This is a genomic window from Stieleria tagensis, assembly GCF_024129865.1.
In the GTDB taxonomy this organism is placed as follows: domain Bacteria; phylum Planctomycetota; class Planctomycetia; order Pirellulales; family Pirellulaceae; genus Stieleria; species Stieleria tagensis.
The window spans coordinates 57672-115342 of sequence record NZ_JAMYFE010000037.1; the positions used below are offsets into that span (position 1 = coordinate 57672).

The following is a 57671-nucleotide window of genomic DNA, read 5'->3' on the forward strand; positions in this document are numbered from 1 at the left end:
GTGCCGCGGACAACCGCATGATTGGTAGCGTCCACCGGTTTCTTGAGGTCCAGTCGGTCCGCCAATGCACTCTGCTCCAGATAGGGCAACAGCGACGTCGCCCACCCGTAAGCCGACTGGCCCGAGGGATCAAACGCCCAACCGGCCGGTAAACTTCGTTTGGCGTCGTGATGGTTGTGCAGCGCGATGCCAATTTGGCGCAGATGGTTGACACACTGAATCCGCCGCGCCGACTCGCGCGCCGAACCGATCGCTGGCAGCAATAATGCTAGCAATATCCCAATGACCGATACGCTCACCAGCAATTCGAGGATGGTGAATCCGTCGCGGCGGCGGCCGCCGGAGCAGCGGCTCGCGATTTCAAATGATTTCAATCGTTCCATGACTTCATCCCTGGTTTGAATCCGCCAAGGATTTTACGAACTCTTTAGTATTTCACAATCCCAATTCAATACCGCGGCTGTGTGGCGGAACGTTCTGCCGGCCGCAACTGTTAAAATGAAGACCCCAAGTATTGTTTCTGCAACACTCGCAATCACCATTTTCCCGCACTGGAAGAAACGCAATGTCTGTTTCACCGATCTCTCGACGCTCGATTCTGGCGGGCGGCTCGCTCGCGTTCTTCACCACACCGGGACTGTTCGCCGAAGAACTGTTGTCGACGCCCCCGCTGACCGAAGGGCCGTTCTATCCCGACCATTTACCGCTCGATCAGGACAACGACCTGATCCTGATCAAAGACAGCACCACGCCCGCTGTGGGAACCATCACTCAACTTAGCGGCCGTCTTTTGACAACCGCGGGATCTCCGCTCCGCAATGCGACGATCGAGATCTGGCAGTGTGATGCCAACGCGGTTTACCTGCACAGCGCTGACAGCAGCAAGAAAAAAGAGCAACAGGACAAACACTTTCAAGGCTACGGAAAGTTCGAAACCGCATCTGACGGTGGTTACCGCTTTCGCACGATCAAGCCTGTGCCCTATCCCGGTCGACCGGCGCCGCACATCCATATCAAAGTGTCGCAAAACGGCCACGAATTGCTGACCACGCAGTTGTTGATTCGCGGCCACGAGGGAAACGAGCGTGACGGTGTGTTTCGTCGTGTGACCGACAAGACCAAACGAGAACGATTGACGGCCGAATTCAAACCGATCCCGGATTCCAAGCACGGTGAACTGGCTTGCAACTTTGACGTGGTCCTTGGCCAAACCCCAGATGACAACCGCGGCTAAGGCCAAATCAAATGGCAGCAGGGATCGGCCCCTGTAGCTGACCTCTGTAGCTGGCCTCTGTGAGGCCGGCGATTACCCACAAATGGCAACCCGACGCGTCGCGTTTGGGATCGAGGCATCTTCAACAATTGCCCACCGAGTCACGCACTAGGGCGGGACGTCACGAAAGCGGACGTGACAGGATTTGCAATTGTCGGCGATCCGCTTTGCCGATTGCTCGACCGACGGCGGGACAGCTTCTCCGCTGGACGCATCCCAGTGCAACAACGCTGTTTCCAATTCCCCGGCTGCTTGCTGGGACGACACCAGCATTTGGCGAAACGCATCGCTTTGTTCGCCCGCAGCATCGGTTCGCAGAAGCTCGGTGAAATGCTCGCGCATCAACAGTGCTGTGTGGGCCGGATCGAGGTCGGCGTGATCGGCAGGAGTCTTCCAGCCCGCAGCGGCGATCTGTTTCAAATGATCCTGGGTGTGCTCGATCGCCACCATCGCCTCGGCCATCGGCGGCACCTGAACCGTCTCGCGAAATTCCACTTGCAACTCATCCAACAAAGCTTGCTCCAGCGGAACCGCTCGGTCTGCCGCCTGGAACAGGCCGCGGTAGTTGGGGCTGGTACCGGCCACTTGCAACACGGCGATCGCTTGGGACGGTGGCGTCAAACCGGCCGACACACAAGCCACACTGGCCGCGGCCGGGCTGCGATGTTTGCCGTGGTGACAGTGGATGTAAATCGGCCCCTCCAGATCGCGGACCGCTTTGGCCAATTCCTTGACACGTTGATCCGGAATCCCATCGTAACCATGTGGCAGATGCACATACCGCAGTGAGAACTTTCGGGCGGCGGCAACGTCGGGCTTGGCACCGTCCACGCTGATGATGGTTTTGACACCCAGATCAACCAACTCTTGAAACGCCTCGTCACTCTCGGGCAGTCCACCGGAGATGACTTTGGGATGAATCAGAACGGGGTTGGGCAGATGCGCGCTGGCCAACGTTTGCGGCAGCGCGGTACCGGACAGGTCCATGACTTCTGCGGACACACCGTCAGGTACTGGATCGGCGGATTGCGGAGTGCACCCGAGGACCAATCCGGCGATCAAGATCACGATGTATCGATTCATCAACAGGCCGTTATCCAGGATCAAACTTTGGCGCCGCGGGTACGTTGGCACGGCGAACAAGCTTATCACGGATTGGGGTCGTACGCCAAATTCGGCGCCAACCAACGTTCAATCTCTTCAATCGGCTGACCTTTGCGCTCGGCATAGGCTTTAATCTGGTCGTGCGTCATCCGTTCGACGGTGAAGTAGCGCGACTCGGGGTGACCAAAGTACAATCCGCTGACACTGGCGCCGGGCGTCATCGCATAGCTGGACGTCAGCTCCATGCCGGCATTGGATTCGGCGTCGAGCAAATCGAACAGGGTGCGTTTTTCGGTGTGATCGGGGCATGCCGGATAGCCGGCAGCCGGTCGAATACCGCGATACTTTTCGGCGATCAATTCTTCCTTGTCCAAGCCCTCGGTCTGGCCGAATCCCCAGTCACCGCGAGCTGTTTCGTGCATCTTTTCGGCCAGTGCTTCGGCCAGTCGATCGGCAATCGCTTGCACCATGATCGCTTTGTAATCGTCTAACTGGTCCTTGTAGTGCATCGCCAGCTTCTCGGCACCGACTCCCGCGGTGACCGCAAACCCACCGATGTAGTCTTGGCGTCCGGAGTCGGCCGGCGCGATGTAGTCGGCCAGTGAGCGATAGTCTTTCTGGCCTTTACGCTCCCATTGCTGACGCAGGAAATGGAATCGCGTCAATTCTTTGCTGCGCGATTCATCGGTGTACAGAACCACGTCATCACCGACACTGGCGGCGGGCCAAAACCCGTACACGGCGTTGGCGGTTAAGGAACCGTTGGCAATGATTTCGTCCAGCAATTGATTGGCATCATCAAACAACTCCTTGGCTTGCGGCCCAACGACTTTGTCATTGAAGATTTTGGGATACTTGCCCTTGAGTTCCCAGGTCATGAAGAACGGCGACCAATCGATATAGGGACGAATCTCCTGCAGCGGGATGTTTTTCAGAACCCGAGTGCCGGTGAACGACGGCGTGTCGATTTGCACGGTCGCCCAATCGGTTTCAAAGCGTTTGGCGTAGGCGTCGGCATAGGGAATCAGAGTTTGCTTGCGGTCACGGAAACTTGCGACCAACTCTTTTTGTTTTTTCTGGTTGTCGGCAATAAACGCATCGCGATGCTCTTTGCTGAGCAACCGTTCGACCACGTTCACGCTGCGACTGGCATCCAGCACGTGCAGCACCGGCCCCTCGTAGTTGGGTGAGATCTTGACGGCGGTGTGTTTGGCACTGGTCGTGGCGCCACCGATCAATAGTGGCATCGTCATCTTGTTGCGGCGCATCTCGCTGGCAACATGGGTCATCTCGTCCAACGACGGAGTGATCAATCCGCTCAAACCGATCATGTCAACGTTCTGCTTGACCGCCTCTTCCAAGATTTTCTCGGACGACACCATCACACCCAAATCGATGACTTCGTAGTTGTTGCACTGCAACACGACGCCGACAATGTTTTTGCCGATATCGTGCACATCGCCCTTGACCGTTGCGATCAAAAACTTGCCGCGTGCCGCCGCATTCTCGGTGCCTGCGGCTCGTTTTTCCTCCTCCATAAAAGGTTCCAAATACGCCACGGCTTTCTTCATCACCCGTGCCGATTTGACCACCTGGGGCAGAAACATTTTGCCGGCACCGAATAGGTCGCCGACCACTTTCATGCCGTCCATCAACGGGCCTTCGATGACCTGGATACAGCGGTCAAAGTGTTGACGCGCGGCCTCGGTGTCTTCGACGATGTACTTATCGATCCCTTTGATCAAGGCGTGCTTCATCCGCTCGGCGACCGGTTCACTGCGCCAGGCCAGATCTTCGCCGGACTTTTTCTTGCCGTCGCCCTTGACCGTTTCGGCAAAGTCCAACATTCGCTCGGTCGCATCCGGCCGACGATTGAGCAGCACGTCTTCGACGCGTTCGAGCAGGTCTTTGGGGATTTCTTCATAGACCTCCAATTGACCGGCGTTGACGATCCCCATGTCCAAGCCGGCTTTCACGGCGTGATACAGGAACGCACTGTGAATGGCTTCGCGCACCGGATCGTTGCCACGAAAACTGAAGCTGATGTTGCTGACGCCACCGCTGGTTTTTGCGCCTGGACATTCCTGCTTGATCCGTCGCACCGCGTTGATGAAATCAACGGCGTAGTTGTTGTGCTCTTCCATGCCGGTGGCGACCGTCAGGATGTTCGGATCAAAGATGATGTCCTCGGTCGGGAAATCGAGTTCCTTGACCAACAGATCATACGCTCGCTTGCAAATCCGAACCTTGTTGTCTTCGTCGGCCGCTTGCCCTTCTTCATCAAACGCCATCACCACGGCTGCGGCGCCGTATTGACGAATCAAACGGGCCCGTCGTAGAAATTCTTGTTCGCCATCTTTCAGCGAGATCGAGTTGACGATCGCCTTGCCCTGGACATTGCGCAGCCCCGCCTCCAAAACCTCCCATTTACTGCTGTCGATCATCACCGGAACGGAGGCGGCCACATGGTCGCCGGCGATCAGACGCAAGAAACGCGTCATCGCTTCGACACCATCCAACATGCCTTCGTCAAAGTTCACGTCGATGATCGTGGCGCCGTTTTCGACCTGTTCCCGAGCGATCTCGACCGCCTCTTCGAATTTCTCATCACGAATCAGCCGAGCGAATTTCTTGCTGCCCATCACATTGGTCCGCTCGCCGACCATGGTGAACGGGATCTCGGGACGCATCACCATCGGCATCTGGCCCGATAGTCGGGTGTAGACCGGTCCCGGGGTATCCTGTTTCGGTTTCAGGCCTTTGATCCGCTGGGACATCGCGCGAATGTGATCGGGGGTGGTGCCACAGCAACCGCCCAGAATGTTGACCCAACCGTTGTCGGCATACTCGCCCACTTTGTCAGCCATCTGTTTCGGCCCCAGATCAAACTCGCCCATTTCATTGGGCAGCCCGGCATTGGGGTGACAGGAGATCGGGATCTCGGCGACATGTGAGAGTTCTTCGATGTGAGCGCGCATCACGTCCGGACCCAAGGCGCAGTTCATCCCCACCGAAAGCAACGGGAAATGGTTGATCGCGGTCCAAAACGCTTCGACACTCTGGGCGCTGACAAAGGTCCGGCCGCCGTCACCGAAGGTTCCGCTGGCCATCACCGGAACCCGCCGCCCGCCGGCATGGAAGAAATCGGCGATGGCAAACAAACAGGCCTTTAAGTTCAGCGTGTCGATCGCGGTTTCCGGCAACAGAATATCGACTCCGGCGGCCACCAACGAATCGACCTGGGCGCGATAGCTATCGACCATCTCCTCGAAGGTCGCACCGCGGTGCGCCGGGTCGTCCTCGGTACTGATCGCCAACTGTTTGGTCGTCGGCCCGATCGAACCGGCGACGAAACGCGGGCGATCCGGCGTCCGCTCGGTCCACTCGTCAGCCGCCTTGCGGGCACAGGCAACCGCAGCGTGATTGATCTCGTCGACCAACTCCAACGGCAATCCGAACTCCACCATCCCGACCGGCGAAGCACCAAAGGAATTGGTCTCGACGATGTCACTCCCGGCCTCGTAGTAGGCCGCATGAATCGCGGTGATTTTTTCCGGATGCGTCAGACAGAGGATGTCCGAAAAATTCTTCAGATCCTTGTCGTGGTCGGCAAAACGCTCGCCACGCACGGCGGCTTCGTCTAACCCCAGACGCTGGATCATTGTCCCCATCGCACCGTCGAGTAACAAAATTCGCTCGCGGATCAGGTGGTCTAGATCAGACACAATAGGCTCGGTATGCAGCACGCTGAGACTTCGATTGGGGGAAACGGTTGGAGCGCCGCCACACTCGCCGCGGCGACGCGATTTGAATTGCAGCCCGCCATCGCTGGCGGGACCAGATTGACGCTGAGAGTGAAGACCGATACAAACATGTACGCCAGATACATCTTTTCGGCATTCTTCTCGTTCGTCAACCATCGACTCACGATCATCCCAGCGCTTCAATGCCGGAAAAAAGCGATGAAATTAAACTTGGGCCTCCAGTACCTGATCCTGTCGATCGTGCTCGGAATAACGCTCGAATTGACGCTCTGCGCGACCAAACTAGCGGCCGACGAATCGGCCTCACAGCCATCCGATCACACCGAAACCATTTCGGTCCCGCTGCCGAGTACGACTGCCGAAGCCCGGGCCCGGTCCAAATTGCTGTATGAAACCATTCGTGGATCCCTGCAGGTCATGCACCGCGACTTCTTCGACGACGAGGAAGCTCATGCCATTCCATCGGCATCTCTACAAGACGTCTTTGATGAACTCGCTGGGGTCTATAGTGTAGAAGTCAAGTGGCTGATCGTCGACACAGATGTTCTGAACGTCGATCATCTGGCTGAAAATGAATTCGAACGCCTCGCCGTGACTGCGCTGAAGTCGGGAAAACCGCATTTTGAATCGACCGCTGCAAACCGTTATCGGTTCGCCGGCCCGATCCGATTGGCGTCACAATGTTTGAAATGCCACGTTAAACGTCGCAATAGTACCGAAACGCGCACCGCTGGGCTGCTGATTTCGATGCCGCTGGCAGCTCAAACCAAGTGATTTGACGGCCGCTGCATTCATTTGACCTGGCCCAGCTGACGCCGGGTGGGGACGACGTCGGCCAGCGTCACAGAGTCCAAATACTCCCGCTGCACTCGCTCGGCTTGGGCCAGCACCCCTTTGAGCTTGCAAAATGAGTGAATCACACAGCCATCATCGGCTTGCACGCAGGCCAGCAGGTGTAGATCGCCCTCCATCTGCTCGATCACATCGCCCAGACGAATTTCGTCCGGGGATTGGGCCAGTTCGATGCCGCCGCCGATCCCGCGGGTGCTGCGGATGTAACCACCCCGAACGAGCAAGTTGACGACTTTGGCGACGTGGTTGACGGAAATCCCAAACAGCGACGCCACGTCAGCCACTTTGGCACGCCTGGTTTGCGTCGCCAAAAACATCAATGTCCGCAGTGCATAGTCGGTTTGCGTTGTGAGTTTCATGGCAGTTTCAATGGCAACGGCTTTGGCAAAGATGCATCACAGACGCATCTTTATTTCAAGCCTAGGCACCGCCGTGATCAACGTCAATCGAGCCTAAATCAGTGCAACCGCCTCGGCAATGTTTTCGGCGTGGTCGCGGACCCGCGAGTAGGCATTCAACACAGCCAGGTAGGCCACGCTGACCAAGGGGGGGATTTCGCCACTGGACAGGTCTTCCAGATGTTTCTTGCGGAGCTGTTTGATTTCGCTTTTCAACCGACGCAACATGGTTTCGGTCGATGTCAGCACATTCTTGTTGCTCTGTGCCAGACCTTCATTGACCGCATCGAGGTAGTCACAGGCGTGCTGATGTAGTTCTACTAAATCCCTGCGTTGTCCCGGGGTGAATCGATGCCCGTTGCGGCGCAAGCGGCGATCGAATTTATCCATGTTCAAGATATAGTCGCTGATCGATTCGTATTCATCCGCGATGCGAATCTGCTGGCGGGCTTCACTGGCCACGGCATGCGTGACTTCGTTCGCCAACAGATCGGTGACAAAGACTGCGATTTCGTCTTGCATCGAATCCAGCAGTTGTTCGCGACGCACCAATTTGTCGGCCAGAGCTTTGTCCGGGTCGTCTTGCTCACGCAGCGTTTGCAGCCAAGTCATCATCTTGGCACAGCTGACGCCCATCTTCTGGATCTCCGTGCGCGACTGTTCGATCGCCAACAGCGGTGTCTCCAACATCCGAATGTCCAGATCCGTCAGGTGCGGTTTCTCTTTGAAATTCTTGGCCGGTACGATGTGATTTAGCAATCGCACAAACAGCGGCACAAAGGGCAAAAAGATCAGCATGTTCACCACGTTGAACACGGTGTGTGTCGCGGCGATCGCGGCGGTGGTCTGCGGAAAGGTGGATTCGCCATCAATCACCACCGCCTGTTTCACATCGCCCGGGACAATGACTTGAATCAGGTCGATATACCAATGAAAAATCAACGTGATCCAAAACACGCCGAACAAGTTAAAGATGATATGAAAATAGGCGGTTCGACGCGCGTTGGTGGTCGTGCCCAGCGAGGCCAGAAACGCGGTGATCGTCGTGCCAACGTTTTCTCCCAAGACCAAGGCCGCGGCTGTTTCGTAAGAAATCACGCCTTGGGTGGCCAATGAAATCGTGATCCCCAACGTCGCTGATGACGACTGGACCAGCGTCGTGAGCAAGCAACCGGCGATCGCACACTTGAGAACCCCCAAGTAGTTGTCAGCGCTGACGCGTTGAAACGCCTGTTCAAAGGCCGGGGTGTCTTTGATGATCGCACAGGCGTCTTTCATCAACTCCAAACCAAAAAACACCATCCCCATGCCCATCACGGCCATCGCCCAATAGCGCCAGCGATCGCGTTTGGCAAAGAGAAACACGAATGCCGCCGCGCCCAACAACGGCAGACCGTATTTGCCAATCTTTAACACCAAAATCCAACCGGTGATCGTCGTGCCCACATTGGCGCCCATGATCACGCCAATCGCTTGTGACAACTGCATCACGCCGCTGTTGACGAACCCGACCACCATCACCGTCGTGATCGAACTCGACTGCACCACGCAGGTCACAATGATCCCGACCACTGTCGCCATCAACCGATTGTTGGTGACGATGCTGATCAAACGTCGCAAACTGGCGCCGGCAACCGCTTGCATCCCGTCGGACATGTTCTTCATGCCCAGTAGGAAGATTCCCAATCCACCCACCAGTCCGAACACAAGATTGATTAGGGCTGAGAATTCCAAGGGAGCACCGCGGTGATAAGAGTGTTAGACATCGATGAGATCATTGTTCGTGAAAATGTGTCGTGATTGTTACCAGCCCAGCGCCAAGATTCAAACACCCCCCGGCAAAGATCACTCTCCGCTGGTTGTGACACCCCAATAATCAGTCCGTTAACGTGATTGTGACCGACGTAGCGTCATAGTCGATGCGCAGCCGTTGGCCGTCGGCTGTGACAACCTGATCACCCGGATTGTCAAATCGGCCCGTCAACCGAGCGGCGGTCAATACTCTAATCCGCTGGCCCGCGGTCGGCGCCGCGCCAGCAGCAAATTGCACGATCAACTTCCCACCCAACACCGCAGCACCACTGACCGCAAGTGACGCCTTCCCGCCAGTTCCCACCACACAATGCAGAGAGCCATCGGCCGACTGATGATAGTCACCGCGAATCTGCAGGTCCGCGGGGCCGGAACCGACCGCCGCGCTGGCTTCCTGTCCGCTGGCTTCTTGTCCGCTGGCTGCCTGACCAATCACCGTGCCATCATTGAACACGCTGCCATCGATCACACCGGCACCGCGAAATGTCCCCAGTGGCGCGATCTGAATCCAACGCTGTGTCGACACCGTGCCCTGCCGAAGACTCAATTGCCCGTGCGGCGCAATTCGGATTTCGTTGCGACCGACCAGACCGACGCCGCTGTCCAGAGCCATCGTCTGCGTCGCAGCCGGACCGGAACCGCGAATCTCCAGTGCCAGAAATTGGACGTCGGCATCGACCCGCGCGGTGTTGGGTTTGTCGGAGTCATTGGTGACATGCGCCACCCACGACAACTGTGGTGCACCCTGGTCAATCATGTAGGTCACGCCCGCATTGGCATAGCGGTAGTCGGACCAGTTGTCCGCAGCGGAGGTCGCGGCGTTGTCCGCACCGGTCCAGTGGTGATAGCTGTTGGCAAATCCGCGCGGCTCGGCAACACGTTCGTCCAACAGCAGTTGTTTCAGTTCAGCCACCCGCTCGGGAAACTCGGCCGCCAGATCATGGGATTCGGTGGGGTCCGCTTCCAAATCGTACAGCGCGTAAGACGTGTTCCTGGACCGCACTAATTTTTGGTTGCCGCGAATGATCGATTGACCGTTTCCCGCTTCATGAATGATGAATTCACGCCGCCGTTGTTGATCGGTTCCCAGCAATGTCGGCGCCAGCGAAACGCCGTCGACTCCCAACGGGATGGGCGCACCGGCAAGCTGGCAAAACGTTGGCATCAGATCGGTCACATCGACCACCCGGTGCGAATCCGTTCCGGCCTTGAGTTTGGAATCGGCGTGGATCATGGCCGGCCAACGCATCACCAGCGGGACCCGAATGCCGCCCTCGTAAATACTGCCTTTGGTACCGCGCAGGCCACCGTTGGCATCAAGTTCGACCAGGTTTTTTCCACCCGGCCCGCCATTGTCGGACTGGAAGATGACCAGCGTGTTATCAGCAATTGAATCGGAATCATCACCATCGTTGTTGGGATCTTCCAGGGCCGCCAACAAGTTGCCAAAGTGGGCATCGATCCGGGTCACCATCGCCGCCCATTGCCGGGTCTGGTCGGCCAGCCCTGCGAATTTTGGATCATCCCGATAGGCCTGGTCCCACTGCGGCAAGGTGGCCACTTCGGCAAACGGGGCATGTGGAATTTGCACCGCCAGCAGACCAAAAAACGGTTGCCGTGTTTGGTTGTACTGGTTGCCCTGGCGACGGACAAAATCCAATGCGGACATCGCATAGACATCGTCGCAGTAGGCCGTGTCGGGATAGTCCGGATGATTTTGGTTGGCCGGCCCGTCGGGATAGCCGTCGTTGCTCTGAAACGCAGCCATCGAATTGGGGATCAATTGCAATCCGCCGACGGACGCCGAGTCGGCCGGTGCGCTCCACAAGGTCGGCTGGAAAAATGTATGCGCGCGGATGTGATGCAATTCGGCGAGTACATGCTGGTAGCCGTGTGCGGTGGGCAGCGTTTGCACATTCTCGATCACCGGGTTTGCCAAATCCTTGGATCCACCATAGCCCCATTTGCCCCAGTACCCGGTGGCGTAACCGACCGCTGACAAGGCATCGCCGATCAGCACATCATCCGCCCGCATCGCCTTTTTGGCATTGTTCGGATCATTCCGATCGGCAAACGTGTGGCCTTGATGAAACCCCGTTTGCTGTGACGAGCGGGCCGGCGAACAGACGTGGCAGCCGTAGCCCCGTGTGAAATTGACACCCTCGCGGGCCAAGCGATCCAGGTTCGGCGTCCGCACGAACGGCTGGCCGTCGGATCGACGTTTCGCCTGGCCATTGGGGCCGATGGATCCCCATCCCATGTCATCGACATACAGGTACAAGATGTTGGGGCGCGCGTTGTCGGCGCTGACCGCGCGACCGCCGGTCAACCCTGCCAACAGAAAACACACCACTGGCACGGCCTGTCGGCCCCAGGGCAGGAACTGGCACATCTCGTTTCCTTCCATCTAGAAGTCAGAATCAGTCATCGTTGGATGCTTGTGTCCAACAGTCTAACTGGACTGCGCCGGATTGTGCGAAAGTGCCATTGATTCCTCACCCTCACCGCGGCCAACGCCCTGTGACAGGGCAGCGAGACTAGGCAGCGGCTTTTTGGGCCGGCGATTCCGTGGCACTCAGCCATTGACCGATCTGCTGCAGATCCTGCTTCCACTCCTGTCCGGTGCGGCGATCACAATAGGTCTGGAACATCAGATCCGTCGTTTCACTCAGCAAGCGAATGGCGTCGATGCGATCGTCGTCTTCGAATTCTTCGTCGTCTTCCAAATGAATCTTCGCACCGCTGATCCCCATCGATTCGGCTTGCAACACCAAATCGAACTGACGGCCTTCGCGAACGATGGTCATCCCGCTCTTGCGCGGCAATTTGCCAGAACGAATGGCCTGCATCGCCTCGGGCAACTGGACGGGGCATTCGGCGGAGATCGTTTCCTTTCCCGACTCGCCTTGGGGACACTCCAAACTAAGCGTCTTGGCCAACATGACGGTGACTTCGGAACCGTCGACCAACTGGATCGTGTCCGACTGATGCGCCAGAGTCCACCACAACCAGAGCATGAATTCATTGCCCAAGAAATCCGGGGCTTGGGAATGTTCGTTGGCCCAGGTGTTGTCGCCGCGAGTTTGGCCGGTCAAAAAGTCCAGCGGTTGCAGATCATCGACTTCGCCATACAGATCGTTGTCGATCGCCCATTGTTGGGCGATCGATCCGGCACCGAGATGACGCAATTCCAAACCAAAGGCACGTTCCAACAGGTCGATGCAGTGCCGACCGGCGGTGCCGACCGAACCGCCAAAGTACAACAGTTCGTTTTGGTAATCCCACAACAGCGGAAATTGTTGCATCTTGCGATACTTGCCGGTGGCCGCTTCGGATTCACAACGTTGTTCGACCGCTTCCTTGGCTTCCTTGCGCTGGGCCTTGGTGATCACGCCGGTTTCGCTGTCTTTGGCGATCCCCGCCAATTCGATTTGCAACCAGGCGGCGCGGTGCGCTGCGGGAATCTGGTTGGTGTCGATGCGGACCGAACAGTGCACCGCGTCGTTGATCACATTCTTTGACAGCTCAAACTCTTGATCAAACAGGTGCTCGCCACCCAAAAATCCGATTTGAACATTTTCGGTCGATCCGGTCTCGAAATTCCCCGCCGCATGCTGGGCCAAGATCTCGATGTGTTCGTCAGCAAACTGATCCGCTTCAAAACCAGCCACGCTGAATCTTTGAAACCCAAGGTTACCGCGAAGAAATGGCATAGATGATTCCGATTTAATGAAAGAGCAAACGGAGACAGGCGTCGTGCAGTTATCGTCGAGGCGGGCAATAGAATTTGCCAGGTCGCAGACCAGGGGTCACAAAACAACCATCCCCGCAGACCTGCCACCGCGCCCCGAACCCCTGAACCGTCAAACTCTACCCAGCCCAGTCACCCGCAATAGCCCCTGCTATGGCACGATAGCCCCTGCTTATGGCACGATAGCCCCTGCATGGCACGATAGCCCCTGCCATGGCACTGGGGGCTGGCAACACCCTCGTCTCGCGGGCAACCATCGCGGGGTCTAAACTACGATGTTGCTCGTGTTTTCCTCTGACCCCCCACAGGTTCCGTGACCAAATCTGACCAGGACGACGAAACCAAATGCGCCGCCTATTTGAAAGCGGTGGGCGATCCGCTGCGAATGCGAATCGTCAGATCCTTGCAAGTCGGTCCGCTTAGCGTTTCGGACCTGTCCGAATTGCTGGAACAGGAAATCGGTACGGTCTCGCACCATTTGCGGGTGTTGTTCCATGCCGACGTCGTCCAGACCCGCCGCGAAGGAAAATTCATCTACTACTCGCTCAGCGAACATTTGCTCGCCTCGGGGCGTCGCCGCAAACCGAACGTGCTGGATTTTGGTTGCTGCCGGTTGGATGTGGGCCAGTCCGGCGCGACGGACGATCGCTGATTGACGAACAATCTGATAATCGGGAGAATGTCCTGCTGTTCTCCATCGACCTCTTTCCACCCACCCAAGCTGTGATGTCCACTCCTACCCGCTTTGTAATGATCGGTGGCTTTCTGGGCGCCGGAAAAACGACCTTGATCGGCCAACTCGCTCGACGGCTTCAGGCGGCCGGCAAACATGTCTGCGTGGTCACCAATGACCAAGCCGCCGGACTGGTCGATACCGAACTGCTGCGCAGCCAAGGACTGGATGTCAACGAAGTCGCGGGATCCTGTTTCTGTTGTAACTTCCACGGTCTGACCGATGCCATGGATGCCTTTGATGCCAACCATCGCCCCGACGTGATTCTGGCCGAACCGGTGGGCAGTTGCACCGATCTGGTGGCCACCATCGCGATTCCGATGATGGAACAGCTGGGCGAAAAATTTGTGCACAGCCCGTATGCGGTCGTGCTGAAACCCAGCCATGGTCTGAAGATTCTGACCGGCAGCGGCAAAGGCGGCTTTTCGGAAAAGGCCGAGTACATCTTCCGCAAGCAACTGGAAGAATCGGAATTGATTGTGATCAATCGCATCGACGAATTGACCAAAGAGCAATTGGACCTGCTACGGTCCAGCATCGAGGATCAGTATCCGGGACGGCCGGTGATCTGTCTGTCGGCCAAGACCGGTGAGAACTTGGATGAACTTGAAATCGCATTGGCGGGCACTGCGGCGCAGCGACAGACGATGATGGACGTCGACTACGACGTTTATGCCGACGGCGAAGCCGAACTGGGCTGGCTAAACGCCACCGCCACGCTGCGATCGGATCAACCCTTGGCGATCGACGACACCGTGCTGCGACTGGTCGATTCGTTGCGAGAGCGGTTGCTGGAATTGGATGCTGAACCGGCGCATCTAAAAGTCCTGTGCTCCTCCGGCAGCGCCGTGGCGGTGGCCAATTTGGTCAGCAGTGACACGCCGACGATGTTGTCGGTCGCTTCGGAGTCCCACGGACAAGCGTTGACATTGATCATCAATGCCCGCGTTTGCCTGGATCCCCAATCGCTTCAATCCGCGGTCACCGCCGCCACCGAACAACTCGCCACCGACCTAGCGGCGACGGTGTCGGTCGAGTCGATTGAAAGCTTTCGCCCCGGCCGTCCCGTCCCCACCTATCGCGCCGGCACCTAGCGGCAGACCCAACCGGTGCCGACATGAATGCCTTAGAATTGGTTGGCAATTTCAACCACTCAGCTTCCGCCACCGCGTCGAGTCCCATTGAATGCCGAAACAAAAATCGGTCGCACTGTTGATCGAAACCTCCAATGCCTATGCGCGGAATTTGCTGGGGGGGATTGTTTCCTACATCCGCACCAATGAGTCCTGGTCGGTCTTTTTGCCGGAGCAGCATCGGGGAGCTACGCCACCGGCATGGCTGCGGACTTGGAAAGGCGATGGGTTGATCGCAAGGATCGAGACCGAGGCGATCGCCGAAGCGGTCGGCCAGCTGAGGATGCCGATTGTCGATGTCAGCGCCGCGCGACTGGTTCCCAAGGTTCCTTGGGTGGAAACCGATGATGCCGCGATCGCGCGACTGGCCTACGATCACTTTCGCCAGCGCGGATTCGAACACTTTGCGTTCTGCGGCGAACCCGATTTCAATTGGTCCAACTGGCGGGAACAAGCCTTTGTCGAAGCAGCCGACCGGGACGGTCGTCGTTGTCATGTGTTCCATGCCCGCTCTCGTGACGCGCAAGGACTGTCCATCAGTCAGGAGCGTCAGCGTCTGACCAAATGGATTTTGTCGTTGCCAGATCGGACCGCGGTATTTGCCTGCTACGACATCAAAGCCCAACAGATTTTGGATGTCTGTCGCGAGAACAACATCAACGTCCCTGAACAGCTGGCCCTGCTGGGAGTCGACAATGATGAATTGTTATGCGATTTGTGTTCGCCGCCGCTATCGAGCGTGATCCCCGCGGCGCACAAGACCGGACGTGAAGCCGCGCGATTGCTGAACATGATGATGGGTGGAACCAAAGTCGATCAATCGGCGCATCTGATGGAACCGATCGGAATCGCCACGCGACAATCGACCGACGTGTTGGCAATCGAGGATGTTGATGTCGCCGCGGCGATGCGTTTCATCCGCGATCATTCCTGTGAAGGCATCAATGTGCACGACGTGCTCAAGGAAGTTCCCTTGTCACGACGGGTTTTGGAAAAACGGTTTCAAGAGATCGTCGGCCGCACGCCACACCAGGAAATCACGCGTCGCCGGATCGAACGGATTCGACAGTTGTTGATCGATACCGATCTAACCCTGCACCAAATCGCACAGCGAACTGGGTTTCAAAATGAGGAGTACATGAGCGTGGCCTTTCGCCGCGCCATGAATATTCCACCCGGACAATTCCGCCGCGAAAACTAGAATCGAAAACAGGTCGCTCTCGAACAGCAAACACACTCTAGTGCTTTGTCACCGTTCAAAGTGGTGGGAACTCGTTTGATCGGAAACGGGGTCAAAAGCACTAGTGACGGGCTAACTAGTTTGCTGAAGCATTCACAGACTCGGCGTCCGAGCTGCCGAGACTACGAGTACCAGTCCGATTTTGCCAATCGGAAAACCTCTGCGACCAATCTTCGTCGAAACGCTGACGAATCTTCTCTCGCCAGTCGATTTCCTCACCTTCTGTTAATTCTGGCATTACGGATTCGTCTGATGTATCAAGCCACTTTAGATGTCCCTCAATTTCATAGTCCATTCCATATTCCGGCGTAGAGTGGCGAAACCGGTACTCCGTTGGAATCCAAACCGATCGTTTTGAATTAACTTTCCATTCTTCCCAATTGACAAGATGCACGCAAATAATCGGACCGGGATCTTCGATATCCAAATTGCCGAAATGGATGATCCGGGTGGGACAATTGCCTTGTCTTGGATCAAATAAGAGTTGCACTCGCCACAATTGCCTGGCCCATTCGGATTGGATCGTTCCGTCTTCTAGTTTTGTTGCTCGCATGAAGTCCAGATCGTCAAGCAAGCTTCGGCCATAGCTAATTGTATGAGACTTCCCAGTGCTTCGATCAACACGCGGTGCGATCGGGCGATAAAAGGGAAAGTCATGACCGATAGGATATCGAGGGATCTGACTATCATCAGGGTCCATCGCCAAATCCTCAACAAGTTGCCCAGAATACCGTCCAAAAGCTTCACCACCCTGCCGCCGCGCTCGGTGGGTGGGGGTCTTGAGGTATTGCACCCACCTTCGCTGATTTTCATTTGCCCCAACGAATCTCCCAATTTCACCGGTCGCGGAAAACCGCCCGCTGCTACCGCTTCTGCGATCCTCACAGAAGAGGTAGATCGTATCCACGTCGCGTCCATCAAAATATGAACTGCATTTTTCTCGTATGACAACCGAGTATTCATCCGGAAGCCCAAATGGGGCGACGGCAAAATCTGTGAGACAGTCAACCGCCAAACGCTCAACGCTGTTGGTGGCAAGACCTTGTGCATTCACAAACCCAAGAGATAGAGCCCAGATGATCAAGAGAGCAAATAGGCGCTTCATAACGTCAACCTCCACGAATAGTTTTCTGCTTGACAATCCGTTAATCAATTAAAATTCTCTGGGCATGGAGTATTGATATCAATATTTGGAATATCTACTGGATTCACTCCTTGATATGAGGTGGGAGTGTCACATATCGGACCACCCATTGTTGGTTGACAGGTACAGGCTCCGCCCGTCGCGCAATAGACAGTCCAGCCGCCGTCAATCCCATACCCCTCTTCAACTTGCCTAGAGTTGTCCCAAGATCCGGTATAGCCAGCAGCCAGGTATGGGTTCGGACACCAAGGCTGTCCCGTGACAGGGTGGTTGGGAAGACAATTTCCTGTACAGGCCGAAGGTGTGACCGGTAAGCATTGACTGGTTCCGCCGGTAAATTCATAGCAGGTCTCCGCGCGTGCACTGGTAACGGTCAGTACCAACAAGCAAATTGACAGCAGGGTACGCATGGGTTCAATCCTCAAAATTCATCGACGTGGAAGAAATAAGAAACACAATCTACTCGAGCGGATCTAGCGCGTTGGCTTTTCCCTGCTCTATTAATTGCCGGTTCCGCTCACGATTCAATTCACGAAACGTTTCCTGTGCAAGATCGCTCCGACCGTTGGTGAAAACGCGACACGTACCAACAATTTCCCCATCCCGAATCCAGTTTATAGTGACCTCTTCAGTGGATTGAGTGTCTCCCTCAATCACAAATGTCACGGCTTGAAGCAGTGCGTCTCCAGAGAGAGATTTTCGTCGTATCTCTTTTAGCGAAAGACCATTTGCAGGGCTCGCAATTTCACAAGTCAGATCGTTCACTTCACGCCAGGACCTAACCACAACGAAAAATTCAGTCTGATTGTCATCCTGTGCGTTACGTCGTGCAAATACGATACTCGGCTTGACTGCCACAGATGCCGAATTAATTACTTGGAGCGAGTACTCATGAATTTTGCCAAGATATTTCACTTGAATCGGGACCATTAACTCCGCTGGCGCCTTTACATCTTTTACCCCCTCAACAAGCTCGCACCTATAGATATTTCCCTTCTCTTTTTCTTGGCGGTCATAAACTAGTTTCATAAACGGGTTCAATGACTTCACTTCAAAACCGGAGTAATCGAATACAGACTTGACCACCAGTTCGCCACCTTGGACATCTCCCGGTTCGAGCAACATTGCATTTGGAGATACGTTAAACGCAGCAGCGACAATCGACTCGATGACGCATGTAACGGCCGGAGATCCTTCAAACGAAATCGTCACACGCTTTGCGAATCTCCCCACCTCAGTGGGGGTAATCCTTAAATACACCAACAGCGTCTCTTTTGTATTGATCTCAAGGCTATTGGCTATTGCTGCCATACACCCACAAGACACTTCAATGTTTTTGACCGTGATCTTTTTGTCACTGATGTTTTTGAGTGGAACTCCAATGACTTTTTCTTTTCCCGATTGCATGCGCGGAATGGTTAGACGATGAAACTCTTCGGTGTCGGTCAACTCCACCGAGTTTGTCTTTATTAAATCGCTGGGAGGCTTGAACTGCACACCAGTGGGCTTGAGTGCTCGATCGCGTCCAGGTGGTTCTGCTTCCTGAGCCAACGCATGATAGGAACTGACAATTACGATCAAAAAGAATGCGTTCAAACGAATCATGGCCGATCCAGGTTAGATTACGCGATCAGCGGAGGAGTCTGGCTAATTCGGTCAATTAGCCTCACCGCCCTTTCGATGGTAGCGAACCACCCCCCCCGTGCAACATTCGGACTGCAAAGATTCAAAAATATCTTTTTCAGTTTATCAGCGCCGCACACGATACGGCTGATCGTTACCTGAGCATCGACCTCTCGCTGACCTGAAAATGTCATTTTTTGAAACGGCTCGACATTAGAGCTGACGCCTCTGCAGTTCCTGGCGAACCTTTTCGACGGCTGTCTTCAGTCGCGAGACAAGAACGTCATCCGTTTCGTATCTGCCCGCCTCGGTACCGCGTTCGATGTTAGCTGTAATTTGCTGAACTTCTTTTGCGCCCAGGTTCGCCGCGATGCCTCGTAACCGGTGCGCCGCCTGAGCAAGTTCGTTTAAGTCCTTCATTCTGAGCGCGGATTCCATGGCCTCGATACAGGGTTCGGCACCGTCGCGAAACTGATCGACCACGAATTTTAAGATGACTTGATCATCCATCAATCGGCCCATCGTGTCCGCAAGATCTAAAACGGGTGCGGTCGCCGGTGCGGTCGCGACGGAGTCGGTGGTGGGGCTGCTAGCGAGTGGATTGCCCGTTCGAATCGCCTCAATCGTTTTGAACAGTTCCTCCACATCGACGGGTTTGGGCAAACAGGTCGTCATACCGGACTGCAAACATTCATGACGGTCTGATTCGGACCCCCGAGCACTCATTGCTATGATCGGAATGGACCTCCCGGCGTCGATTTCGCGGATCGAGCGAGCGGCTTGATGGCCATCCATCACCGGCATCTGCACGTCCAGTAGCACCACGTCGAACGGTTGAGCACGAAACAAATCGACCGCTTCTTGACCATTGCAAGCACTGACCACCTCACATCCGCGTCGTTTCAACAATCGGCCGATGGCCCGCTGATTGGCGGGCACGTCGTCGGCCAGCAAGATGCGAATCGGTGGCATCGTCATAGGAGAGGTTCCGTGTTGATAGCTGTGAGGGTCGCCAAGGTGACTTCGTTGGCCGTGTCATTGAACGAAAGGTTGTCGACCAAAGTATGCATCAACATTAATCCGCGGTCTTTCCCGGCGTCAAAACGATCCCGCAAATCGAATCGATTACGGCTCGCCCAATCGAATCCATTGCCTTGATCGCTGACCGTCATTTTAGCGTAATCGCGATGAATCTCGGCGTCGACCAAGACGCGGCGGTCACGGAATTCTGGTTGTCGACCTCGACGTTCTATCACTCGATTCAATTCTGTTTGCGAATGCGAACGCCGTAGCTGTGCCAATTCGTCTTCACAGATCTCCAGGTTACCGTGCAGAATGGCGTTGGAAATCGCCTCCTCCAGCGCCGTACAAGCACGGATCCGTTGCGACGGGATTCCCAATTCCATGCTGGACATCGTCCGGTGCAACAGGTTGACGATGGAAACGATCATGAACAGGTCATGATTCAATTCAAATCGAAATGCACCCCCCAACATTCGCTTCCCCGCAAAATTGCGACAGCGATCGGTCATCGCGCGGTTGACCAAGCGCTGGACGGTTAATACCAATCGTTCGGCTAATTGTGATTTAGGGACATAGCTGGATGCACCAACCGCGAGCGCCTCGGCGGCAACTTCCTCGTTCCCAAAGGCGGTCATCAACAGCACCGGGATGCGTGAATGATGGTCACGTAGCGTTTGAACCAAACCTAATCCGTCCAGTCCTGGCATCACCAGATCGGTGACCACCACGTCGACACCCTGTTGCTCAATTCGTTTCAAAGCGGCATCGCCGTTCCATGCATATTCCACGTCGCAGCAAAACTGTTTTTGCAGCAAGCTTCCGGCCAAGTGTTGGTCCGCGCTGGAGTCGTCAACAATCAATATGACAGGTTTCATGGTCCTGCTTCCCAAAGTGTGTAGGTCATCGGTGATTGCAGACCCAACAACGCAGCAGCCGTGCCCGATCCCTATCGCAGTTTGGGGTTTCCGTCGTAAGTCTTTACCGAGCCACACTCTAGGAACGGCAGTTTTGTTCGATACAACCTTGCATCCCCTGGGGGGCACGAGTCGCCATTGCGGTCACCGGATGACCAAGCTGACATCAACGCAACCAGGCCCTCGAAAACTGGCGAGTTGAATGGAGTGGATGAAAAGAAAAAACGCATCGGTTGAGAACAACCGATGCGTGGGGTTGGGAGCCGAACGTGTTTCGGTACGGGCGGGCGCTGTTCCAGATAGTCCGCCCCAATGCGATCAAGCCACGACGGCTTTGGTCGCCAGGAAGTTGATGCTGCGTTCGGCGAGTCGCGACAGGTCACGGTTGGTTCGCCCTTCTTCATCAAGCGTCTGCTGCAACAGGTCGGCTGCTGAATGGTTGCCTAACTTGTCGGCAAACGCCCGTGCAGTGCCGTAAGCTGCAATCTCGTAGTGTTCCACCCGCTGCGCCGAAGAGATCAAGGCGGCGTCGAGTACGTGCGGCTCGATATCGCTTTTCATCAATTCTTCGCCCTCATTGATGATCCCTTCCATCGCCATACAGCGGTGCCCGCCCGGTTGAAACTCCAGTTCTTTGAAGATGGATTCCAGTCGTTCAAGGTGCTGTGTGGTTTCCTCACGATGCTTGGCGAAAGAGGCCTTGAGATTTTTGTCAGTGGCCGCTTCTTGCATTTTCCCCAGTGCTTCAAAGGCCTGCTTTTCAGCGCTATAGATGTCTTTCAGTTCATGGACAAACAATTTGTGTAGTGAATCAAGATTCATAGTTCTTCTCCGGTTATTGGAAACTGGCCGATGCCGGGCACAGCATCGGCAGGCACAGCAAATCAGGCGCGCAGCAGACGGTGGAACGGTTCACCGACTGAGCAGCTAACAGGTCTTCACAGGCCGCACATTCCATTCCAATCATCCCCGCAATTCGGTTTTGACAGGCCAACACCTGACCGGAAATTTTGCTGACACCGAATGTGTTTCACACTTGGCACGCGAATTGCTTTTCCTGCACGTCGACCAAATCCCTGTTCAATACCGGCATGTTTGCAAGCGGTCTGACAGGACACATCGCAAGTGGAGCATTGACAATGTTGGCGGATCACACACAAACAATTGAGTTTATGGCCGGCCCGATGGACGGCCACCGTGTCCTCTGCAGTCGCAGTGCTGCGCCGCCAATGATCGCGTTTCGATCCGCGATTCACGCCGGTGAAAGCTCAACGGTCAGCCAATTGGTGCGTCTGTTGCTGTTTCGCGGGCATCCTCAGCCCGATGTCATCGCGGTGTACGAACTGGAATCGCTCGCTGGCGAAAACGTGTACCGTTACCTTCGCAGTGTGTTGGAGACTGACGCTACGTTGGGACCCTCGGTGGAACTGGTCGAAAGCCAACCAGCCTGATCGTTCCCAAGACACTTTACCGCGACTGCGGTTTGGCAATGGTGAACAGGAACCGACTGCCATGCGGTTGATTCGGTTCAACCCAGATTTTCCCGCCGTGATTGATCACAATTCGTTGACAAAACGAAAGACCGATCCCTGTACCCGCGACACCGGTCGATTCATGGACTCGGACGAACGGGTTGAACACCTGTTGCCGGCTTTCGCTGGGGATTCCTAAACCGTTGTCTTCGACGACGACTCTCCAGCATTGCTCTTCGTGCTCGCAAGCAATCTGAATCTGAGGCGTCCGGCTGGGATCATGATATTTGATCGCGTTGCCGATCAGGTTTCTCAGCACCTGTCGGATTTGAACCTCATTGCCAATGATCGTTGGCAACGCATCATGTGTCACGACAGCCGACGTTTGCTCAATCTCCGACTTCAGTAAATGCAACACCCCGGCCATCAGCGTTTGCAGGTCGATCGGTTCAAACTGGCCCCCGCTGTGTTCGACCCGCGAGTAATCCAGCAGATCGGTGACCAGTTCGGTCATGTTGGCGATCGCCGTGTTGGCATCCGCGATTGCCTCTAGAGAATCGCTATCCAGTGTTTCTGCGTAATCTTCGTGAATCAGACTCAGACAGCAGGAAACGATATTCAGCGGCGACCGAACTTCATGGGCGATCGTATGAGCAAAACTTTTCAGTTCATCATTGCTGCGTTTCAATTGATCCGCATAGGCCGATAACTTTTGCTTGTTTTTCTTTCGCTCGATGGCATAGCGGATTGAACGCAACAGGATCTGGCTTCCGATATCGGTTTTGACCAAAAAATCGTCCGCGCCCTGTTGCACCAATTCACTGGCGAAATCCAAATCGTCTAACGAGGTCAGGACAACGGTTGGCAGATGCGGTACCGCTGCGATGAACCGAGACAACGTTTCGCTGATGGCGCTGTCGGGCAGACTAAGGTCCAACAGCACCGCATCAAACGGTTCAGACGATGCCAGTTCGATCGCAGCAGCCAACGTTTGCGCCTGAGTGATCTCGATCTTCGATAGTTTGGCCCTCTTGAGATGCCGCTGTACCAAGTGGGAATGGGTTTCATTGTCTTCGACCAACAACACGCTCAAGGACTGTTTTTGGGGCACGCAATCAATTTCCTTCTGGGGGTTCGTTCCAAACGCCCCAATACAAACAGAGGTCGTTGACGAGCTGTCGGAACCGTTCGAAATCAACCGGTTTGACGACATAGCTGTTGGCGTGATACTCATAGGCCTTGGCCCGATCGGACTCGGCATCCGAGGTCGTCATCACGACCACTGGAATCACTCGCAATTGTTCGTCTTGTTTAATACTGGCCAACACCTCGTGCCCGCTGATCTTGGGCAATTTAAGATCCAATAGAATCACATCGGGATGCGGCTTGTCGGCGTGTTCCCCTTCGCGACGAAGGAACGCCAATGCCTCGGCACCATCGGCGGCTCGAAACACCTGGTTTTGCACACGAGCTTTTTTCAGACTGCGCATGACAAGATGGGCGTGATTGTCGTCGTCTTCGACCAACAAGAACGTCAGCAAATGAGGGGTCATGAATTTTCCTTCGTAAAACAGCACTAACGTTTCGGCAGCTCGACCCAGAATGTGGCGCCCTGGTTGGGCTCGGATTGCACCCAAGTTTTACCGGCGTGCATGCGGACCGTTTTGCGCACCGACGCCAATCCCAATCCGGTGCCCTCTTTGGTATTTTCCAAACGTTGGAACAAACCAAAGATCTTCTCCTGATAGTCCGCTTCGATCCCCGGCCCATTGTCCCGCACAAAATAACGGACCGTCTGCGGTGACTCGGTCGCCCCGACCTGGATCAACGGATGTTCGACGTCGCCGGCGTACTTGATGGCGTTGGTGATCAGATTATCAAACACGCGTCTCAGATCGCTCTCGTCGGCTTGGATTTTGGGCAGGTCGTTGGCGATCTGCAACTTGATGTTCGAGCTTTCCAAACGATCCGACAGATTTTCGGCAAGTTCCGTCAACAGGGCATTCACATCGACGAGCGTGTAATCGAGCGGTTTGCGGCCGATTCGACTGAGTTCCAAAAGATCGTCAATGATCTGGCTCATCTGATCGGTTGCGACTTCCATCCGGTTGGCCGAATCGATCACATCCTCGTACGCCTGGTCGTCGAGGTCTTCTTTTAACAGACCCAACAATCCTTTGCAGGATACCAATGGCGATTTCAAATCATGTGAAACCGTGTAAACGAATTGTTCCATCTCGTGCGTCTTGTCGGTCAGCGCATCATTGAGTCTGGCTAATTTTTTGGTTTGTTGATACAGCGAGCGACGCATCTCGTCGAGCGCCTCGGCGACCTGTCCGACTTCGTCATGACCGACATTGGGAATCGGTCGCGACAGATCGCGGGCATCATGAATCTCGCGGGCATAGGCCGCAAGCTTGCGTAGGTTGCGAGTAAACCGATCACCGATGACAAACGAAAACAGCAGACTGGCGGCGATTCCCAACACACTAAATGCCAACAATCCGTAGCGTGCCGTGCGATAGGCGTTGCCACCGTCGCGTTGCAGTTCGTTGATTTCAGCCTCACTCGCAGCCACGATCGCATCGAGCAAGGTCTCGCTCGCATCCCCAAGCGGCCCACCGACGGAATAGGCCAAGTGAAATACCAAGTAATTGCCGCTCTCGCCCATCAGATCGCGAATTTCGTCGGCCTGTTCAACGTAGCGTGCGAACGCGGCGGCAGCGGATTCGACCTGGGCCTTGTTGTCTGGACCGGCGATCGCGGCCAATTCATCGAGTTGTTCACGGACTTGATCGCGCAGCGGTTGAACGCGTGTTTCGAATTCTCGCACCGAATCGGAGTCGGACGCCAAAATCAGATTCTTTTCGATCCGTTGCAGCTGTAAGGCCAGCAGTCGGATTTTAGCGATCACCGCCGCCGGATCGCCCGTGTCACCGCTGGCCGCAGCACTGGCCGCCGCAACCGCCGACAGTTGCTCGTCCAATTCATCGACCGCTTTCCGCGCCAGCCCGACCGACAACTCTCTCGCCTTGACGTCCGAATTCAACCGCGTCATCTGCCGCAATTCGTTGTGATTTCGTTGCCACTGTTCCCATTCGTCTAAGAACTGGTCCAACAAATCACGGGTTTCATCGGTGACCAGCGGTCTCAATTTCGCCTCATTCTCGGCCATCTCATCGAGTGTGGCGTCGATCATGTTCACATGCCGTTCCATCTCCTCCTCGCTTTTCGCCAGGATCATGTTCTTCTCGGCACGTGTGATCGCGACCAGCTCCTGCTTCATCAGCGATGCCAGTTTGGATTTGGCCGTGGTGATATACACGATTTGGTTCAGCCGGTCATTCAACAGCTGCATCCGTGTCAAACCGCTGATCGCGATCAAGGCGGCAACCAATCCCACCACCGCCGTCGTCGCGAATAGTTTCCAGCGAATTGGCATCGCGCGACGCAAGGGTTTAGAAGACTGGTTGTTCATCGGCGTCGCCGTCGGGGGAAACATGGTGTTCAACCGACAATCCGTAGGTGCGAATCTTGTTCCGCAAACTGCCCCGGCTGATCCCCAGGTCGGCAGCGGCCTTGGATTGATTGCCTCCGGATTCCTGCAACACCCGCGCGATCAGATAGCGTTCCATCATTTCTAACGTTTCCGCATACAGATCCGTGGATTGGGATCGACGGCGTTGATCAACGAACGTGGCCAGATCGCTATGGGCGGCTGTCGGTGGCGAGGATTCCGTTGGCAACGCCCCGTCCTGGCCGGTGCCGCTGTGGTCGCTGGGTCCATCACCGACGATTGCATCGGGCAACGTGTCGGGCAACAGCACCGGCCCGCTGGCTTTCAAAACCGCTTTGCGGATCACCGACTGCATCTCACGAATATTGCCGGGCCAATGATATGCTTGTAGCAATTCCGACGCCTCGGGCGCGATCCCTTGGATGACCTTGCCTGTTTCGCGGCTGTACCGCACCAGCAGGTATTCGATCAAGCGCTCCCGGTCCTCGGCTCGATCACGCAGCGGCGGCAGATCGATGCGGTAGCCGTTCAAACGATGGTACAGGTCCAGCCGAAATTCGCCATCTGCGATCATCTGGTCGAAATCCCGATTGGTGGCGGAAATGATTCGCACATCGGTTTGAATGGTTTCACGGCCGCCGACCCGTTCAAAGGTCTGTTCCTGTAGCAACCGCAGCACCTTGCCTTGCACCGCGGGGGCCATGTCACCGACTTCGTCCAGAAACAACGTGCCACCGTCGCACTGTTCGAATTTTCCGACGCGACGTTGATCGGCACCGGTGAAGGCACCTTTTTCGTGCCCAAACAATTCGCTTTCCAACAGCGTTTCCGAAAGCGCCGCGCAGTTGACCGCCAAGAACGGCTTGTCGGCGCGCAGACTGTGTTGATACACCGCGCGGGCGACCAATTCTTTGCCGGTGCCGCTTTCACCGCAGATCAACACTGTGACCTCTTGTTTGGCCACGCGACCCACATCTTTGTAGACCTCCAGCATCGACGCGCTACGGCCGATCATCGCATCTTGGTCGCCATCGGTTTCCGCGACGTCGTCGTAGCCGCTGACCATCCGCACCGGAACCTGCATCATCCGTCGGGCTTTGACCGCGCGTCCGGTGACCTCTTGAACTTTGGCCATATCCAGCGGTTTAAGCAGGAAGTCATAGGCACCCACGGTCATCGCTTCGATCGCAATGTTGCTGTCGTCGGAAACGGTGATGAAGACGATCGGTAATTTTGGGTCCAACGAATGAATGGTTTCGGTCAATTCCAAACCGGACACATCCGGCAGTTTGACATCCAGAAACAACACATCCGGTTCCAAGGTCTCGATCGCCTTTAGACCGGTGTCAGCCGACGACGCACTATGAACCTGTAACCCCAATGTCTCAAGCGCCGCGGTGATCAAACGCTGTACCATCGGGTCATCGTCGACCACTAAAACCTTCGTCATGGACGTTCCTTGTTACTCGTTCGCATCGCACATGCGTCCCGGCGACAGGTCCGGTGGGGGGCGGTCGGCTGCGTCCGCGGCGGTCGATGTACGAAACGACAGGCGGAAATGCTTGAGAAAATATTCTATCTAGAGCCTACAGCAAGGCGAAGCCGAGGAAGGCTGGTCACCGACGTGCCAAGGTGGTCATCCGACGATCAGTCCAACGGGCGGTCTGGCTTTGCTCGTTCCATCACGGTTCACACCCGAGAGGCTCGATAAACCACCGCGTTTTGACTGAATTTCCAATCGGTGATCCAGTTTGGCACGCGGTGAGCACACGTTGTTCTTCTGCTTAGCGTCCTCTGGCGTGCCTGCCTTTCACAGGCCCCAGACCGTTCGCCGAGTGCCTTTTCTCTACTTCTCTTCTGCAGTCGAAACACCATGAACTCGCTCTTTTCAAACACCGTCGCCCGGAATCGTTTGCTTTGCCTCGCGGCAATTGCCTGTCTTTGCATGATGCCCACGGCCAGCCCCGCCGACGAGACGGAGGCCTACCAACCGCCCGATCAAGCCATCGAGCTGGACATTCAAGACGAACTGAAATCGAGTTTCGGATGGATGTCACCCGATATTCGGGCCCGAGTGATCGCCGGCCGAGTCACGTTGCGCGGCGAAGTCCCCAGTTTTCAAAAACGGATGCGTGCCGAACAAGCCACCAAGAACGTCGCCGGGGTCCGGCATGTCACCAATCGCTTGCAAGTCGAACGACCGCCGTTGCAAGCCGCCCGCAGGTCAACGGCCAAGCGATACAATCAAGACAGCCCACGCAGCACGCGGCTGATCGCACTGACCCCGGCCAAACAAATTTCCGGAACCGTCGATCTATTGGCGGGTGAAAAATTAGTTGTGAAAGATTTTCGCAACCGATCGATCGAGACCACCGTCAGCCGTGTCACGGAAGTTACATTGGACGGCCTAGACAGTGAACCCGATCGGTTGGGGCACGGGATGTTGGTGTTCGTTGATGCCCAACGCGTCGGTGGCAAATGGGTTGCCGAAACCGTGGCCGCCCACTCAACCAAGTAACAACCTCTTTCCACCCCGCGAGCCCAGCATGGACCCAATGACCGTCGGCATCACTTTAGGGTTGGTGCCAACGATTGTTCTGCTGGCGTTGTTGTGGTGGATCGATCCGACTCACTTGCGTTCCCCGCGGATTTGGATCGCATTGGTGACCGGGATGCTGATCACCGCCCCGGTATGGGTTCTCGAAACGGTGGTCGATAACTGGGCGACGAACATCACCGGTGCCTACGCCAAACTGTTCGTCGTCGAAGTGCTCGGTGCAGCGGTCGTCGAAGAACTGGTGATCGCAATCGCCTTGCTGGGACTGGTTTTCCTGTCCAACAAATGGGCGGACACACCACGGCGGATCGTTGCAATTGCAGTCGCGATCGCAATCGGATTCACCACGATCGAAAACATGCTAGGCGTCTGGTCGACCGATCGCCCCACCAAGATGGGCATCAGCCGGTTAATGACCATTCCTTGCGGGCATGTCTCTCTGCAGCTGGTGATGGGCTATTTCGCTGCACGGGCGCTACTGGAGACACGTCATCGCGGACGCTGGGCGGCGCTGATGATTTTGGTGCCGATCCTGATCCATGGCTGGGGCGACTACTCTGAAAACCTGTTTCAATACGAAGCCAACTTGGATCCGGACTCCGATGCGACCAAGCACCTGTTTTCCTGTTGGATCCTGGCACTCGCCGCTTACGTCGCTGGCGCAGCCGCCGTGTTGTGGCGACTGCGCTGGCGAAAACATCCGTCGTGATTCTTCAGCGAATCATTTTCGAACGATGACCAACCAGTCCTCGTCGGCGTCACTGGGCGGGTTGCCCAGTGAAACGCTGCCACCGCCATCGACGGATTGGACGGAACCGCTGGCAAGTTCGCCGCCGCTGCGAGGATTGAACCAGCTGACGTTGTATTTGCCACCGGCGGCCGTCAAATCCAACTCTTTGTTTCCGCCGTCAGACAGATAGACCAGGTAGACCTCGTCCGCTTTGGCAAAACAATAGTCGGTCGGATCGTGATTCGGATTGCCGACCAGTTCATCGGCGTTTTTCATTTCCCAAAATGGGATTTCATTGTCAGCAAAGAAATTGATCGCGATTCGACAGTAGTCCCAGCTTTGATCGCGGCTGCGCCAATCCTCGCAAACGATGTCATTCTCGGCGAACTTGTAACCAAAGTAGTATTCATTACCAGCACCGCCGGCCATGAGCGTGCCCCACAACGTTTGTTTGCGAACCTTGTGTTGGGTGTAAGCCATTTTGCCGGTGGAATCATGGCCGTCAAAACCTTTGTATCCCAAGTCCGGACACTGCGCGTGAGCAGCACTGCCGGATTCATCAAAAGCCACGATCCATGGCTTGCCGGCTTTGTCTGACTCGGTCACCCACTTCACCGTTTGCGCGTGAGTGGTTTCCAAGCTGCTGTTCTGCAGCGACACGCCTGTCAGTTTGGACCGGTCGCCCAACAGTGGCCGGTACACTTGATCCTGTTGACCGGGAAACGTGTGCACGACAATGTTGTGGTCGTAGGCATCGGTTTGGGCGATGTAGTCGATCATTGCTTGAATCTGCTCGGTCGACTGAGTGTTTTCTTCACCCAAGTTCCAGTTCAACGCCAGGTTGTGTCCGAAGCGGGCAATCAATTCGCGGCAATACAGTTTTCGCTGCGTGCCCAAATTCCCGCCGTCCAGACTCTCGGCGACAAATCCTTTGCCTTTGCCACGAATGTGATCGTCGTTTTCCGTCTCTTGCATTTTGAAGTGCAGGTACATTCCCAGCGCGGTCCCGTGATCAAACACGATCGACCATTGATCCAGCTTGCTACAGTCGTAATGCAGTTTGTCGTCACGATCGATGAACGGCCAAACATTGTCGCCGTCGCCACCGGCGTTGTAGGTCAGGAAAGAAAACGCATTGCAGCCTTTGCCGGATAGATAGTTGATCGCACCGATCAGCCCCTTGCCTTTGCCGTCACCCCAAGTCGGATCACCATCGCGCCAGTCTTGCAGGTGCGGTGACCAGGTCTTGATCGGCGCCTTTTTCAGATTACCACCGAGGGTGTTGTCAAAGTCTGCGTAGGCCAGCAAGGTTTCCGGTGCATCGGCACCGGCCTTGAGAAAGTATTCGCCCGAACCGGCGAACTGCAGGTAATGTTTGCCGACATAATTCAGTCGTCCATGGGCTCGCAAATCGCGGCCCTGCTTGTCACTTTCGGCAACTTCGATGACGCCTCGCTTGTCATCAAACGCGGCCAACGGTTTGGAGGCCGCCTCGGCATCGAGCGCCGCACCAGGGCCTTTGTGGAACGAAACCTGATAGCTCCACTTTCCGGCTTTGTCGGGGGCAAAATGGGTTCGCCAGACGGTACCTGAATCGGCCGACGTGTTGGCTGCGTTCCCGTCGGCGGCAAAGTAACCTGGAATCACGTACTTGCCACCGTCGGGGTGCGTGAACGTCGTCGTCATCCGGTAGTCGGTAAAGGGATTCGGCGCGTTGTCTTTTTCGTCGGCATAGGGTCCGCTCAGGTCTAGCGTCAGTTTGTGCCACGTTTTGGGTTCGCCACTGATTTGAACCGATCCGTCACCGTCGTCACCACGCGGTGTTTGTTGTGGTAGATCGCTGACGTTCTTCGTCGGACTGATGTCACTGGCCTTGGAGTCGGCTGCTGCTGTGGCCTGCTGAGCCAACTCTTTCATCACCGGTGCGACCAATTGGCCGGTGGCCTCATCGGCCGGGGCAAAGGCCACCGCGGACCATCGGGCACGGCTGAATTCCTGTCCGTCTTTGCTGCCGATCGTCGAGGTGACTTTGATAATCGCCCCTTCGGTGATCACGATGTCCTGCCAAGTCTTGTGAAAGTCGGACCCTTCTTCATAGGTTTGCTTACTGAGCGGGTTGGTGTATTCACCCACGGTCTCGCCATCGATCGCCAACACGTACATCGATTGACCATCGTTTTCGCCGATCGTCCGCAGTGTGACGTGATAGCGCCCCGATGGAAACGGAAACGTCCGTTCGGCGGTCCCTTGTTTGTGCTGATCGGGATTGACCGCCATCCATTTGTTGTCGTGCAGGTAGTAGCCACTGCTTTGACTCTCAGCAAACATCGGCGCGGGCATCGCCAGGTCGGCTGCTTTGGCGGACTGGTTCTTTGCCGGTTGAGGTTTCGCGGCTGGAGGTTTCGCATTGGTGTCACTGGCAACACTTGCCTGTGGCGCTGCTGCAACGACTGGAAACGCCGCGGGCAATGTGCCAGATTTCAGCACCGATCCTGGACCGCCATCTTCCGGCCGTTGAAACTCACGATTGGTTGTCATGAACCACTTGTCGAATTCGAATCCGTCTTCGCGCATCGAAAACGCGATCGTGTGCTCGCCGGGTTCGTCGATCTGTAAAAAGATCTTGTGTGGCTCTCCGCAGTGTTGCTTTTCAGTGCGTTGATTGCTGTCCCATCGCCAACTGTTTTTGCCTTGGCACCACTGCAAACGTTGTCCACTCTCTGGCCATTGGCCGTCGATGCCGACGTGCAATCCGTTGTCTTCCGGTCCGGTCGAATAGGCGCGAACCCAGACGTAGTACTTGCCCGGCGTGCTGAAGTTCACCTTGTAGTGCAACACGGCCATCTGGCCGGCGGTCGGTGAAAAATTGGTGCCTCGAATCAGCTTGTCCGCGTGAGTCCGTCGGGTGTCGGGCAGGATCTCCAAATAGGCTCCACCGCTGGCACCGGCGACGTGGTTGGGGTCTCCATCGGGCGTGACCGTCGGCGTGCTGTCGGCATTTGTCAAATAGAACGCGCGTTTATCAGTCGCCGTTTGCTTGAAAAAATGCTCCGCTTCGACCGCCACCAGTCCGTCTTTTTCAGCGAAGACGACGTTATCATCGACGATCGGATCTTGCGCCCCGAGCGACCCTGTGCTGGGCGCAACGAACAAGGTGATGACCGCTATGGCGGTCGACAAGGAAGACCAATATCTCATGAGAGTGCCCTAGGGAGAGGAAAGGGGAGGGTGGGAAAGCAATTCAAAAATCAAAGCGATGTCGCTGAGGATGTCGCGGTCGATGATGCTGCGGCCGAGAGCGCCGCAGCCACCGCTTCGGCAACTTCGGTGGTCGACGCATTGCCGCCCATGTCCGGCGTGCGGACTTGGCGCTCACGCAGCACTTGCGCGACGGCGTTCTCCAGGGTGACGGCAGCATTCAAGCAGACGGTGTTGTCATGTTTGTCGCCCAACCAGTCCAGCATCATGGCGGCCGACAAGATCGTCGCCAGCGGATTGGCGACATTCTTTCCGGCCAACTGGGGCGCGGTACCGTGGGAGGGTTGGAACAGCGCGTGGTGTTCGCCAATTTCCGCCGACGGCCCTAAACCCAGTCCACCGACTAGGCCGGCGCCCAGGTCCGACAGGATGTCGCCGAACTGGTTCTCCATCACCAAGACGTCAAAGTCCCACGGGTTTTGCACCATGTACAGACTCATCGCATCGACGTACACCGCGTCGCTATGAATGTCCGGATAGTTCTCGGCAACATCAAAAAAGACTTTGCGGAAAAAGGCCAGCGAGCGGAATACGTTCGCCTTGTCGACACAGGTCACCATCTTTTTGCCATCTCTGGGGCGACCGTTGCGGCGCTGGGCGAGACGAAACGCAAAGTCAGACACTTGTGAGGTGCCCTTGCGGGTGACCACCATTGTGTCGGTGACCACTTCATCACCAACACGGCTGCCACCGCCAAAGGAAGCGAACAGGCCTTCCAGATTTTCGCGAATCACGATGAAGTCAATTCCGGGGCCCGCGTCTCGGAGCACACCAGGAACGCCGGGATACAATTTGACCGGGCGGACCGCCGAATGAACGCCCAAGGCGCGGCGCAATCCGACCATCATCGTCGGTTGGACTTCGGTGCCGTCGGGGTGCCGAACGTCGGGCAACCCAATCGCTGACAACAACACCGCATCGGCGTCCAGACAATCCTGCAACACGCTCTGGGGCAATGTTTCTCCCGTTTCGCGATACAGTTCCGCACCGGCGTGATGCGAGGTAAACGTCAGGTCCAAGCCCGTCGTTTCCGTGATCAGCCGGTCCAGAACGATCCGCGTGGCGTCCATGCATTCAGGACCAATGCCGTCTCCAGGCAGGAGTGCAATACGATAGGAAGTCATAAGATTTAAAGGTGCGTTGAAAAAGGAACGGAATCAAGCAAGCCTGGGAAAAGGATTCACGCTGGAAATCCTCGGACCGGAAGTTTTTGTTCGGCTGACTGATAGATCGCCTCGACGACGGACAGCGATTTTAGGTATTCGCTGCCACTGGTTTCAAAGGGATCGCCGCGGCCGAGGCAATCGATAAAGTGTCGTTGGGTGGCAAACACACAGTCCCCGGCAAACCCGCGGCGGTGGACGGTGTAGTCGATGTTCTGTTCCGACCCACCGAGCGGTTGCAGGGTCAATCGACCACTCCCGTCTAAACGCAGCGAACCGCCGTTGCCTTCGACCAGTGCTTCGCCAAACGTAAACCGCGCATCGGGCGAGGTGGGTTCGTTAAATCGGTTGCCGTCCCAAAATCCGGCGGCTCCGGACGCAAATTCGAACAACACTTTGCCTGAATCTTCACCGACGATGTCCAAATTCAACTGCTGCAAGATCGCATAAACGCCATCGATCTCGCCGGCCAAGTAGCGGAAGGTGTCGACAAAGTGCACGCCGGTTTCAAACACCAGCAAACGCGGCATCTCGCGAAAGTAAGGTTGACGGTCTAGATAGGCGTCGTCCTGCCAACCATCGCCGGTGCGGCAGCGAAAGTTGATCGAATGCAATCGGTCGCCGATCGCGCCCTGATCGATCTGGCGCCGGATCTCGCGATACCAAGGTTGAAAACGAAAATTCTCGTGCACCATCAATGGCACATCGGCTGCGGAGGCCACCGCGACGATTCGCTTGGCCGTATCAAAGTCAGGCGCCAGTGCTTTTTGACAGATGATCGGGATCGAACGACTCGCCGCCTGTTCGACCAGTTGCAGGTGTGAATCCGGACGCGTGATGATGTCGACAAAGTCCGGTTTTTCTTTGTCCAGCATCGTCGCGAATTCGGTGTAGGTCGCCGCGATCCCATACTCGGACGCCGCCGCCTGGGCAGCGTCGCTGTTCTGATCGCAAACCGCAGTGATCTGGACATCGTCCATCCGCGACCAAGCATCAAAGTGAAACTGGCTGAAGTAGCCTGCGCCGACCACGACGCCTTTCAGAGTGCCCATCAGATTGCCTGTGTGATTTCGGGGATGCTAGCGGCCGATTTCTTTTCGTCCGCCGCTGGCATCAAAAACTTGGTGTAGATCAATGCGCCGATCACGATGACAATCAGCAACAGGAACATCACCAACCGGGCCTTCAGGGCCGATGCAGAAATCTTCTTCAGCGGTCGCAGCGGATTCATGAAAATCCATGCAATCATGGCCAGCACATTGATCGCGGCGGCAAAGGCAAAAAACGAATTGGCCGTTCCTGGTGACTCGGCAATCCAGGGCAGCGTGACGTGGGCGACGAAGTACGGAAATGCGACCGCACTGACCGCGGCGCCCATGTTTCCGACCATGTTCATCGCCGCCGACACCGCACCGGACCGAGAACCACCAATGTCCATGCAAAACGCCCAACTGGGGCTAAGCGTCATTTCAACCCCGAAGGTTGCCAGCGAGAAACACGCGATGAACGTCCAGACCGAATCCGATTCGGCCACCTGGGTGCACAGCAACAATCCGATCGCCCCCAGGGCATAACCGATCATCGCTGGCAATCGTCGTGACACCACCGGCATTCCCATCCGATGCAAATGCGTCACGGCGTAGCCCGACATCCACAACGCGACCGCGCCGCACAACAGTGGCAACGATGCCAAATAGGCGTATTCGTCGCCCCAGGTGTCACGCAGATAGGGCTGCAACCAAGTGATGCTGATAAAGAACGTGATGTTGCTGGCCGCATACTGAAACATCGCCAACAGCACATTGGCCGATGTCACGACCTGGATGTACGGCACCTTGGCATTCTCGCTGGCCGCCTCTTCGGCAAGCCCTTCGCGAATCAATGCCAGCTCCCCGGCATTCACCTTCGGATGATCCGATGGTTCGTCGCGATACCAAAACCACCAGACCACGCCCCAGATCAAACCCACCGCCGCATTGGCGACGAACGTCATTCGCCATCCGATCGCATCGATCAAGGACGGCATCAATACCAGCGACAACGCCGCGCCGATCCGCGCCCCGGAGTGAAAGATGCCTTGCCCGAGTCCGCGTTCCTTTGCCGGCAACCAACTGTACAGCGCTCGGGTTGCCCCGGGGTACGCTCCGGCCTCACCAACGCCGAACAAGAATCGCACCACAAGCAAACTGATGGCGGTGAAGACCGCACCGGTCATCGCTGTAAAAATGCTCCAGATGATCACGACGATCGTCAGCGCCCGACGCGGCCCGGCGCGATCACTGAACCAGCCCGCTGGGATCTGGAACAGCGCATAACCGATCGCAAAAATCCCAAACACATAACCCATCATCTGGTCATTCAGACCGGTGATGTCATTCTGCATCGACCCCTTCGCCGCCGAGATGCAGACGCGATCCATGTAGGTGTTCACCGTGTGCAAAAACAGCAGAAACACCAACCAAAATCGTTGACGCGAAGGGGCCATGTGATTCATTCAGGACGAAGTTGGGAAGTTGTTTTGCGGAAGGCGAACACTCCTAGCAAGCCCGCTACGCCGAAATCTTATCCCAAACGAAAGTTCGCAACAATAAAACAATTGCTTATGTTTGTTAGTTAAATCCTAACGTTTTGGTTGCATTTCGGCGGCGGCATCACGTAATCGCTGCAATCCCGCCGCGGTCCGCGCGGACTCCTCGCTTAGCAGCGTTTCCTGCGGCAGGTGTCGCGCGTCGATCACCCGCTGCGAACGCACGTCGAAACGCCACTGACCGTCAAACAGACTGATGTCACCGTGGATGCCACCGCTGACCCATCGGCGATTCGGCGGCGGACCGTTCTCCAGGCGACTGGCAAAGGACACGCCATCGAGTGCCAGATCAGCCGGTAGTGGGACATTCACATAATCACATAGGGTCGGAAACCAGTCGGACATTTCCACCAGATCGTCAACCACTGCGCCGGCCGCGATCCGACCGGGATGCCGGACGATCAACGGAATGTGCGTGCCCGCGTCATTCAAATCACGCTTGCCGCCAACCACTGTGCCGGCGTCGGTTTGCCGCTTGCGCCGAGTGTCGGTGCCGTTGTCACCCATGAAAATCACACAGGTCTGGTCGGCAATGCCCAGCCGATCGACGGCTTGAATGATTCGTCCGCACAGGGAATCCATGTAGCCGATCATGTGTTCCAGCGATCCAGGCTGACCCGATCGGCGCTGGTCCGGGGTTGCGACGATCGGCAAATGGGGCAGCAACATGTTGTGATGAATGTAAAACGGACGTCCCGCCGCGACCGCAGATTCCATCTGGTCGATCACATAATCCGCCAACACATCGGGTCCAAACCGCTCCGCGATGTCCGGGCGAATCATTCCATCGTGATTGAAACAGGGATTCCAATAGCGCGTTGTTTTGCCGCCGTCGCGCCAGATTTGCCACACGCACCATGAATCAAAGCCCGCATCACGACAGTGCTGGGGATGAAACTCGAGCGCCGCGAGTTGCCATTTGCCGGTGACCGAGGTTCGATAGCCGCCCTGCCGCAACACTTGCGCAAGCGTCGTAAAACCGCTGCGAAAATCAACCGCTTGCCGCGTCCCCAGGTGGACCGGCAGTACGTCGTCGTAACCATGCCGCGACACGTAGGTGCCGGTGTACAGACTCATGCGGGACGGCGTGCAGACGGGACTGGTGTAGGCTCGCGAAAACCGCATGCCCTGCGAAGCGAGTCGATCTAAATGAGGTGTCTGGAAATCACGGCTTCCATAACACCCCAGCGTCTCGTAGCCCAAATCATCGGCCAGCAGCAACAGAATGTTGGTTGCAGCGGCATCCGTTGCGGCACCTTGGGGCGGCCTACCCGACTCCGGCGGACCGGGCGACTGACCAACGATTGGTGTCGCGACCAGAAACATCACGGCCAGAACGGCGAGTGTCTTGGGGCAAGGTATCATCATGGCGGGCACTCAATCACTGGGTGTGGCTTGTTCTCGGATTCGACGTGACGCTGTAAGGTAATGGCCCCTCTCACTCGTTTCCATTGGACCAACATGAACCCATTGACCCTCCGTGTGATTTGCTGTGACGACACTCCCGAGCGGCACACACAAATCGTCACCCTTGAAATCCCCGCTGAAACGATCGAGCGACAAGTTTTGGAGACCGTCGAGCAAACGATCGAAGCCGGTGTCGAGCGGGGGCTTCACAACGCTGCCCATCATCCCGATCACGGTCCGGTGACCTATTTTCAAACCGTTCACAGCGGCGGTTTTTATGTCACCGTCGGTGCACCTGACGATCTACAAGAGTCCTATTTCGGACCCGGATCGCTGGTTGCCTTTTGTGACGACCAAGGCCCCGGCCACGGATCCCGAGTCGGACCCGAAGGCGTCCAGCGAACCCTGCGAGTGCTGAAGGGTCTGCTGCGCTAACGGCCGGTGAATTGGTGTGGAGGCTTGATCCTTGAGCGCATCGCACGCTTGCACCATTGATCCAAGAACTTGCCTGCCCAACTGGCTCTCTCGTACTCCCAGAATCGCTGGAAGTCTTCACGCATCAAATACGCCTTCACACTTCGCAAGTTGTGCTGCATCAACTCGCTCAGCTTCACCGTCTGTTTCGTTGTCAAATTCTCCGGCCGCTTGAGCAAGCACCAGCGGACAACCCAATCGACCGCCCTGAAAACGGTATCCCAGCTTGTTGCAAACACCGCCGCGGTTTCTTTCCAACTGAGTCGACGGGCCCAGTTGGCCAGAAAGATTCGGTAGCTGTAGGTCGACCGGTGCTTGCCATCGGCCCAGGGAATCCGTTCAACCTTGACACCACAATCAGGGCAGTCGACACGCCGCATTACGTACAGCAGGTAGACGGGAATTCCCCACAGCGGAACGAACTGTTGCTGACGTGTTGTGACAACTATCAATAATCCATCTTTTGGCTCGGTGCATTCTTTTTGTTTCAAAATAGCATGCGCTGAGATCCCGGCTGACACCCGAAACCAACCCACCGAACTACCAATATTCACCCATCGATTCTGCGGAAGAGCCAAAAATTGCGGACAGAAAATTTGCGAAGTCTGTCTTCCCAGCACTGAAGTTTTTCTGTCGGCTATTTTTCTGTCACTCCTCCCGCTAGTCCTGCCGCTCTGTCGAATCCGGTCGGTGTCTCCAGCCAGACCATCTCGGGCGAAATCAGGTGAAAACGTCGCGGGAATCAAGTCTGTCGGACCATCATTCTCCGAGTGGGGAACGACAACAGCTCGCCAATGAGCTCTGTCCCCAGTCATCGCTGTCCCCAGTCATCGTCGTCGGTTAACAACGGCCGAGCGTTTCACCCAGTTCGATCTCGGAGGCGGCGTTGAAGTTCGGTCTCGATTGCCGCCAATTCGTCGAGAGAAAGGTCAGTCAACTGCTCGTCCGATGGTGCCAATTCGCCAACGATGTCTCGAAGCATTTTCACCGTGCGAATCCGTTCTTCCAGTTTCCCCTCCAGTTTTCCCTCCAGCTTTCCCTCCAACTTCGCCTGCTCAGCACGCGCCCACTCGTCGCGCTCGGCTTTGAGCCGGTCGTCGTACAGTTGTCGTTCTTCGGGGTTTCTGGCGATCATTTGGAGGACTCCTGTGGCTTCGGCGAACACCGGATCGGGAAGGCGGTCGGCCAGTTCCTCTGCCGTGCAGGCGGCCGCACGGCGAAAGAAGTACAGCCATTGGTCGACTGGATCGGTGATGACCCTATTATCGCTGGGGATGACGTACTTGGGAAGCTCGAAAACGTGGACTTGCAGGCAGTCGGTCAGCGAAAGTCCGTCGGCGGTACGAAGCCCGAATGCGTGTTGCAGCCTCGGTTCGCTGCGGAACATGACCGAATCGAGCAGGCAGATGCTGATCGACGGATTCAGATCAGCGTACTGGTCACCTTCGCTAAGTTGCTCGATCAATTGCTTCGCAGCGTAGTACGCTAACCGTTTCGGCAACCCCAGCGGACGGGTTGTTTGGACTTCAATGTTGTACCGTACTTAGAAAAGGGGAAAGGGGTTTTAAATGTGTTCGTCGGTTTTCCGCGTACGCACATCAGCAATCGTCTTGATCTCAGTGGCGCTCTCGCTTGGATCAACGGACGCCCGAGATGATCTCACGGAGCCACCCAGGCAAATTAGAAAAGGGGAAAGGGGTTTTAAATGTGTTCGTCGGTTTTCCGCGTACGCACATCAGCAATCGTCTTGATCTCAGTGGCGCTCTCGCTTGGATCAACGGACACCCGAGATGATCTCACGGAGCCACCCAGGCACGGAGAATCAACCAAGGTCCCTGCGATTTAGGCGAAGGATGGTCGCCGTCATCGACCAGCTGCCGTTTCGACCCGCTCAAGGATTGTTTGGATCTTGTCGGCGGCGGCCTTGTTGTGAGTCCGTATTAAATCACCCTCGTTGATCTGCTCTATCTGTGCCTGTTCCCCGAAATCCTGGAAGGCATCTTGAATGGTTTGCTCAAGGTGCTGGCGGCTCCAAGATCGGTGGGACATCCAACCGGCACAGAACGAGCTAGCGATCATTGCGACCACCAGTAGAAAGCGAAGGCTGAATTGAAACCACCGTCGAGCACCTCGGAGTTCGTATTGCTGCGCCATTGATTTGTCTCTGGGTTCAACAGCGTGGGTTGGTCGCAGCGCAGCCTTCCGGCCGGTGCGCCCATTTGAATCATCGTCGCTGACTGACAATGTACTCGACTGGAATTGCCGTGGGAAATTCGGCTTGCGAACTTGGATTCAGCCTCTTGAAGTCGCGTTCTTATCGCAAGCGCGACGCGTCAGCGAGGGATTTAGCCGGTTGATGGGATCCCTCGCTGACGCATCGGGTGACCAACAACCCATGCCCCACGCGAAAGCGCTGGCTTCAATACTCACCTGTCGCGGTTGTGATAAAAAGGCGACTTCAAACCTTCATCCAGGGGACGGTTTTAGGAAAGTCATGGACCGGCCTACGGCAGCATCGATCACCTCACCTGCGGGTCAAAACCGGCTGCGGAGCGGGGGACCAATGGCAGCTTGGCTGCACCGTTTTCCGTTTGTCGTTGCCAGTTCGCTGGCGATTCTTGGTGTGGTGTGCGATGCACTTTGGTTCGAATCCTTTTCATCGAGTGCCTGGCGTTGGTCGATCCTCTCGGCCCTGGCGATCGCGCTTCCGTTGTCGCTGTCGGTGGCCGGTTTGACGATCGGCCGCAGTTGGTGTTGGGCCAGCAGTGCGCTGCTGTGGATCTGCTTCTTCGGCACGCTACACGCCTGGCAGGAACAAAGCTATCGCGACGCATCGGTGCTGGCATTGGTCGACCAACCATCACGTCCGGTGGTGGTCCGCGGCACGCTGTCACGAACGGTCAGTTTGCGTCCGAACCCGCTGGCGCGATCACGAGCTCGCGACCAGGTTTCGCCTTGGCAAAGCCAATTGACGGTGCAGTTGGATCAGATCCGTGGCCAGAACGGTTTCTCCGCCATCGACGGAGCGGTCCTTGTCTATGTCGATGGCGACTTGAGTGATCGTCGACCGGGAGATCGTTTGGAAATCTATGGATGGCTGCATCGGTTTGACGGTCCCACCAATCCCGGCCAACCGGATCTGCGACCGAGCTATCGAAGACGAAATTTGCATGGTCGAATCGAAACCAAAAATGCCGCCGCGGTCACACTGATCCAGGCCAGCGACCGACCCCTGGCATCGGCGGTCGCATCGATCGCGACCGCGGGGCGAGAATCGTTGCTGCGGCACTGCGATGATCGCACCGGGCCATTGGCCGTCGCGCTGGTGGTGGGCCAGCGAGAGTTTGTCGATGCAAACACTCGCGACGCTTTGTTGGCGACCGGCACGGCGCATCTGTTGTCTGTCAGTGGAATGCATTTGGCGATTCTGGTGTTGGTGGCGACGTGGTGCGTTTCCGGGTTGGGACTGCGACCGACGACGCGATTGGTGGTGATCGTCACGGTCAGCGGTTTGTATGTGGCGGTGACCGGTGGTCGGCCGCCGGTGATGCGGGCAGCGATTTTGATCGCGATGTTGCTGTTATCGACCTGCTTTCGGCGGACATCACAACCGATCAACACATTAGCCGTGGCGGCGCTGTTGTTGACATTCATCAATCCCATGAACGTGTTTGCCGTCGGCGTGCATCTGTCGTTTTTGGCGGTGATCACGTTGATGTTGGCCGGCCGACCGATCGTGCCGGGATCGATGCGAACGGAACTCGAATTGCAACAACAAACGGGATTTCAAACGTTGGTGGATGCGTCGTCCGGGCGGTTTTGGATGCACACCAAATCGGTGCTGCGATTCTTTGGCCAGATGGCTTGGTTGAGCGGCTGTGTGACAGCGATCAGTTTGCCGCTGGTGTGGTCACAGTTTCATCTGGTGTCACTGGTCAGTGTGATCACCAACGTGATGGTGTGGGGCGGTTTGATGCTGGCGTTGCCGGCCGGTGTCATGACGGTGATTCTGGACCCGATTCACAGTTGGCTCGGCGCGATCCCGGGCACGATCTGCCATCTTTCACTCGCGTTCATGTGGTGGGTGATTGAGTGGACCGAACGTTGGCCGGGGGGACATCTTTGGCTACCCGCGCCGCGGCCGCCGCTGGTGGTCGGATTTTACCTGGTGATGGCGTTCTCGTTGATTTGGCGATCCCCGCGGGCGCGATGGTTCCGCGGCGCCTGGTTCCTGGTGTGGTCACTGGGCGCCTTGTTTGTCGTCACTCGTCCGGCGGAATTGCCGGCGGAGACGCTGGAAGCAACCTTTGTCGACGTCGGCCATGGCACCAGTGTGATCCTCCGCTCGCCGACGCAGCAGGTTTGGTTGTACGACTGTGGTCGGCTGGGGAATTCGCTTGGCAGCAGTCGCGACATCGACACCGCGCTGTGGTCGCTGGGAGTGACACGAATTGACGGCGTCTTTCTGTCGCATGCGGATTCCGATCACTACAACGCGTTGCCCGGATTGCTAGAACGATTTGATGTCGCCGCTGTGATCACACCGCCGGGCCTGTTGGAAAAACAGGAGCGTGGTTTGACGGCGGTGCGATCGGCGCTCGATCGTCATCGCGTGCAGGTCGTGGAATTGGCCGCCGGCCAGAGCAGTCCGTTCATGGCTGACCCGGCAATGTCCATCATGCACCCACCGCCGGGCGGGATTCGCGGCAGCGACAATGCCAATAGTCTGGTGTTGCGATTTGACCAAGGCGACAAGACCCTGTTGTTGCCTGGTGATTTAGAACCGCCAGGGACGGAATTGTTGACGGCCAGACCGCGCCCGCCGGCCGACGGCGTATTGATGGCACCTCATCACGGCAGTTTGTCGATGGATGCCGACCAGGTGCTGGCGTGGAGCCGACCGGCCGAAACGATTGTCAGCGGCAGCGATCGTGCCGCGCGGGTCGAAATCCGCGAGATGTTGTCGGTCACCGGCAGCGGGGTCCACGTGACGGCAAAATCCGGTGCGGTGCGGGTGCGAGTGCACGCCGATGGGCACATCCAGGTGCGATCTTGGTTGACGGCACCCTGGTGAGACTCTGGTCATTTTGCGGCTGATGTGTAGGATGAAGGATTCCCAGAACCTCCCACCGCCTTGCTATCGGCCCCTCTGATTGTGTTGGAATTCCTGCACAAAATTTCAATCACCTGCTTTTTCACCAGCTATTTGGTGGCGTTGCTGCTGGAACTGACCCGGTTCGTGGGCCAGTTTCGATTTCGCACACCCGCTGTGCTGGTGATGATGGGCATCGGGCTGTTCACACACGTTAGCTATTTGTTTCTGCGCGCGGTCAACCTGCCCGTTGATGACAATCGTGGACTGCTTTCGAGTTGGGCCGAATGGTCATTGTTGCTGGCGCTGGGATTGGCCATTTGTTTTTTCATCGCCTATCTGCGGCGGCCGGACACGATCATCAGTTTTTTCTTTCTGCCGCTGATCTTGCTGACCATCGGATTGGGAATTTCGATCGGCGGCTGGGAACCGTTTTCCCGGACCGAGGCGGCTGACACTTGGCGGTCGATTCACGGATTTGCGATGATGATCGGTACGGGCGCGGTGTTGGTCGGATTCTTAGCCGGCGTGATGTACTTGGTTCAATCCAGGCGGTTGAAATTGAAACGGGCCGGATCGCCTCGATTCCGACTGCCGACGCTAGAGACACTCGACCGCGCCAATCGGCGTGCCCTGGTGATCAGCACGACCTTCGTGGCCATCGGTGTGGTCGCCGGGATGATCATGAATTTAAACCAGCACGAACGTTTCGATTGGGCCGACAGCGGCATCCTACTGAGTCTCATGCTGTTCTTGTGGCTGCTCGCTGCGACGGCCATTGAATTCATGTATTCGCCAGCCAGTCGTGGCCGCAAAGCGTTTTACATGATGCTTGCCAGTTTGGGATTTTTGCTGCTGGCCCTGATCGGTGTCGTTGTCAGTTCGCACGGGGTGAGCTGATGAAGCTGCAGATGATCGGCTGCAGCCACCATGATGCGGCCGTTGAATTTCGCGAACAGGTTTCGTTTTCGTCCGACCAGATCGGCGCGGCACTGCTGGAGTTCCGCCAGCGGTTTCCCAATGGTGAACTGGTGCTGTTGAGCACCTGTAATCGCACCGAACTGTACACCACCAGTGACGACGACGTGGCGTTGGATCGCGACGCCGTGATCGCGTTCTTGGCCCAGCAACATCATCTGTCCGCGGACGATGTGGTCGAGCAGATGATTTATCGCAGCGGCCCCGATGCCGTCGAGCACCTGTTCACGGTGGCATCGAGTTTGGACAGCATGGTGATCGGCGAATCCCAGATCTTGTCCCAAGTCAAACAGGCCTATGACCAGGCCTGCCAAACCGGTTCGGCGGGACCGCTGACGCATGCGGTGTTCCAAGCCGCCAACCATGCCGCCAAGCGCGTCCAGAATGAAACCCAGATCCATCGCCGCCGGGTCAGTGTGCCCAGCGTGGCGGTGGGCGAAGTTGTTCCGGAGGTGTTTGATTCGTTGGTCGGCAAACGCGTCGTGCTCTGTGGCGCCGGCGAAATGGGCGAAGAAACGCTGCGTTACTTGATCCAGGCCGGTGCCGATGACATTGTGGTGCTCAATCGCAGTCTGCAGCGGGCCGAAAAACTATCCGAGCAATTCTCGGTACAGTACGCGCCGTGGGCCACACTGCTGGAACAAGTCGTGGAAGCCGACCTGCTGATCGGCACCACATCGGCCGATCAACCGATTCTGACGCATGAACAATTCAAAGCGATTCGCGGCCAGCGCCGTGACCGTGTGCTGCTGGTACTCGATTTGGCGGTGCCCCGTGACTTTGAAGCCTCGCTGGATGAATTTCCCAATCTGTATCTGTACCAGATCGATGATCTGCAAGCCGCTTGTCAGCGCAATCGGCACGAGCGGGAAAAGGAATGGCCCAAAGCGCAGCGGATCATCAACGAAGAAACGCAGCGTTTCCTGAGCGAGTTGAATCATCGTGCCACCGGTCCGGTGATCAAGCGATTGCATGAGCACGCGCAACAGATCAAGCAAGAAGAACTCGATCGGCTGCTGCCGAAATTGCAGGCACTGGGCGGTGAGCCGGCGATGAAAAAAGAGATCGAGAAATCACTCGATCGGCTGGTCAACAAATTGTTGCACCCGCCGCTCTCGTCATTGAAAGAGGATGCGGCCGACGGGCATCAAAAGGGCTTGGTCAAGGCGCTACGAGAGCTGTTCCGGCTGGGCGACTAGGGCGGCGACCGCGCTGATTCTCAGTCGTCGTCGTCGTCGTCCCAATCATCATCGTCGTCGTCGTCTGAGTCGTCATCATCGTCGTCCCATTCGTCGTCGTCTTCACCAAAGTCGTCGACTTCCTCTTCTTCGTCGTCGTCGCCTAGGTCGTCGTCGTCATCGTCGACTTCTTCCCAGTCGTCGTCGTCATCATCGTCGTCGTCGTCGCTGTCATCATCATCGTCGTCGTCATCCAGATCGTCGTCGACGTCATCCCAATCATCGTCTTCGTCGTCGAAGTCGTTTTCGCCCTCGTACAGGTCATCTTCTTCGTCTTCGATGACTGCATTGGGACCATAGGTGGGCAGCAAGAACGGCTCCGCGGTGAACGGGTCCGAAGTCGACTGATTGATTGAATTTGAACCGGCGTTAGGGGCGACCGATGCGAAAGCAACAAGGCTCACGACTGACTCCTTCGTAGATGTCAAAACTTTTTAGGTCGAGTGTTCGGGATCCACTTCTTCATCTTCTTGCAACGGTTCCCAATTGATCGCCGGCAGGGCGTCGATCGAGGCCAATCCAAAAAGTTGTAAAAAGTGCTTGGTGGTATCGTAAAGGTAAGGTCGACCGAGCTCTTCACTGCGCCCGGCGATGCGAATTAAATCGCGTTCCATTAACTGTCGCAATAACTCTCCACACGCAACGCCGCGAATCGCTTCGACGTCGGCACGTGAAACCGGACCGCGATAGGCGACCACGGCCAGCGTCTCCATCATCGGCGATGATAACCGAACCGCTGCAGGTAAATGTCCCAGTCGAGCCAACCAAGGGGCATATGCCGCCCGGGTCAACATTCGGAATCCGCCGGCAACCTTTTCGATTCGCACCGAGCGGCCCAAATCGTCATAGATCTGGTTCAGTTGGCGGACAAGTGTACGAGCCTCGGTTCCATCCGCCAAGTGAGCCAATTGTGCCAGTTTTCGAGTCGTCAGTGGTGTCTTGGCGACCAATAAAACCGCCTCGGTTCGCATCCGCCGCAAGCTCGGGTTTTCCTGGTCCGCCGTCCGCCTATCCGCCCGCCCATCGGTCGGATCCTCCGCTGCAGTGCCCGTTTGATCGTTGATCCGGTTTGCAATCAATACCCCATACGGCCGCCAGACCGGCGGTCGCTGTCGCGACGCCCCTGGCGATAAACCGGCCGGGCGGCCGGCGAGTCGATGCGAGGTCAATGGAAACATAACGTCTATGGCTCGAAGCGCAACAACTGGCGGACACTACAATCGACCGTCACAATAACACCGAGACAATCGTTTCCGCTTGCTTTCCAACATCCTTCTTGGCTGACAATAGTGTCCACGTCGGTTTCTTCGTCAAGTCTGACCCCAAAATCCAACCGTCGTGGTCGAAAGTCGAAACAGGCTGTGTTCTGGGTTTGTTGTGTCCTGTGCACCCTGCTAATGGCCGGTGTGATCCTCGTCAAAGGGCATGTGACCGGTAGCGAATTTGCGCCCAGCCACTTTCAAACCCGTGACTTTTCCTTTTACGAAATCCCCTTTCTACACCTGCAAATCACACCGATTCGCCGCAACGTCGCTACCGATCCGACCGCCAGACAAATTCGCGGGGCGTCATTGATCACCGTCCCCCGCGGCAAACCACCGACAACATGGCACTTGGTTGAATTGTGGCGCGGCCCGACTGGAACCCCGGCGATCGCCGGATTGTTGACCGCCGAATTGGGATTGGAAGGTTCCCAAGGGCTGTTCTGGAAACAATGGAATCAACAGTTCCCCGCCCGCGCCTCGGTGCTGTGGCCGGTCGTCCAACGTTTGGCACAGCGTGAATTGTACCTGCTGGTCCCCGAACTACTGCAACTCGCCCGCTCCCAGAGAGGTGGTGACGATGCCACAGAGCTGGCCGCCGCGATCGATGCTTGGTTGATCGAGCAATACAGCGAACTGATCGTCGATCTACGCGCGGCCAAACGGACCGAGCTGGCCGACGAACTGCTCCAGGAAGCTGTGACCGATTACCCGGAAGCATCGCAGTTGGATTCACTGCGGAACGCCCCACAGGTGAATGAATGATCTATCTGGACAACAATGCGACCACCCAGATAGACCCCGAGGTGGTCGATGTGATCGCTGCCGAAATGCGCCGCGGTCCAGCCAACCCCTCCAGCCAACACGCGCTCGGTCGAGCGGCGAGTGACCGCGTGGACGACGCCATCATGCGGATCGGCCGCTGCCTGGGCAGCGATCTGTCGGTGCCCGGTGGCCCGCGGTTGATCCTGACCAGTGGCGGCACGGAATCCAATAACCTGGCCCTGTCGGGGCTGGGTGACAATGCACTGGCTGGCAATGCACCGACCGAAAAGACCCTGATCGTCAGCAGCATCGAACACGCAAGCGTGTTGGGGTTCGCACAGCACGCCCAAAAACAGGGTCACGACGTCCGCTATCTGCCTGTCACCGCCGGCGGCACCGTCGTCGTCGAAGCGCTCGAGTCGGTTCTGGCGCAAATCGACAGCCGTGCGGCGGTCGTGTCGGTGATGTCCGCCAATAACGAAACCGGTGTGGTCCAGCCGATCCCCCAGATTTCTGACCTCTGTCGGCGGAGTGGTGCATTGTTGCACGTCGATGCGACCCAATCGATCGGTAAACTTCCGGCAACCATCAGCGACCTGCCGGTTGATGCGATCAGTTTCACCCCGCACAAATTTCATGGTCCGGTCGGCGTCGCCGGGTTGTGGATCGCCCCGGGGATCAAGCTGCGGCCACTGCTTTGCGGCGGTGAACAACAATTGCTGACCCGCCCGGGCACGGAACCGGTGTCGCTGGTGTTGGGAATGGCACGAGCCATGGAGCTCGCGGTGGAAAACCAGTCAGCGAACTGTCGGATGATGGAAGGTTTACGCGATCGTTTCGAAGCCGCACTGGGCGGGGCGATTGCGGATCTGATGATTCATGGTCAAGACGAAACCCGTTTGCCAGGAACCAGTTGCGTCTCGTTTCCGGGCACCGATCGACAGTCGATGTTGATGGCGCTGGACATGTCCGGGGTCGCCTGTAGCAGCGGATCGGCCTGTAGCAGCGGTAGCAGCCCTCCGAGCCACGTTTTACTGGCAATGGGATGTCCCCAATGGGCGGTCAGCAGCGCCATCCGGTTCAGTCTGAGCCGCTTTTCCACAATCGCTGATGTCGATACTGCCGCCGAACGTATCCTAACTGTTTACAACAGGTTAAGTTCGTAAGAGATTGTTGAAAACTATGTGGAAAACCGACTTGAAAAATTGACAAAGTGTTTAAGAATAGAGCACCGAGGTAGCTGTGCACTGCTAACCCGAATCTGTTCTTGTGAATTTATCGCCCACCACACCGACGATCGAAACGTTTCCGCTGGAGCGTCCGTTGCTACGTCAACGAACGCGAGATGCAAAACTTGCGCGACAACGGGCTGCTGCATCGTTGCAGTTTTTCATCGGTGGCGAAGAGAACCGGCTGGCGATGTTTGTCTGCCAGTCGGACGCAATGATCGGAATGGCCCAGCCAATTTTATTGATCGGACCATCGGGTTGTGGCAAATCGACCTTGGCGTTGCACTTGGCGGCTCGCTTGGCCGCATCGATGTCATTGGGCGGTGATTCGACAGCGGTCAAACAGACTGTCGCCACCGACTTTGCCCGTGAGTATGCCGAAGCGGTGGCGGCCGACGATCTATTGCCGCTGCGTGAATCGATTGACGAAGCACCGATTGTGGTGATTGACGATCTGCATTCGCTAACCGGCAAGTCGCCAGCGCAAAATGAATTGTCGGTACGCATTGACCGTCGCATCGCGGCTGGGAAACCGACGATCGTCACCAGCAAACGGCTGCCCTCGGAAACCCGTGGTATACGCCCCCAGTTGGCCAGCCGCTGTGTCAGTGGTCTGACCATTCCGATCCACTTGCCCGCCAGTGAAAGCCGGATCACGATTCTGCGCGAATTGGCGCTGCTGCGTGGCGTGCCCTTGTCCGATGATTTGATCGGATTGCTGAACGCCGGCTTGCGACCCGAGCTATCGGTGTTGGCTCTGGATGCGGCGATCAAACAAGTTGATTTGTATTGCCGGATGAATTCCTGTCCCCCGGAAATCGCAGCGGTGCAGTCCGCCATCAATTCGGCCGGCCAGGGCGATGACATCGATTTGGGAAAAATCACTCGCGTTGTCGCAAAAATTTGGGGCCATCGCACCAAAGACCTTCGCAGCGGATCGCGTAAACAATCGGTCGTCCGCGCCCGTTCGCTCGCGATGCTGTTAGCCCGCCAAATGACGCCCAACAGTTTGGACGCAATCGGTGACTACTTTGGCGGCCGCGACCATTCCACGGTGCTTCACGCGATTCGCAAGACCGAATCGCTGCTCGAACAAGACGGTGATCTCAGCCGGATGATGCACGAAGCCACCGAGAAACTCGCTGCCTAGCTTGTCACTCACTCTGGCGTAGCGGGGCCGCCAGGTGTTTCTGACACTCTGACCGACTGGACCCTGGCGGGACCAGCGACGCTGAATTCAGCGACGTGAATGGCTTTTTTTCGCTGCTTGAAAACTATTTTGCCCGTGGAAAACCTGTCAGATGGCCGTCTGATTTCGGCCTGTGCATTTGTCTGTCGCTTCGGTCGCTGCCAGTGGCTGTGTCATTGACTGTCAGCCGATCGGGCGTTGCCTCACATTCCAGCGACAGGCCATCAACGCCTTTTCCACACCGCTGGTGTTCTTGTAAGTGTTTGAAAACAAAGACGTTAGCGTTTCAGAATGGCCGCCACGAACAGCATCTGCCGATGCATTATGATAACGACGATAAATATATAAATCACTTAGTAAGAACTGACACCCAGACAGATCAACAGCCCAGCTCGCACCGGTGCTACCGAAACCGCGGGTTTGCGTTACAACATGGGCCAAGACCCCTGCTTCTCCCAAGCTGATTGCTTTGCATCCATGAAGATCACTTGCTCACGCGAACCACTGACCAACGCCTTCTCCCTGGCCGCTAGCATCGCGCCCACTCGATCTCCCAAAGAGATCCTGCAGAACGTCAAGATCACGGCCAGCGGGGGCAAGCTCACGTTGACCGCCACCGATATGGAAGTGGGCATTCGGTTGGAGGTTGAAGAGGGTGTGGAGATCGAAACCGAAGGCACCGCGTTGCTGCCGGTGCAACGAACCATGGCGATCTTGCGAGAGAGCAATGACGAGACGTTGACCTTGGAATCCAACGAATCTGGCATCGAGGTCCGGGGGGCCCGCAGCAAGTTCACTCTGCCGGGCAGCAATCCCGACGAATTCCCACCGGTCGTGTCGTTCGACGAAGATAAATACCATGTGATTTCGTCGCGATTCTTTCGTAGCATGGTGCGGCGAACGGTGTTTGCAACCGATCCCGACAACAGCCGATTCGCGCTGGGCGGCGTGCTGTTGGAAATGACCGGTAACAGTGTCACAGCGGTTGGCACCGATGGGCGGCGACTGGCCTGTGTCGAGGGCGAGGGCGAATCGATCGGCGGGCACGAGACCACTGGCAACGGGACGATCGTGCCGACCCGTGCCATTCAGTTGATGGAGCGGGCGGTGGATGAAAACGAAGACACCGTCGATGTCGCGGCCAGGGCAAGTGATTTGCTGCTGCGAACCAAGACCGCGGTGATTTATTCGCGATTGGTCGAGGGTCGTTACCCCAATTGGCGGCAGGTGTTGCCCAAGCGAGACGATGCGGTGCAGCTGGATATGACGGTCGGCCCGGTGTTCGCGGCGTTGCGTCAGGCGGCCATCGTCACCGATCAAGAAAGCCGTGGCATTGATTTCACGTTCGGCGACGGCACCTTGAAATTGGAAGCCAGCACCAAAGACATCGGCCAGTCGCAAATCGAACTGCCGGTCGCCTACGACGGCGAACCGATCACGTTGACCATGGATCACCGCTATTTGGCGGATTTCTGCAAAGTGCTTGATCGTGAGCAGAGTTTCCAGATCGAGATCGAATCGGGCGCGTCACCGGCGCTGATGAGCACCGACGATGGCTATTCCTACGTCATCATGCCGATGTCCCGCGACCGCTAGCGGAAAAGCGTGGCGTCGGGGTTAAACGCGGCGGAGAAAAAAATTCGGGTTCGTGGTAGGATGACAGGCCGCCGGTGAGCCGACTGTATCGAGCCGGCCAAGCATTTCGCCTCCTCTTAGAAAAACCTTGGAATTGGACTCGTGAACGACGCATCATCTTCGGCTACGAACCAGCTAGATCAACTGAAACGATTCACCAAAGTGGTCGCTGACACGGGCGATTTCGAATCGATGCGGGAATTCGAACCGCAGGACGCTACCACCAACCCGTCACTGATCTTGGCCGCCTCGGGTCAACCGCAGTACAGCTACCTGATCGAACAGGCGATCGGAGAGCACGCCAAGGGTGGATTGAGCGGACAGCAGCGTCTGGACAGCATCATCAACCGAGTGTTGATCTTGTTCGGCAAAGAAATCTTGAAGATTGTCCCCGGACGGGTGTCCACCGAAGTCGATGCGCGGTTGTCGTTCGACACCGCCGGCACGATCGATCTGGCCAAACGACTGATCGGTTTGTACGCCGACGAAGGCATCGAGCGGGACCGAGTGCTGATCAAAATCGCTTCGACCTGGGAAGGCATCCGGGCAGCCGAGGTGCTGGAAAAGGAAGGCATCCATTGCAATCTGACTCTGTTGTTTTCTCTACCGCAAGCGATCGCCTGTGCAGAGGCCAAGGTGCAATTGATCTCGCCATTCGTCGGCCGAATTTATGACTGGTACAAGAACTCGACGGGCAAAGAGTACAGCGGTGCGGATGACCCGGGTGTTCAATCGGTCGGCCAGATCTACGACTACTACAAAAAGTTCGGCTACAAAACGGAAGTGATGGGCGCTAGTTTCCGTAACATCGGTCAGATCACCGAGCTGGCCGGATGCGACCTGCTAACGATCAGCCCCAACCTGTTGGCCGAACTACAGGCCGGCACGGATCCGCTGGAACAGAAACTGGATGAAGCGACCGCCAAGCAGAGCGATGTCGAAAAGATCACGCTGGATGAAAAAACGTTCCGGTTCCAATTGAACGAAGACGCGATGGCGACGGAAAAAACCGCCGAAGGCATTCGCAAGTTCGCCGCCGACATGGTCAAACTGGAACAGCTGATCAGCGAAAAAGCCGAAGTGCCAGTCGCCTAGGTCAGGATTTCAGGACCAAGGAAACAGATTCATTTGCCCAAACGCAAGCCAGCTGCAGCCAAGGCGGCAGCGGAGAAACCGAAAGTCCAATCGATCGGGTCACTGGTGAACCAGTTGATTTCGCGGCGGGGGTACGCCCAAGTCGCGGCGACGGATCAGTTTCATCACGTGATCTCGGCGGCGGTCGGTCGAGACTTGGCGGGCGATGTCACGGTGGGCAAATTGAATCGAGGCGTGCTGAGAGTCTTTGCGAGTGACTCGGTGACGATCCAAGAACTGATGTTTCAAAAACGGGCGATCATTAAACGCATCGAAAAGGAATTGCCCGATGCCAAAGTCAACGACATCCGCTTTAAAGTCTTGACCCAGTGATTGGCGGGATAGTGAGTCAGTACCCCAGAGATCCCAACACGGCATAGCCAAAGAAGATCAAATACAGTCCGACCAGGAAACACGATTTCAACATCGTCAGGCGGAAATCTTTGGCCAACACGCCCAGGGTGATCACGGTCATCGTCAGCAACAGGATCTGCAGCCCGAACAGACCGGGCATCGGTTTTCCGTCGACCACTAAATCGATCGGTTGCCCTTCGTTCAGAATGATGCCGGCGATCAAGGGCACCGACAGACAGATACAGATGTCAAAAATGTTGGATCCAAACGCATTGCTGACCGCTCCATCATCATCGCCACGTTTGGCTGCGGCGATCGACAACAAGGTATCCGGCACACTGCTAGCGGCGGCGGCCACGATCACAGCGACGAAAAACAGTGGCACGTTCAATGTTTCGGCGATCGACAGTGTGATCTCGACCAACCAAAAACAAGCCATGGCGGTAACGGCGGTCGAAGCGGCCAGGATCGCATAACCGACAGCCGGGCGAAGGTGGATGTCGAACCAGCCGAAAAACACGCCGGCGGTTTCCACATGCTCGGTCGAATCGGTTTCGGGATCGTCGTGATTGAGCTCGTGACGAACGTAGTCGATCAAACTAGGCGATGGACTGACGCCGGCTTGCGCGAGGGTCTGGCGAATTTGGTCGTCATCGGGACTCGGCAGTTGGCGAAGCGTCTCAATCGCTTCCAAACGGGCCGCTCGGTACTTCAGGGCATCCAACCACAACCATGCCAGATAGATCCCGTACAGCAGGAACAAGACCGCAGCCAAATGCCATGACAATTGTTTTTGAAACAGAAAAGCGACCAGCACGATCTCGCAGACCAGAAACCAAAACCCGTCACGCGTGATGACTTTGCGGTCGATTTCGATCACCGGTTTCCAGTGCCGCGTCAGCGCGATCGTGATCCCACAAAACGCCGGAATCAGGATCATGTTGTAGACGGCCGACCCGGCACAGGTAGCAATCGTCGCGCCGAACCCTTCGCCGCTATTGTGAGCGGCTTGGCCGGCGGCCGGATCGGCGGCGGTAGTGATCACCACCATCACGAAAAACAGTCCCGTGAACAACTCGGGCAACGAACTGGCCACCGCATCGAGCGTCGCACCACGCACGCTGCCGGGGATCCGCCAACGCTCGCCAAAATATTGTGCCGCATCGGCAAAGGGATCACAGGCTTGCCAGATCACGATCGAAACCATCACGATCTGGAATCCTTCGAAGGCCAATTTGGAGACCATCGACGGTGCCACATTGATCCACAGGAAGCTGGCGACCAAACCGATCAGGCAGACCAGTGTGATCTTCACGGCCAGGTTGAATCGAGTTGTCGAAGAAGCGTTGTCAGTCAAACCGCTGCCGGAGGATGGAGAAACGAAGCTTGGTGAGTGTAGGACGGCTGGAATCGGTGGGCGATGGGGCGCGACGATTCGTCTAGCTGGGTATCGGTTGCTATGATTGCGCTGATGAGTACCACCGAACATGGCGCTGCGCCACAAGAACTGTTGAAGATAGCCAATGAGCTGCTCGATTGGCGATGGGATGACACCCCGATCGCGGGACAAACCTGGCCGCTGGCCGTGGCGGCGGACCCAGATGCGATGCTGATCGAAGCCTGTGAGCGACAGGATGCCGGCGAGAGCGGTGTGATCGACCCATTTTGGGCGGCCACTTGGCGAGCCGCAGCGGGGTTGGACCAGTACTTGGATCGCATCGAAGTGTCTGGAAAAAAGGTTCTCGAGCTGGGGTGTGGAACCGGTCATGCCGGAATCTCCGCAGCGCTTCGGGGCGGCCAAGTGACACTCACAGACGGCGTCGAAGATCCATTGCATCTGGTGCGGCTCAGCAGCCATGGAATCGCCGATCGTTGTGATATTCGCCGATTGCGGTTCGGAATCGATCGACTGGAACAGCGGTACCCGATCATCTTGGGCAGCGATGTCACCTACCTGCGGCAGCTGTGGCCAGAGCTAGAACAGTGTTTGAACGATCACCTGGAACCAGGCGGTGTGGCACTGTTAAGCGATCCCTATCGAATCATCGCCAATGAGTTTCGACAGTGGATCGGTAAGCGGCCCTGGCAATACGTCGAACACAAGATCGAGATGAAAGACGACCCCCAGCACCCCATCCGAGTGATGGAGTTGCGAGCCAGTCCAGCGACCGTGTCTTGAAGTAGCGTTTTTGCGTGGGGCATTGGTTTTTGGTAACCCGACGCGTGAGCGAGGGATCCCGCTAACACCCTAAATCCCTCGCTGACGCGTCGGGTTACCGTAAAAGCGCAGGCTTCAAAACTCACACGCTACGCCCATCGATAAAACGGCCAATCGCCGGCGGTCGCGGTCATTGGCGGCAGACAGACATAACCATCGCTGTTTGCCAGCGCGACCAAGTCACCCGAACCCTGGTGGCTGACCCACTGGGCATTGCCAGGATCGGTCATTCGCACCAGCGGCATCGAATGTAACGGGATTGGTTTGGACGGTGGTTGGTCGACGCGGACCATGGATGGCAACGGCAACCAATCCCGTTTGCCGGCGATCTTGTTTAGCAGTGGCAGCAAAAAGCGATGCGCGTTGATGGTCGCGCTGACCGGGTTACCCGGCAATCCCAACAATAATTTTCCCGCATCGGTCGCCGCACCCAAGATCGGTTTACCAGGCCGGATCGGCAAACCATGGAACACGATTTGGCCACCGGCTTGGGCGATGGTATCGGGGACATAGTCATAGTCGCCTTTGGAAACACCACCGGTCATCACCACAGCATCCGCGTCGTTCAAGCATTCCGAGAGTGTTTCCAGAAGTGCCAGGCGGTCATCAGCGGCGTGGCGCACCACAGCCAGTTCGACAGCGGGGTTCTGTTCCAACATCGCTTGAATCGCGGCGCGATTGCTGTTTCGCAGTTGCCAAGGATGCAATTCACGCACCGCTGGATCGACGACTTCGTTGCCGCTGGTCAGCAAGGCAACTTTAACGCGGCGAAAAACGGTCGGACTAACACAGCCAAAGTTAGCCAGTCCAGCGGCGACCGCGGGTGTGATCGAAAGCGCGGACTGCAGGACTTGGTCATCGGTCACAGCGTTTTCACCACGGCGTCGAATGTGGCTGCCAGCGACGGTGGATTCAATCGCGCTGTCCAAAAACCGGATCGACGTGTCCATTTCCTCGGTGTCTTCGCGTTTGACGATCGCTTCACAGCCAGCCGGAAGGATCGCACCGGTAAAAATGCGAACGACGTTTCCGGGCACCATTTCCGGTGGCGGGCTTCCGGCGCAGCTTTCACCGCTGATCGGGACATCGGCAGCGGTCTGCAAATCAGACAACCGAATCGCATAGCCATCCATCGCCGAAACGTCGGCAGCTGGGCTGTCGCGGTCGGCCACGATTGGCTGAGCCAGAATGCGTCCGATCGAGTTGGCAACCGACTCGGTCTCGGTCACCCCAGCCAATCGTTCGCCCAACGTTCGCAGGGCGGAATCAGGATCAGAGAAAGCGAAGGCAGAATTCATTCGTTGATCGAAGGGGGTGTGAGATCCGTCGGTGAGTTGACATTGCGACAGGCCGCAGCGCCTAGCGGCACAGGCACGATGTCGCGGTCCCGCAGATAGCGCTGCAGTCCAAATTGCCCCCGCTCAATCGCAGCCCGCAGCGAGGGCGCAGATTGAATGGGATAGATCGCGATCAGCGGTTCCAGGTACGACGCATCGGGTTCCGCGATCGCGCAGACGATGTTGTCCGGATGGCATCGATGGGTGTCAATCAATGTTTGCAAATCGTGCACGGCCAAATCCGGTGTATCGACCGGGTTGATCAAACAGCCCGCAAATCGGTGCAGCCTGGCGTGTTCCAGCGCCATCAGAATGCCGGAGATGGGGCCATGGGAATCGGGCGGATCCACCAGCGTCGGGTGCGGTGACTCGCGGGGTGTGGCAGCCGACAGGCAAACCGCCGGACACAGTTCGGCCAGTCGCTGGCAGGCCAAATCCAGGTACGATCGACCATCGGGGGCGATCAAATCCGCTTTGTCACGGCCCATCCGCAAGGAACGTCCGCCACACAAGACGACGCCTAACAATGTGAGATCGGAAATCGTCACACCCATCGCCTATCGGTCGGGGTTCTTTTTCTCGACCACGTCTTCCACCCACGACTTGGCACGCATCATGGTTGGAAATCCGATCGTCGGCGCCGCGAGCAGGGCGACGTGGCGTAGATCGTCTTTCACACAGCCGGCTTCCAATGCTTTGCGGCAGTGTGAATGCGCAGCGCCTTCGAGTCCGGCGCCCAATGAGATCGCCAATTTGACCAACGCCACTTCACGCTCCGAAAGCGGACCGGCCTGTTTGGCCGCCAGCCCGAATGACTCGTAGGCCTGCATCAGATCCGGATAGTCAACGTGCATCTGTTTGTAGGGTTTGGGAATCATGATTGCTTGACGATTTCGTGGACCAGGGATTCAGAGGTGTAAGGATCCGCGACCGCTGCCACGGTCAAACCTAATTCAGCAAGGGTTTGCGCGGTGACCGGCGAAATGGCGGCGAGTCGACAGTGGGTCAGTGCGTCACCATACAACCGATGCAAATTCCTAGCCGTTGCACTGCTGGTGACAGTGACCCAGCTTATCTGGCCGCTGGAGAGCGCATCCAGGATTGTCGGATCGGCCTGGGCCACGTCGACGTTTTGATAGGCGACCACTTCCTGTACATCACTGTATTGCGTTTTCAAACGGTTGGGCAATTCATCACTGCCGCGACTGGCACGTACGATCAACACGCGACCGTTCGAGTCCCAATCGCGTAAACAGTCCGGCAACGATCGGGCGCGAAAATCAGTGGGCACAAAATCCGCCCGCAAACCGT

The 57671-nt window shown here is 56.6% G+C and carries 49 protein-coding genes (2 of these 49 cut by a window edge); 19 read left to right on the forward strand and 30 right to left on the reverse strand.

The window, feature by feature from the left end; all coding sequences use genetic code 11:
* A protein-coding gene (locus NHH03_RS08055; RefSeq protein ID WP_253155251.1) for a DUF1559 domain-containing protein crosses the window boundary here: on the reverse strand, positions 1–383 show its beginning. 574 nt of this gene lie to the left of the window's left edge; the window shows 383 of its 957 coding nt (coding positions 1–383); it begins with the start codon at positions 381–383; its stop codon lies off the left edge, out of view.
* A 182-nt stretch (positions 384–565) separates the two neighbouring features.
* On the opposite strand from NHH03_RS08055, the gene NHH03_RS08060 reads away from it, so the two are divergent.
* Complete coding sequence (locus NHH03_RS08060) at positions 566–1234, forward strand: protocatechuate 3,4-dioxygenase (protein ID WP_253155252.1); 669 nt, start codon at positions 566–568, stop codon at positions 1232–1234.
* Between the two features lie 147 nt (positions 1235–1381).
* On the opposite strand, the gene NHH03_RS08065 is transcribed toward NHH03_RS08060, so the two are convergent.
* Together NHH03_RS08065 and metH are read right to left on the reverse strand one after the other, a co-directional pair.
* Positions 1382–2356, reverse strand: a complete 975-nt coding sequence (locus NHH03_RS08065; RefSeq protein ID WP_253155253.1) for a hypothetical protein — start codon at positions 2354–2356, stop codon at positions 1382–1384.
* Positions 2357–2421: 65 nt separating this feature from the next.
* Positions 2422–6102: a methionine synthase gene (gene metH / locus NHH03_RS08070; protein WP_315861433.1), complete on the reverse strand. Its 3681-nt coding sequence runs from the start codon at positions 6100–6102 to the stop codon at positions 2422–2424.
* A gap of 237 nt (positions 6103–6339) precedes the next feature.
* Between metH and NHH03_RS08075 the strand changes: the two genes are divergently transcribed.
* Positions 6340–6915, forward strand: a complete 576-nt coding sequence (locus tag NHH03_RS08075) for a c-type heme family protein (protein ID WP_253155254.1) — start codon at positions 6340–6342, stop codon at positions 6913–6915.
* 17 nt (positions 6916–6932) lie between these two features.
* Here NHH03_RS08075 and NHH03_RS08080 read toward each other — a convergent pair whose 3' ends face one another.
* The 4 genes from NHH03_RS08080 to NHH03_RS08095 all read right to left on the reverse strand — a co-directional run bounded on the left by NHH03_RS08080 (position 6933) and on the right by NHH03_RS08095 (position 12916).
* On the reverse strand, positions 6933–7352 hold the full coding sequence (locus NHH03_RS08080; RefSeq protein WP_253155255.1) for an RrF2 family transcriptional regulator: 420 nt from the start codon (positions 7350–7352) through the stop codon (positions 6933–6935).
* Between the two features lie 93 nt (positions 7353–7445).
* Positions 7446–9125, reverse strand: coding sequence for a Na/Pi cotransporter family protein (locus tag NHH03_RS08085; RefSeq protein WP_253155256.1), 1680 nt, complete (start codon positions 9123–9125; stop codon positions 7446–7448).
* A 142-nt stretch (positions 9126–9267) separates the two neighbouring features.
* Positions 9268–11595 carry a sulfatase-like hydrolase/transferase gene (locus NHH03_RS08090; protein ID WP_253155257.1) on the reverse strand — a complete coding sequence of 776 codons (2328 nt, stop codon included), beginning with the start codon at positions 11593–11595 and terminating at the stop codon, positions 9268–9270.
* A 145-nt stretch (positions 11596–11740) separates the two neighbouring features.
* Positions 11741–12916, reverse strand: coding sequence for a hypothetical protein (locus NHH03_RS08095; RefSeq protein WP_253155258.1), 1176 nt, complete (start codon positions 12914–12916; stop codon positions 11741–11743).
* Between the two features lie 351 nt (positions 12917–13267).
* Between NHH03_RS08095 and NHH03_RS08100 the strand changes: the two genes are divergently transcribed.
* The 3 genes from NHH03_RS08100 to NHH03_RS08110 all read left to right on the forward strand — a co-directional run bounded on the left by NHH03_RS08100 (position 13268) and on the right by NHH03_RS08110 (position 16021).
* Entirely contained in the window at positions 13268–13606 is a 339-nt protein-coding gene (locus NHH03_RS08100; protein WP_253155259.1) for an ArsR/SmtB family transcription factor, read from the forward strand.
* Between the two features lie 74 nt (positions 13607–13680).
* Positions 13681–14781, forward strand: a complete 1101-nt coding sequence (locus tag NHH03_RS08105) for a GTP-binding protein (protein ID WP_253155260.1) — start codon at positions 13681–13683, stop codon at positions 14779–14781.
* Positions 14782–14872: 91 nt separating this feature from the next.
* Entirely contained in the window at positions 14873–16021 is a 1149-nt protein-coding gene (locus NHH03_RS08110; protein WP_253155261.1) for a XylR family transcriptional regulator, read from the forward strand.
* A gap of 115 nt (positions 16022–16136) precedes the next feature.
* On the opposite strand, the gene NHH03_RS08115 is transcribed toward NHH03_RS08110, so the two are convergent.
* The 5 genes from NHH03_RS08115 to NHH03_RS08135 form a co-directional block, all read right to left on the reverse strand.
* On the reverse strand, positions 16137–17213 hold the full coding sequence (locus NHH03_RS08115; protein ID WP_253155262.1) for a hypothetical protein: 1077 nt from the start codon (positions 17211–17213) through the stop codon (positions 16137–16139).
* Between the two features lie 450 nt (positions 17214–17663).
* The gene (locus tag NHH03_RS08120) at positions 17664–18809 is read right to left on the reverse strand and encodes a DUF1573 domain-containing protein (protein ID WP_253155263.1); all 1146 of its coding nucleotides are present in this window, start codon (positions 18807–18809) and stop codon (positions 17664–17666) included.
* A gap of 231 nt (positions 18810–19040) precedes the next feature.
* Entirely contained in the window at positions 19041–19805 is a 765-nt protein-coding gene (locus NHH03_RS08125) for a response regulator (protein ID WP_253155264.1), read from the reverse strand.
* Positions 19802–20725, reverse strand: coding sequence for an ATP-binding response regulator (locus NHH03_RS08130; RefSeq protein WP_253155265.1), 924 nt, complete (start codon positions 20723–20725; stop codon positions 19802–19804). The genes NHH03_RS08125 and NHH03_RS08130 overlap by 4 nt, the downstream gene beginning before the upstream one ends.
* Before the next feature lie 357 nt (positions 20726–21082).
* A complete protein-coding gene (locus NHH03_RS08135; RefSeq protein ID WP_253155266.1) occupies positions 21083–21586 on the reverse strand; it encodes a YciE/YciF ferroxidase family protein in 504 nt (167 codons plus the stop codon).
* A gap of 269 nt (positions 21587–21855) precedes the next feature.
* Here NHH03_RS08135 and NHH03_RS08140 point away from each other — a divergent pair, with 269 nt between their 5' ends.
* A complete protein-coding gene (locus tag NHH03_RS08140) occupies positions 21856–22215 on the forward strand; it encodes a hypothetical protein (protein WP_253155267.1) in 360 nt (119 codons plus the stop codon).
* A gap of 16 nt (positions 22216–22231) precedes the next feature.
* Here NHH03_RS08140 and NHH03_RS08145 read toward each other — a convergent pair whose 3' ends face one another.
* From NHH03_RS08145 to NHH03_RS08160, 4 genes are read right to left on the reverse strand one after another with little or no spacing between them, the layout of a single operon-like run.
* Positions 22232–23347, reverse strand: coding sequence for a sensor histidine kinase (locus tag NHH03_RS08145; RefSeq protein ID WP_253155268.1), 1116 nt, complete (start codon positions 23345–23347; stop codon positions 22232–22234).
* Positions 23348–23351: 4 nt separating this feature from the next.
* Entirely contained in the window at positions 23352–23789 is a 438-nt protein-coding gene (locus NHH03_RS08150) for a response regulator (RefSeq protein WP_253155269.1), read from the reverse strand.
* 23 nt (positions 23790–23812) lie between these two features.
* On the reverse strand, positions 23813–25738 hold the full coding sequence (locus NHH03_RS08155; RefSeq protein ID WP_253155270.1) for a sensor histidine kinase: 1926 nt from the start codon (positions 25736–25738) through the stop codon (positions 23813–23815).
* Entirely contained in the window at positions 25695–27203 is a 1509-nt protein-coding gene (locus NHH03_RS08160) for a sigma-54-dependent transcriptional regulator (protein WP_253155271.1), read from the reverse strand. Before NHH03_RS08160 ends, NHH03_RS08155 begins: the two co-directional genes overlap by 44 nt.
* A gap of 423 nt (positions 27204–27626) precedes the next feature.
* On the opposite strand from NHH03_RS08160, the gene NHH03_RS08165 reads away from it, so the two are divergent.
* Positions 27627–28271: a BON domain-containing protein gene (locus NHH03_RS08165; RefSeq protein WP_253155272.1), complete on the forward strand. Its 645-nt coding sequence runs from the start codon at positions 27627–27629 to the stop codon at positions 28269–28271.
* A 28-nt stretch (positions 28272–28299) separates the two neighbouring features.
* Positions 28300–29019 carry a PrsW family glutamic-type intramembrane protease gene (locus NHH03_RS08170; RefSeq protein WP_253155273.1) on the forward strand — a complete coding sequence of 240 codons (720 nt, stop codon included), beginning with the start codon at positions 28300–28302 and terminating at the stop codon, positions 29017–29019.
* A gap of 12 nt (positions 29020–29031) precedes the next feature.
* On the opposite strand, the gene NHH03_RS08175 is transcribed toward NHH03_RS08170, so the two are convergent.
* The 5 genes from NHH03_RS08175 to NHH03_RS08195 all read right to left on the reverse strand — a co-directional run bounded on the left by NHH03_RS08175 (position 29032) and on the right by NHH03_RS08195 (position 37416).
* Entirely contained in the window at positions 29032–32238 is a 3207-nt protein-coding gene (locus NHH03_RS08175; RefSeq protein WP_253155274.1) for a DUF5060 domain-containing protein, read from the reverse strand.
* Positions 32239–32288: 50 nt separating this feature from the next.
* The gene (locus tag NHH03_RS08180; protein ID WP_253155275.1) at positions 32289–33422 is read right to left on the reverse strand and encodes an isocitrate/isopropylmalate dehydrogenase family protein; all 1134 of its coding nucleotides are present in this window, start codon (positions 33420–33422) and stop codon (positions 32289–32291) included.
* 56 nt (positions 33423–33478) lie between these two features.
* Positions 33479–34513 carry a Gfo/Idh/MocA family protein gene (locus NHH03_RS08185; RefSeq protein WP_253155276.1) on the reverse strand — a complete coding sequence of 345 codons (1035 nt, stop codon included), beginning with the start codon at positions 34511–34513 and terminating at the stop codon, positions 33479–33481.
* Entirely contained in the window at positions 34513–35946 is a 1434-nt protein-coding gene (locus NHH03_RS08190; protein WP_253155277.1) for an MFS transporter, read from the reverse strand. The genes NHH03_RS08185 and NHH03_RS08190 overlap by 1 nt, the downstream gene beginning before the upstream one ends.
* A 135-nt stretch (positions 35947–36081) precedes the next feature.
* Complete coding sequence (locus tag NHH03_RS08195) at positions 36082–37416, reverse strand: sulfatase-like hydrolase/transferase (protein WP_253155278.1); 1335 nt, start codon at positions 37414–37416, stop codon at positions 36082–36084.
* A gap of 93 nt (positions 37417–37509) precedes the next feature.
* On the opposite strand from NHH03_RS08195, the gene NHH03_RS08200 reads away from it, so the two are divergent.
* On the forward strand, positions 37510–37890 hold the full coding sequence (locus tag NHH03_RS08200) for a hypothetical protein (protein WP_253155279.1): 381 nt from the start codon (positions 37510–37512) through the stop codon (positions 37888–37890).
* Here NHH03_RS08200 and NHH03_RS08205 read toward each other — a convergent pair.
* A complete protein-coding gene (locus tag NHH03_RS08205) occupies positions 37887–38675 on the reverse strand; it encodes a DesA/ISL3 alpha bundle tail domain-containing protein (protein WP_253155280.1) in 789 nt (262 codons plus the stop codon). The two genes, NHH03_RS08200 and NHH03_RS08205, sit on opposite strands and share 4 nt — an antisense overlap.
* 113 nt (positions 38676–38788) lie before the next feature.
* On the reverse strand, positions 38789–39460 hold the full coding sequence (locus NHH03_RS08210) for an Rpn family recombination-promoting nuclease/putative transposase (protein ID WP_315861434.1): 672 nt from the start codon (positions 39458–39460) through the stop codon (positions 38789–38791).
* Positions 39461–40492: 1032 nt separating this feature from the next.
* Here NHH03_RS08210 and NHH03_RS08215 point away from each other — a divergent pair.
* From NHH03_RS08215 to hemA, 3 genes are read left to right on the forward strand one after another with little or no spacing between them, the layout of a single operon-like run.
* On the forward strand, positions 40493–43003 hold the full coding sequence (locus NHH03_RS08215) for a ComEC/Rec2 family competence protein (protein ID WP_253155282.1): 2511 nt from the start codon (positions 40493–40495) through the stop codon (positions 43001–43003).
* Positions 43004–43063: 60 nt separating this feature from the next.
* Positions 43064–43921: a cytochrome c biogenesis protein CcsA gene (ccsA, locus tag NHH03_RS08220; protein ID WP_253155283.1), complete on the forward strand. Its 858-nt coding sequence runs from the start codon at positions 43064–43066 to the stop codon at positions 43919–43921.
* Complete coding sequence (gene hemA, locus NHH03_RS08225) at positions 43921–45198, forward strand: glutamyl-tRNA reductase (RefSeq protein WP_253155284.1); 1278 nt, start codon at positions 43921–43923, stop codon at positions 45196–45198. Before ccsA ends, hemA begins: the two co-directional genes overlap by 1 nt.
* Positions 45199–45218: 20 nt before the next feature.
* Here hemA and NHH03_RS08230 read toward each other — a convergent pair whose 3' ends face one another.
* Together NHH03_RS08230 and scpB are read right to left on the reverse strand one after the other, a co-directional pair.
* Positions 45219–45641 (reverse strand): hypothetical protein, encoded by a 423-nt coding sequence (locus NHH03_RS08230; protein ID WP_253155285.1) that lies wholly within the window; start codon positions 45639–45641, stop codon positions 45219–45221.
* 30 nt (positions 45642–45671) lie between these two features.
* A complete protein-coding gene (gene scpB / locus NHH03_RS08235; protein ID WP_253155286.1) occupies positions 45672–46415 on the reverse strand; it encodes an SMC-Scp complex subunit ScpB in 744 nt (247 codons plus the stop codon).
* A 183-nt stretch (positions 46416–46598) separates the two neighbouring features.
* Between scpB and NHH03_RS08240 the strand changes: the two genes are divergently transcribed.
* From NHH03_RS08240 to NHH03_RS08265, 6 genes are all read left to right on the forward strand, one after another.
* Entirely contained in the window at positions 46599–47264 is a 666-nt protein-coding gene (locus NHH03_RS08240; RefSeq protein WP_253155287.1) for a hypothetical protein, read from the forward strand.
* A complete protein-coding gene (locus NHH03_RS08245) occupies positions 47261–48430 on the forward strand; it encodes a cysteine desulfurase family protein (RefSeq protein WP_253155288.1) in 1170 nt (389 codons plus the stop codon). The genes NHH03_RS08240 and NHH03_RS08245 overlap by 4 nt, the downstream gene beginning before the upstream one ends.
* Before the next feature lie 103 nt (positions 48431–48533).
* Entirely contained in the window at positions 48534–49643 is a 1110-nt protein-coding gene (locus NHH03_RS08250; protein ID WP_253155289.1) for a helix-turn-helix domain-containing protein, read from the forward strand.
* Between the two features lie 516 nt (positions 49644–50159).
* Complete coding sequence (gene dnaN / locus NHH03_RS08255) at positions 50160–51278, forward strand: DNA polymerase III subunit beta (RefSeq protein WP_253155290.1); 1119 nt, start codon at positions 50160–50162, stop codon at positions 51276–51278.
* Between the two features lie 141 nt (positions 51279–51419).
* On the forward strand, positions 51420–52412 hold the full coding sequence (gene tal / locus NHH03_RS08260) for a transaldolase (protein WP_253155291.1): 993 nt from the start codon (positions 51420–51422) through the stop codon (positions 52410–52412).
* Positions 52413–52445: 33 nt separating this feature from the next.
* Positions 52446–52784, forward strand: a complete 339-nt coding sequence (locus NHH03_RS08265; protein WP_253155292.1) for a DUF721 domain-containing protein — start codon at positions 52446–52448, stop codon at positions 52782–52784.
* Between the two features lie 16 nt (positions 52785–52800).
* Here NHH03_RS08265 and NHH03_RS08270 read toward each other — a convergent pair whose 3' ends face one another.
* On the reverse strand, positions 52801–54120 hold the full coding sequence (locus NHH03_RS08270) for a sodium:calcium antiporter (RefSeq protein WP_253155293.1): 1320 nt from the start codon (positions 54118–54120) through the stop codon (positions 52801–52803).
* Positions 54121–54276: 156 nt separating this feature from the next.
* On the opposite strand from NHH03_RS08270, the gene NHH03_RS08275 reads away from it, so the two are divergent.
* Positions 54277–54984, forward strand: coding sequence for a class I SAM-dependent methyltransferase (locus NHH03_RS08275; RefSeq protein ID WP_253155294.1), 708 nt, complete (start codon positions 54277–54279; stop codon positions 54982–54984).
* Between the two features lie 128 nt (positions 54985–55112).
* Here the strand turns inward: NHH03_RS08275 and NHH03_RS08280 are convergent, their stop codons facing one another.
* The 4 genes in view from NHH03_RS08280 to cobA are tightly spaced (at most 3 nt apart) and all read right to left on the reverse strand, a layout consistent with a single transcriptional unit that may run on beyond the window.
* Positions 55113–56321, reverse strand: a complete 1209-nt coding sequence (locus tag NHH03_RS08280; protein ID WP_253155295.1) for a molybdopterin molybdotransferase MoeA — start codon at positions 56319–56321, stop codon at positions 55113–55115.
* Positions 56318–56914, reverse strand: a complete 597-nt coding sequence (gene mobA, locus NHH03_RS08285; RefSeq protein WP_253155296.1) for a molybdenum cofactor guanylyltransferase — start codon at positions 56912–56914, stop codon at positions 56318–56320. Before mobA ends, NHH03_RS08280 begins: the two co-directional genes overlap by 4 nt.
* Positions 56915–56917: 3 nt before the next feature.
* A complete protein-coding gene (locus NHH03_RS08290; RefSeq protein ID WP_253155297.1) occupies positions 56918–57238 on the reverse strand; it encodes a carboxymuconolactone decarboxylase family protein in 321 nt (106 codons plus the stop codon).
* On the reverse strand, positions 57235–57671 hold the end of the coding sequence (gene cobA, locus NHH03_RS08295; protein ID WP_253155298.1) for a uroporphyrinogen-III C-methyltransferase. 1057 nt of this gene lie beyond the right edge of the window; only the last 437 of its 1494 coding nucleotides appear in the window; its start codon lies beyond the right edge, outside the window; its stop codon occupies positions 57235–57237. The genes NHH03_RS08290 and cobA overlap by 4 nt, the downstream gene beginning before the upstream one ends.

Coding starts and splice junctions, on each gene's coding strand:
- NHH03_RS08060 (WP_253155252.1), top strand. CDS start 566: ATGTCTGTTTCACCGATCTCTCGACGCTCGATTCTGGCGGGCGGCTCG.
- NHH03_RS08065 (WP_253155253.1), bottom strand. CDS start 2,356: ATGAATCGATACATCGTGATCTTGATCGCCGGATTGGTCCTCGGGTGC.
- NHH03_RS08075 (WP_253155254.1), top strand. CDS start 6,340: ATGAAATTAAACTTGGGCCTCCAGTACCTGATCCTGTCGATCGTGCTC.
- NHH03_RS08080 (WP_253155255.1), bottom strand. CDS start 7,352: ATGAAACTCACAACGCAAACCGACTATGCACTGCGGACATTGATGTTT.
- NHH03_RS08090 (WP_253155257.1), bottom strand. CDS start 11,595: ATGTGCCAGTTCCTGCCCTGGGGCCGACAGGCCGTGCCAGTGGTGTGT.
- NHH03_RS08095 (WP_253155258.1), bottom strand. CDS start 12,916: ATGCCATTTCTTCGCGGTAACCTTGGGTTTCAAAGATTCAGCGTGGCT.
- NHH03_RS08105 (WP_253155260.1), top strand. CDS start 13,681: ATGTCCACTCCTACCCGCTTTGTAATGATCGGTGGCTTTCTGGGCGCC.
- NHH03_RS08110 (WP_253155261.1), top strand. CDS start 14,873: ATGCCGAAACAAAAATCGGTCGCACTGTTGATCGAAACCTCCAATGCC.
- NHH03_RS08120 (WP_253155263.1), bottom strand. CDS start 18,809: ATGATTCGTTTGAACGCATTCTTTTTGATCGTAATTGTCAGTTCCTAT.
- NHH03_RS08125 (WP_253155264.1), bottom strand. CDS start 19,805: ATGACGATGCCACCGATTCGCATCTTGCTGGCCGACGACGTGCCCGCC.
- NHH03_RS08130 (WP_253155265.1), bottom strand. CDS start 20,725: ATGAAACCTGTCATATTGATTGTTGACGACTCCAGCGCGGACCAACAC.
- NHH03_RS08135 (WP_253155266.1), bottom strand. CDS start 21,586: ATGAATCTTGATTCACTACACAAATTGTTTGTCCATGAACTGAAAGAC.
- NHH03_RS08140 (WP_253155267.1), top strand. CDS start 21,856: ATGTTTGCAAGCGGTCTGACAGGACACATCGCAAGTGGAGCATTGACA.
- NHH03_RS08150 (WP_253155269.1), bottom strand. CDS start 23,789: ATGACCCCTCATTTGCTGACGTTCTTGTTGGTCGAAGACGACGACAAT.
- NHH03_RS08155 (WP_253155270.1), bottom strand. CDS start 25,738: ATGTTTCCCCCGACGGCGACGCCGATGAACAACCAGTCTTCTAAACCC.
- NHH03_RS08160 (WP_253155271.1), bottom strand. CDS start 27,203: ATGACGAAGGTTTTAGTGGTCGACGATGACCCGATGGTACAGCGTTTG.
- NHH03_RS08165 (WP_253155272.1), top strand. CDS start 27,627: ATGAACTCGCTCTTTTCAAACACCGTCGCCCGGAATCGTTTGCTTTGC.
- NHH03_RS08170 (WP_253155273.1), top strand. CDS start 28,300: ATGGACCCAATGACCGTCGGCATCACTTTAGGGTTGGTGCCAACGATT.
- NHH03_RS08175 (WP_253155274.1), bottom strand. CDS start 32,238: ATGAGATATTGGTCTTCCTTGTCGACCGCCATAGCGGTCATCACCTTG.
- NHH03_RS08180 (WP_253155275.1), bottom strand. CDS start 33,422: ATGACTTCCTATCGTATTGCACTCCTGCCTGGAGACGGCATTGGTCCT.
- NHH03_RS08185 (WP_253155276.1), bottom strand. CDS start 34,513: ATGGGCACTCTGAAAGGCGTCGTGGTCGGCGCAGGCTACTTCAGCCAG.
- NHH03_RS08190 (WP_253155277.1), bottom strand. CDS start 35,946: ATGGCCCCTTCGCGTCAACGATTTTGGTTGGTGTTTCTGCTGTTTTTG.
- NHH03_RS08195 (WP_253155278.1), bottom strand. CDS start 37,416: ATGATGATACCTTGCCCCAAGACACTCGCCGTTCTGGCCGTGATGTTT.
- NHH03_RS08200 (WP_253155279.1), top strand. CDS start 37,510: ATGAACCCATTGACCCTCCGTGTGATTTGCTGTGACGACACTCCCGAG.
- NHH03_RS08215 (WP_253155282.1), top strand. CDS start 40,493: ATGGCAGCTTGGCTGCACCGTTTTCCGTTTGTCGTTGCCAGTTCGCTG.
- hemA (WP_253155284.1), top strand. CDS start 43,921: ATGAAGCTGCAGATGATCGGCTGCAGCCACCATGATGCGGCCGTTGAA.
- scpB (WP_253155286.1), bottom strand. CDS start 46,415: ATGTTTCCATTGACCTCGCATCGACTCGCCGGCCGCCCGGCCGGTTTA.
- NHH03_RS08245 (WP_253155288.1), top strand. CDS start 47,261: ATGATCTATCTGGACAACAATGCGACCACCCAGATAGACCCCGAGGTG.
- dnaN (WP_253155290.1), top strand. CDS start 50,160: ATGAAGATCACTTGCTCACGCGAACCACTGACCAACGCCTTCTCCCTG.
- NHH03_RS08275 (WP_253155294.1), top strand. CDS start 54,277: ATGAGTACCACCGAACATGGCGCTGCGCCACAAGAACTGTTGAAGATA.
- NHH03_RS08280 (WP_253155295.1), bottom strand. CDS start 56,321: ATGAATTCTGCCTTCGCTTTCTCTGATCCTGATTCCGCCCTGCGAACG.
- mobA (WP_253155296.1), bottom strand. CDS start 56,914: ATGGGTGTGACGATTTCCGATCTCACATTGTTAGGCGTCGTCTTGTGT.
- NHH03_RS08290 (WP_253155297.1), bottom strand. CDS start 57,238: ATGATTCCCAAACCCTACAAACAGATGCACGTTGACTATCCGGATCTG.